The 56,745-nt window shown below is 71.6% G+C and carries 52 protein-coding genes and 5 pseudogenes (2 of these 57 running past the window's edge); 38 read left to right on the forward strand and 19 right to left on the reverse strand.

Annotation, left to right across the window (positions count from 1 at the left end; all coding sequences use genetic code 11):
* A protein-coding gene (locus NQU55_RS12075) for a nicotinate phosphoribosyltransferase (RefSeq protein ID WP_168096252.1) crosses the window boundary here: on the reverse strand, positions 1-951 show its 5' portion. Its footprint begins 399 nt before the window's first position; only the first 951 of its 1,350 coding nucleotides appear in the window; its start codon is at positions 949-951; the stop codon falls past the left edge of the window.
* Positions 952-989: 38 nt separating this feature from the next.
* Positions 990-1,184, reverse strand: a pseudogene (locus NQU55_RS12080) (DUF1918 domain-containing protein); the annotation flags it as partial.
* Positions 1,185-1,433: 249 nt separating this feature from the next.
* On the opposite strand from NQU55_RS12080, the gene NQU55_RS12085 reads away from it, so the two are divergent.
* The 17 genes and pseudogenes from NQU55_RS12085 (at position 1,434) to NQU55_RS12165 (ending at position 19,186) form a co-directional block, all read left to right on the forward strand.
* Positions 1,434-1,958 (forward strand): hydrogenase maturation protease, encoded by a 525-nt coding sequence (locus NQU55_RS12085; RefSeq protein WP_168096254.1) that lies wholly within the window; start codon positions 1,434-1,436, stop codon positions 1,956-1,958.
* Between the two features lie 2 nt (positions 1,959-1,960).
* The gene (gene hypF / locus NQU55_RS12090; protein WP_256790487.1) at positions 1,961-4,294 is read left to right on the forward strand and encodes a carbamoyltransferase HypF; all 2,334 of its coding nucleotides are present in this window, start codon (positions 1,961-1,963) and stop codon (positions 4,292-4,294) included.
* A gap of 5 nt (positions 4,295-4,299) precedes the next feature.
* Positions 4,300-4,566: a HypC/HybG/HupF family hydrogenase formation chaperone gene (locus NQU55_RS12095; RefSeq protein WP_168093937.1), complete on the forward strand. Its 267-nt coding sequence runs from the start codon at positions 4,300-4,302 to the stop codon at positions 4,564-4,566.
* A gap of 94 nt (positions 4,567-4,660) precedes the next feature.
* Positions 4,661-7,375, forward strand: coding sequence for a bifunctional acetate--CoA ligase family protein/GNAT family N-acetyltransferase (locus tag NQU55_RS12100; RefSeq protein ID WP_168093933.1), 2,715 nt, complete (start codon positions 4,661-4,663; stop codon positions 7,373-7,375).
* A gap of 107 nt (positions 7,376-7,482) precedes the next feature.
* Entirely contained in the window at positions 7,483-8,661 is a 1,179-nt protein-coding gene (locus NQU55_RS12105; protein ID WP_168093932.1) for a 4Fe-4S dicluster domain-containing protein, read from the forward strand.
* Positions 8,662-8,711: 50 nt separating this feature from the next.
* On the forward strand, positions 8,712-9,113 hold the full coding sequence (locus NQU55_RS12110; RefSeq protein WP_168093936.1) for a Crp/Fnr family transcriptional regulator: 402 nt from the start codon (positions 8,712-8,714) through the stop codon (positions 9,111-9,113).
* The gene (locus tag NQU55_RS12115; RefSeq protein ID WP_168093931.1) at positions 9,110-9,913 is read left to right on the forward strand and encodes an FAD/NAD(P)-binding protein; all 804 of its coding nucleotides are present in this window, start codon (positions 9,110-9,112) and stop codon (positions 9,911-9,913) included. The genes NQU55_RS12110 and NQU55_RS12115 overlap by 4 nt, the downstream gene beginning before the upstream one ends.
* 1 nt (position 9,914) lies before the next feature.
* Complete coding sequence (locus NQU55_RS12120) at positions 9,915-10,712, forward strand: NADH-quinone oxidoreductase subunit B family protein (protein ID WP_168093930.1); 798 nt, start codon at positions 9,915-9,917, stop codon at positions 10,710-10,712.
* Positions 10,709-12,046, forward strand: coding sequence for a Ni/Fe hydrogenase subunit alpha (locus NQU55_RS12125; RefSeq protein WP_168093929.1), 1,338 nt, complete (start codon positions 10,709-10,711; stop codon positions 12,044-12,046). Before NQU55_RS12120 ends, NQU55_RS12125 begins: the two co-directional genes overlap by 4 nt.
* Before the next feature lie 10 nt (positions 12,047-12,056).
* Positions 12,057-13,169: a hydrogenase formation protein HypD gene (gene hypD / locus NQU55_RS12130; protein ID WP_168093928.1), complete on the forward strand. Its 1,113-nt coding sequence runs from the start codon at positions 12,057-12,059 to the stop codon at positions 13,167-13,169.
* Positions 13,166-14,203: a hydrogenase expression/formation protein HypE gene (hypE, locus tag NQU55_RS12135; protein ID WP_168093927.1), complete on the forward strand. Its 1,038-nt coding sequence runs from the start codon at positions 13,166-13,168 to the stop codon at positions 14,201-14,203. The genes hypD and hypE overlap by 4 nt, the downstream gene beginning before the upstream one ends.
* Before the next feature lie 81 nt (positions 14,204-14,284).
* Positions 14,285-14,569 (forward strand): SHOCT domain-containing protein, encoded by a 285-nt coding sequence (locus NQU55_RS12140; protein WP_206329559.1) that lies wholly within the window; start codon positions 14,285-14,287, stop codon positions 14,567-14,569.
* Between the two features lie 287 nt (positions 14,570-14,856).
* Positions 14,857-15,061 (forward strand): annotated as a pseudogene (locus NQU55_RS36800) (PEP/pyruvate-binding domain-containing protein); the annotation flags it as partial.
* Between the two features lie 30 nt (positions 15,062-15,091).
* The gene (locus NQU55_RS12150; RefSeq protein WP_256790491.1) at positions 15,092-16,912 is read left to right on the forward strand and encodes a putative PEP-binding protein; all 1,821 of its coding nucleotides are present in this window, start codon (positions 15,092-15,094) and stop codon (positions 16,910-16,912) included.
* A gap of 52 nt (positions 16,913-16,964) precedes the next feature.
* Positions 16,965-17,639, forward strand: a complete 675-nt coding sequence (locus NQU55_RS12155) for a CBS domain-containing protein (protein WP_168096287.1) — start codon at positions 16,965-16,967, stop codon at positions 17,637-17,639.
* Between the two features lie 30 nt (positions 17,640-17,669).
* Entirely contained in the window at positions 17,670-18,320 is a 651-nt protein-coding gene (locus tag NQU55_RS12160) for a CBS domain-containing protein (protein WP_168096284.1), read from the forward strand.
* Positions 18,321-18,493: 173 nt separating this feature from the next.
* Positions 18,494-19,186 carry a helix-turn-helix domain-containing protein gene (locus NQU55_RS12165; protein WP_168096285.1) on the forward strand — a complete coding sequence of 231 codons (693 nt, stop codon included), beginning with the start codon at positions 18,494-18,496 and terminating at the stop codon, positions 19,184-19,186.
* 3 nt (positions 19,187-19,189) lie between these two features.
* On the opposite strand, the gene NQU55_RS12170 is transcribed toward NQU55_RS12165, so the two are convergent.
* The 4 genes from NQU55_RS12170 to NQU55_RS12185 form a co-directional block, all read right to left on the reverse strand.
* On the reverse strand, positions 19,190-21,598 hold the full coding sequence (locus NQU55_RS12170; RefSeq protein WP_256790492.1) for a glycoside hydrolase family 65 protein: 2,409 nt from the start codon (positions 21,596-21,598) through the stop codon (positions 19,190-19,192).
* A 26-nt stretch (positions 21,599-21,624) separates the two neighbouring features.
* Entirely contained in the window at positions 21,625-22,059 is a 435-nt protein-coding gene (locus NQU55_RS12175) for a CBS domain-containing protein (RefSeq protein ID WP_240977029.1), read from the reverse strand.
* Between the two features lie 79 nt (positions 22,060-22,138).
* Positions 22,139-23,017 carry a universal stress protein gene (locus NQU55_RS12180; protein ID WP_256790494.1) on the reverse strand — a complete coding sequence of 293 codons (879 nt, stop codon included), beginning with the start codon at positions 23,015-23,017 and terminating at the stop codon, positions 22,139-22,141.
* 114 nt (positions 23,018-23,131) lie between these two features.
* The gene (locus NQU55_RS12185; RefSeq protein ID WP_443744698.1) at positions 23,132-24,181 is read right to left on the reverse strand and encodes an Acg family FMN-binding oxidoreductase; all 1,050 of its coding nucleotides are present in this window, start codon (positions 24,179-24,181) and stop codon (positions 23,132-23,134) included.
* Positions 24,182-24,928: 747 nt separating this feature from the next.
* On the opposite strand from NQU55_RS12185, the gene NQU55_RS12190 reads away from it, so the two are divergent.
* On the forward strand, positions 24,929-25,426 hold the full coding sequence (locus tag NQU55_RS12190; protein ID WP_206330220.1) for an OsmC family protein: 498 nt from the start codon (positions 24,929-24,931) through the stop codon (positions 25,424-25,426).
* Between the two features lie 21 nt (positions 25,427-25,447).
* Here the strand turns inward: NQU55_RS12190 and NQU55_RS12195 are convergent, their stop codons facing one another.
* Together NQU55_RS12195 and NQU55_RS12200 are read right to left on the reverse strand one after the other, a co-directional pair.
* A complete protein-coding gene (locus NQU55_RS12195) occupies positions 25,448-25,969 on the reverse strand; it encodes a DUF2231 domain-containing protein (RefSeq protein ID WP_168096803.1) in 522 nt (173 codons plus the stop codon).
* A gap of 113 nt (positions 25,970-26,082) precedes the next feature.
* Positions 26,083-26,841, reverse strand: a complete 759-nt coding sequence (locus NQU55_RS12200; protein ID WP_308402216.1) for a DUF305 domain-containing protein — start codon at positions 26,839-26,841, stop codon at positions 26,083-26,085.
* Between the two features lie 282 nt (positions 26,842-27,123).
* On the opposite strand from NQU55_RS12200, the gene NQU55_RS12205 reads away from it, so the two are divergent.
* Both NQU55_RS12205 and NQU55_RS37100 read left to right on the forward strand, forming a co-directional pair.
* The gene (locus NQU55_RS12205; RefSeq protein WP_256790495.1) at positions 27,124-27,927 is read left to right on the forward strand and encodes a helix-turn-helix domain-containing protein; all 804 of its coding nucleotides are present in this window, start codon (positions 27,124-27,126) and stop codon (positions 27,925-27,927) included.
* 15 nt (positions 27,928-27,942) lie between these two features.
* Positions 27,943-28,371, forward strand: a pseudogene (locus NQU55_RS37100) (CBS domain-containing protein); the annotation flags it as partial.
* Positions 28,372-28,604: 233 nt separating this feature from the next.
* On the opposite strand, the gene NQU55_RS12210 reads toward NQU55_RS37100, so the two are convergent.
* The 3 genes and pseudogenes from NQU55_RS12210 to NQU55_RS12220 all read right to left on the reverse strand — a co-directional run bounded on the left by NQU55_RS12210 (position 28,605) and on the right by NQU55_RS12220 (position 30,032).
* Positions 28,605-29,060 carry a cyclic nucleotide-binding domain-containing protein gene (locus NQU55_RS12210; RefSeq protein WP_168096712.1) on the reverse strand — a complete coding sequence of 152 codons (456 nt, stop codon included), beginning with the start codon at positions 29,058-29,060 and terminating at the stop codon, positions 28,605-28,607.
* 454 nt (positions 29,061-29,514) lie between these two features.
* A pseudogene (locus tag NQU55_RS37260) lies at positions 29,515-29,739 on the reverse strand (universal stress protein); the annotation flags it as partial.
* The gene (locus NQU55_RS12220) at positions 29,718-30,032 is read right to left on the reverse strand and encodes a universal stress protein (RefSeq protein ID WP_256790496.1); all 315 of its coding nucleotides are present in this window, start codon (positions 30,030-30,032) and stop codon (positions 29,718-29,720) included. The pseudogene NQU55_RS37260 and the gene NQU55_RS12220, both read right to left, overlap by 22 nt.
* 256 nt (positions 30,033-30,288) lie before the next feature.
* On the opposite strand from NQU55_RS12220, the gene NQU55_RS12225 reads away from it, so the two are divergent.
* Positions 30,289-30,912, forward strand: a complete 624-nt coding sequence (locus NQU55_RS12225; RefSeq protein ID WP_256790497.1) for an Rv1733c family protein — start codon at positions 30,289-30,291, stop codon at positions 30,910-30,912.
* 253 nt (positions 30,913-31,165) lie between these two features.
* Here the strand turns inward: NQU55_RS12225 and NQU55_RS12230 are convergent, their stop codons facing one another.
* Positions 31,166-31,372: a hypothetical protein gene (locus tag NQU55_RS12230; protein ID WP_240977031.1), complete on the reverse strand. Its 207-nt coding sequence runs from the start codon at positions 31,370-31,372 to the stop codon at positions 31,166-31,168.
* A gap of 152 nt (positions 31,373-31,524) precedes the next feature.
* Here NQU55_RS12230 and NQU55_RS12235 point away from each other — a divergent pair, with 152 nt between their 5' ends.
* Positions 31,525-31,935, forward strand: coding sequence for a LysR substrate-binding domain-containing protein (locus tag NQU55_RS12235; RefSeq protein WP_240977032.1), 411 nt, complete (start codon positions 31,525-31,527; stop codon positions 31,933-31,935).
* Positions 31,936-32,102: 167 nt separating this feature from the next.
* Complete coding sequence (locus NQU55_RS12240; protein ID WP_168096591.1) at positions 32,103-33,236, forward strand: serine hydrolase domain-containing protein; 1,134 nt, start codon at positions 32,103-32,105, stop codon at positions 33,234-33,236.
* Between the two features lie 20 nt (positions 33,237-33,256).
* Here NQU55_RS12240 and NQU55_RS12245 read toward each other — a convergent pair whose 3' ends face one another.
* Both NQU55_RS12245 and NQU55_RS12250 read right to left on the reverse strand, forming a co-directional pair.
* A complete protein-coding gene (locus NQU55_RS12245; RefSeq protein ID WP_168096592.1) occupies positions 33,257-33,550 on the reverse strand; it encodes a hypothetical protein in 294 nt (97 codons plus the stop codon).
* A 379-nt stretch (positions 33,551-33,929) separates the two neighbouring features.
* Complete coding sequence (locus tag NQU55_RS12250) at positions 33,930-34,091, reverse strand: hypothetical protein (RefSeq protein WP_240976684.1); 162 nt, start codon at positions 34,089-34,091, stop codon at positions 33,930-33,932.
* 191 nt (positions 34,092-34,282) lie between these two features.
* On the opposite strand from NQU55_RS12250, the gene NQU55_RS12255 reads away from it, so the two are divergent.
* Positions 34,283-34,882 (forward strand): Rv1733c family protein, encoded by a 600-nt coding sequence (locus NQU55_RS12255; RefSeq protein ID WP_443744699.1) that lies wholly within the window; start codon positions 34,283-34,285, stop codon positions 34,880-34,882.
* Positions 34,883-35,030: 148 nt separating this feature from the next.
* Complete coding sequence (locus tag NQU55_RS12260) at positions 35,031-35,903, forward strand: universal stress protein (protein WP_168094583.1); 873 nt, start codon at positions 35,031-35,033, stop codon at positions 35,901-35,903.
* 171 nt (positions 35,904-36,074) lie between these two features.
* Here NQU55_RS12260 and NQU55_RS12265 read toward each other — a convergent pair whose 3' ends face one another.
* The gene (locus NQU55_RS12265; RefSeq protein WP_168094584.1) at positions 36,075-37,043 is read right to left on the reverse strand and encodes an Acg family FMN-binding oxidoreductase; all 969 of its coding nucleotides are present in this window, start codon (positions 37,041-37,043) and stop codon (positions 36,075-36,077) included.
* A gap of 369 nt (positions 37,044-37,412) precedes the next feature.
* Between NQU55_RS12265 and NQU55_RS12270 the strand changes: the two genes are divergently transcribed.
* From NQU55_RS12270 to NQU55_RS12290, 5 genes are all read left to right on the forward strand, one after another.
* The gene (locus NQU55_RS12270; protein WP_168094585.1) at positions 37,413-38,636 is read left to right on the forward strand and encodes an arginine deiminase; all 1,224 of its coding nucleotides are present in this window, start codon (positions 37,413-37,415) and stop codon (positions 38,634-38,636) included.
* 36 nt (positions 38,637-38,672) lie between these two features.
* Positions 38,673-39,674 carry an ornithine carbamoyltransferase gene (gene argF / locus NQU55_RS12275; protein ID WP_168094586.1) on the forward strand — a complete coding sequence of 334 codons (1,002 nt, stop codon included), beginning with the start codon at positions 38,673-38,675 and terminating at the stop codon, positions 39,672-39,674.
* Between the two features lie 33 nt (positions 39,675-39,707).
* Entirely contained in the window at positions 39,708-40,661 is a 954-nt protein-coding gene (locus NQU55_RS12280) for a carbamate kinase (RefSeq protein ID WP_168094587.1), read from the forward strand.
* A complete protein-coding gene (locus tag NQU55_RS12285) occupies positions 40,658-42,187 on the forward strand; it encodes a YfcC family protein (protein WP_168094588.1) in 1,530 nt (509 codons plus the stop codon). The genes NQU55_RS12280 and NQU55_RS12285 overlap by 4 nt, the downstream gene beginning before the upstream one ends.
* 221 nt (positions 42,188-42,408) lie before the next feature.
* The gene (locus NQU55_RS12290) at positions 42,409-43,122 is read left to right on the forward strand and encodes a response regulator (protein WP_256790500.1); all 714 of its coding nucleotides are present in this window, start codon (positions 42,409-42,411) and stop codon (positions 43,120-43,122) included.
* Between the two features lie 17 nt (positions 43,123-43,139).
* Here the strand turns inward: NQU55_RS12290 and NQU55_RS12295 are convergent, their stop codons facing one another.
* From NQU55_RS12295 to NQU55_RS12305, 3 genes are all read right to left on the reverse strand, one after another.
* Positions 43,140-44,867: a sensor histidine kinase gene (locus tag NQU55_RS12295; RefSeq protein WP_168095894.1), complete on the reverse strand. Its 1,728-nt coding sequence runs from the start codon at positions 44,865-44,867 to the stop codon at positions 43,140-43,142.
* Positions 44,868-44,980: 113 nt separating this feature from the next.
* Positions 44,981-45,133, reverse strand: a complete 153-nt coding sequence (locus tag NQU55_RS12300) for a hypothetical protein (RefSeq protein ID WP_168095891.1) — start codon at positions 45,131-45,133, stop codon at positions 44,981-44,983.
* A gap of 28 nt (positions 45,134-45,161) precedes the next feature.
* Positions 45,162-46,004 carry a DUF6544 family protein gene (locus NQU55_RS12305; RefSeq protein WP_168095892.1) on the reverse strand — a complete coding sequence of 281 codons (843 nt, stop codon included), beginning with the start codon at positions 46,002-46,004 and terminating at the stop codon, positions 45,162-45,164.
* 348 nt (positions 46,005-46,352) lie between these two features.
* Between NQU55_RS12305 and NQU55_RS37325 the strand changes: the two are divergent.
* The 4 genes and pseudogenes from NQU55_RS37325 to pflA all read left to right on the forward strand — a co-directional run.
* Positions 46,353-46,640: pseudogene (locus NQU55_RS37325) on the forward strand (hypothetical protein); the annotation flags it as partial.
* Between the two features lie 47 nt (positions 46,641-46,687).
* Positions 46,688-46,843: a hypothetical protein gene (locus tag NQU55_RS12310; RefSeq protein WP_168095893.1), complete on the forward strand. Its 156-nt coding sequence runs from the start codon at positions 46,688-46,690 to the stop codon at positions 46,841-46,843.
* A gap of 270 nt (positions 46,844-47,113) precedes the next feature.
* Entirely contained in the window at positions 47,114-49,375 is a 2,262-nt protein-coding gene (gene pflB, locus NQU55_RS12315) for a formate C-acetyltransferase (RefSeq protein WP_256790504.1), read from the forward strand.
* On the forward strand, positions 49,372-50,148 hold the full coding sequence (pflA, locus tag NQU55_RS12320; RefSeq protein WP_168096168.1) for a pyruvate formate-lyase-activating protein: 777 nt from the start codon (positions 49,372-49,374) through the stop codon (positions 50,146-50,148). The genes pflB and pflA overlap by 4 nt, the downstream gene beginning before the upstream one ends.
* 81 nt (positions 50,149-50,229) lie before the next feature.
* Here pflA and NQU55_RS12325 read toward each other — a convergent pair whose 3' ends face one another.
* Entirely contained in the window at positions 50,230-50,871 is a 642-nt protein-coding gene (locus tag NQU55_RS12325; RefSeq protein ID WP_168096167.1) for a CBS domain-containing protein, read from the reverse strand.
* A 331-nt stretch (positions 50,872-51,202) separates the two neighbouring features.
* Between NQU55_RS12325 and adhE the strand changes: the two genes are divergently transcribed.
* From adhE to NQU55_RS12345, 4 genes are all read left to right on the forward strand, one after another.
* Entirely contained in the window at positions 51,203-53,863 is a 2,661-nt protein-coding gene (adhE, locus tag NQU55_RS12330) for a bifunctional acetaldehyde-CoA/alcohol dehydrogenase (protein ID WP_256790508.1), read from the forward strand.
* Between the two features lie 316 nt (positions 53,864-54,179).
* Positions 54,180-54,845 (forward strand): vitamin K epoxide reductase family protein, encoded by a 666-nt coding sequence (locus NQU55_RS12335; RefSeq protein ID WP_168096033.1) that lies wholly within the window; start codon positions 54,180-54,182, stop codon positions 54,843-54,845.
* Between the two features lie 200 nt (positions 54,846-55,045).
* Positions 55,046-56,041: an Acg family FMN-binding oxidoreductase gene (locus NQU55_RS12340; RefSeq protein WP_372504696.1), complete on the forward strand. Its 996-nt coding sequence runs from the start codon at positions 55,046-55,048 to the stop codon at positions 56,039-56,041.
* A gap of 148 nt (positions 56,042-56,189) precedes the next feature.
* Positions 56,190-56,745, forward strand: the 5' end (the start) of a protein-coding gene (locus NQU55_RS12345) for an acetate--CoA ligase family protein (protein WP_308402218.1). Its footprint extends 683 nt past the window's final position; only the first 556 of its 1,239 coding nucleotides appear in the window; the start codon lies at positions 56,190-56,192; its stop codon lies beyond the right edge, outside the window.

Consider the following 56,745-nt stretch of genomic DNA (forward strand, 5'->3'; position numbering starts at 1 on the left):
AGGGGCGTCGGCGGAGACGCCGATCTTGGTGCCGACCGCGTACGTGTCGATGGGCGCCCCGGAGCGGACGAGGCGGTCGACGGCGAACTCGTCGAGACCGCCGCTGGCGACGATGCGCACCTCGTGCAACCCGGCGGCGTCGAGGATCCGGCGGGAACTCACCGCCAGCGCACCCAGGTCACCGCTGTCCAGGCGGATCGCACACCCCGGCCCGAGCCCCAGGTCCTTCATGACGCGCGCCGCGGTCAGCACCCCGCGTTCGGTGTCGTAGGTGTCCACCAGGTACGTCACCGGGCCCGGGTGGGCGCGGGCGAAGGCGCGGAAGGCGGCCTCCTCGGTCCCGAACGCCTCGATGTAGGAGTGGGCCATTGTTCCGACGGCGGGCAGGCCCTCGGCGTGTGCGGCAGCCACGTTACTGGTTCCGGCGAAGCCGGCCATGGCGCCCAGCCGCGCCGCCTGGTGTGCGGCTTCCGTGCCGTGTGTACGGCGCAGCGAGAAGTCCACCACCGGATGCCCGGCGGCGGCCAGCGTGCAGCGGGCGCACTTGGAGGCGACGGTGGTCTGGTGATTGACCTGGTTGAGAACGTAGCTCTCCACCAGCTGCGCCTGCGGTAGCGGTGCGGTGACCTCCAGCAGCGGTTCGCCGGCCAGGACCACGCGCCCTTCGGGTACGGCCCGTACGTCGCCGGTGAACACGAGCCCGAGCAGTGGTTCGGCGTCCTTCGGGGGGCGGTCCAGCGCGGCGGCGAGTACGTCCACATCGTCGGCGTCCACCCGGTACCGGGAGAGGTAGTCGAGGACCGGCTCCAGGCCGGCAGCCACGAGGAAGCCGCGGTCGGCCGGCACATCGCGTACGTACAAGCTGAACGTCGCGGACCGGGTCAGCCCCTCGCGCAGGTACGACAGAGCCATGGTGACTTCGTAGAGGTCGGTCGTCGTGGCGTCCGACATCGCCGGCGCCTCCTCCCTCAGCGGGAGCGTCCCGCCTTCGGGTCGTGCTCCGGGTGGTGCACGTGCGCGTCCGGACCGGGGTAGACCAGGGTCACTCTGCCGGTGTCCGACCAGCGCACGTCATACGGCGGTGTGCCGTCGGCGTGGTGGAGGCCGACGACCTCACCGTCGCGCTTGGTCGCGCCCGTCGCCGGGCTTTCGACGATCAAGTGGTCACCGAGCTGCGCGTGCATGGCGTCACCGCTTCCCTGCCAAAGACCCACAACACCAGACTCCACCTTTCCGGCCTGGCACGCATGCTGCTCGGGCGGGCCGGGGCAACCCCCGTTCGGCGGAGGCACCTCAGTGGCGCGTAGGAGGAGGAAACCGTGCCCGCACGGCCGGTTGCTCCGAGTGGACGGCATCCGCTCCCGAGCGCGTACAGGGCTTTTCGGCGAGGGTGGGTACACCACGGACGACGGACCTGAGCGCAGGGAGCGACCATGGCGGTCTCCAGCCGCATCACGGTCATCGGGGTCGGCAACGAGTTCCGGCGGGACGACGGCGTGGGACCCGCGGTCGTGGCCCGGCTGCAGGAACGCGCGACCCGGGGCGGCCTGCCGGCCGGAATCCGGCTGGTGTGCAGTGACGGGGAACCAGGCCGCCTGATCGGTCTGTGGGAGGGTGCCGAACTGGTCGTGGTCGTGGACGCCGCCCATGCTCACCCGGGGGATCCGGGCAGGATCCACCGACTGGAGCTGGACGGGTACAAGGCGTGGCAGGCGGGCACGGCGAGCAGCCACGGGCTGGGTCTGGGGGAGGCGGTCGAGCTGGCGCGTGCCCTCGGCAGGCTGCCGCCGCGCCTGATCGTCTACGCCGTCGAGGGAACTGACGGTTCCCTGGGCACGGGATTGACTCCTGCGGTCGCCGGTGCACTCGGGACCCTCGTGGAACAGGTCGAGCAGGAGATCACCGGCCACCTCGTCGCGCCGAGCCGCAGGACGACGCCCCGGAGCGTACGGCTGTGAGGGTGGCGTCCGGAGGTGCTGCGCCCGCCGCGGAGGAACCGGGCCGGGTCGCCCGGGCGATCACGGTCTCCGGCAGGGTGCAGGGCGTGGGCTTCCGCCCCTTCGTCCACCGGCTGGCGACGCAACTCGGGCTCGACGGGTGGGTCCTCAACGCCGGCGGGCGCGTCGAGCTGTCCGTGGCCGGGCCGTCGCCAGCGGTGCAGGCCCTTGCCGAGCGACTGCGTACGGAAGCACCGCCGCTGGCGGACATCCGCTCTCTGGCCGTGGCGGAGTCGTCCGGCCCTCCCCCGCCGCCGGGCTCGGGCTTCACCGTCCGGGCCAGTGCCCGGACCCCCGGCGGCCGGCCCGGCGCCTGCGAGATCCCACCGGACGTCGCCACCTGCGAAGCGTGCCTGCGCGAGCTGTTCGACCCTGCCGACAGGCGTTACCGCTACCCGTTCGTCAACTGCACGGACTGCGGCCCGCGTGCCACCGTCATCGCGGACCTTCCCTACGACCGCGAGCGCACCGTCATGCGGTGCTTTCCGCTGTGCGCCGCATGCGCCGCCGAATACGCCGACCCGGGTGACCGGCGCTTCCATGCAGAGCCGGTGGCGTGCCCCGGCTGCGGCCCCCGCCTGGGGTGGGCAGGCCTCACCGGCGAGCCGGCCCTGCGCGCCGCGGAGTCGGTCATTGCCGGCGGCGGCATCGTGGCGGTCAAGGGACTGGGCGGTTTCCAGCTGGTGTGCGACGCCACCGACGGGCGGGCCGTGGACCGGCTGCGCGCCCGTAAGCAGCGCCCGGCCAAGCCGTTCGCCGTCATGACCTCCGATCTCGCAGCCGCCCGGCACCTGGCACGGCTGTCACCCGCCGGGCGGACGGCGCTGACGTCCCCGTCCGCGCCGGTGGTGCTGGCTCCGGCCCTCCGGGGCGCCCGCATCGCACGCGCCGTCCACCCGGGGACCGACCGGATCGGCGTGTTCCTGCCCACCACGCCGCTGCACCACCTGCTCCTGCGCGACCTCGGCAGGCCGCTGGTGGTGACCAGCGGCAACCGCTCGGGGGAACCCATCGCCATCGACGAGCCGTCGGCCCGGGAGAGCCTGGCGGGTGTTGCCGACGGCTTCCTCGTCCACGACCGGCCCGTCCGGGCCCGCTACGACGACTCGGTGGTGCGCCCGGCGGGCCGTACGGTCCTGACCGTGCGCCGGGCCCGGGGACTGGCCCCCGCCCCGCTCGCGATCCCCGTCGCGGCCTCCCGGCCGGTTGTGGCAGCCGGTGCGCAGCTGAAGCACACCTTCGCGCTCGCCGAAGGGTTCCGCGCCGTGCTCGGACCGCACACCGGCGACCTGGAGGACGCGCTGACACTGGAGGCCTTCGAAGCCGCCCACGCCGACCTCGTCCGGCTGACCGGGATCGAGCCCCGGGTCGTCGCCCACGACCTGCACCCCGGCTACCTGTCCACCCAGTGGGCACGGACCAGGCCCGCCGAACGGCGGATCGCCGTGCAGCACCACCACGCGCACGTCGCCGCCTGCGCCGCCGAACACGGGCTGGAGCACCCGTTCCTCGGGGTCGCCTACGACGGGCTGGGCCTCGGCGACGACGGCACGCTGTGGGGCGGCGAGATCCTGGTCGCCGATCTCACCCGCTACCGCCGGGTAGGGCGTTTCGCCACCGCTCCCCTGCCCGGCGGAGCGGCGGCGGTGCGCAGACCCGCTCGCACGGCGCTGGGGTACCTGTACGGTGCCGAGGCGCTCGGCGGGCCGGGTATCCCGCCCGCCCTCGTCGAATCGTTCGTCCGGCGGCTCCCGCAGGAGGAGACCCGAGTGGTCCGGACCATGGTCGAACGGGGCGTCAACTGCCCGCGCGCGTCCAGCGCCGGGCGCCTCTTCGACGCAGCGGCCGCCCTGCTCCGCCTGTGCGACGACGCCACCTATGAAGGCCAGGCGGCCGTCGCCCTGGAGACGGCCGCGGGGAACGAGCGCACCGAAGCCCTCCCCTGGCGTCTCGCGCGGGCCGGCGGGCTGTGGGTGTACGACCCTGTATCCAGCCTGACGGCCCTGCTGGACCGCGCGGCGGCCGGAGAGCGGACGGGCACGCTCGCCGCCGCTTTCCATCGCACACTGGCCGAGGTGACCTCCGGCCTGGTCCGTCGGGCCGTCGCGGCCGGGGCGCCGTCGACCGTGTGCCTGTCGGGCGGCTGCTTCCAGAACGGGCGCCTGCTCGCGGAGACACGGTCCCTGCTCGAAAGCCAGGGGTTGCAGGTGCTGGTGGGCAGTGCCGTGCCGGTCAACGACGGGGGAATCAGCTACGGGCAGGCGGCCGTGGCCGCGGCTCGCCTGAAGGAAGGATGACGTCGATGTGTCTGGGCATTCCGGGCCGGGTGGTGGACGTCCACGACCGTGCGGGGCTGCGCATGGCCACGGTCGACTTCGGCGGGGTCCGCCGCGAGGCGTGCCTGGCCTACACACCCGATGCCGACGTGGGCGCGTACGTCGTGATCCACGTCGGGTTCGCCATCACCACGGTCGACGAGGCCGAGGCGGAACGCACCCTGCAGGTGCTGCGGGCCATGGCCGACGCCGTGGAGGGGGAAATCGGGGAGCCGCTGCCCCGGTCCCCCTGACGCGGAGCAGGGCCGTCCGGTCACTCCTGTGCCGTGATGCCCATGCGGCCTCCGTCCACCGCGGGCCATGCTGGAGTGAGGAGGCGACCGTGCCATGACCCGTACCCCGGAGCCGGCGGCCACCGCGGTGTACGCGCTGCTGGCCGACGGGACGACCGTGTGTGTCAGGCCCGTCGTGCCGGAGGACCGCGCCGCGGTCCTCCGGCTGTACGAGCACCTGTCCCCCGAGAACCTGCGGCTGCGCTTCTTCTCCGCCGGCCCCCGCGTCGCACAGCAGGCGGCCGATGCGCTGTGCCGGGACGCCGGGCCGGGAGACCGGGCCCTGGCGGCCGAGGCGGACGGTGACGTGGTGGGGCTGGCCGAGTACCACGCGGCACCCGTCGACCTTCCCGGAGGCAGACCGGAAGCCGCCGAGGTCGCCCTCGCCGTGGCGGACGCGTGGCACCACCGTGGTGTCGGAACGCTGCTGCTGGAGCACCTCGCCGACCTCGCCCGCGCCGAGGGGATCCAGGAGCTGACGGCCGACGCGTTGAGCGAGAACCTGCCGGTCATCCGGGTCTTCGCCGACCTCGGCCTGCCTGTGCGAAGACGCTTCGAGGGCCCGGAGATCCGCATCCGGGTGGCGCTGACGCCTGACGAGCACTACCTGACGGCCCTGGACGCACGGGGACGCACCGCTGACATCGCCAGTCTCCGGCCGTTGCTGCAGCCCGGCTCGGTCGCCGTGGTGGGCGCCGGCCACCGTCCCGGATCCGTGGGACGGGCGATCCTGCGCAACCTGCGCGCAAACGGCTTCACCGGCCCGGTCCACGTCGTCAACCCGCACGGGCCCGCCCTCGACGGCCTGCCCTGCCACCCCTCCGTCTCGGACCTGCCGCAGCCCCCGGACCTGGTCGTCCTGGCGGTTCCCGCCCACGCGGTGCCCACCGTCGCCGAGGAATGCGGCGTCCGTGGTGTGCGGGCACTGGCGGTGGTGACGTCCGGGCTCGACGCCGCCCAGGCGGCCGGGCTGCGGGCGGCCTGCCGCCGGCACGGCATGCGCATGGTCGGCCCCAACTGCCTGGGCCTGGCCAATACGGAGAAGGACGTCCGGCTGGACGCGACGTTCGCCGCCCGCTTCCCTCTGCCCGGCACGGCCGGGGTCGCCACCCAGTCGGGCGGCGTCGGCATCGCCCTGCTGGACGGTCTGTCCCGGCTGGGGACCGGCGTGTCGACGTTCGTCTCGCTCGGCGACAAGTACGACGTGAGCGGCAACGACCTGCTGCAGTGGTGGGAGGAGGACGGGCGGACCGACCTGGCGGTGCTGCACCTGGAGTCGTTCGGCAATCCCCGCGCCTTCTCCCGTACCGCGCGGCGCGTGAGCAGGCGCATGCCGGTCCTTACGGTGGACGCGGGGCGGTCGGAGGCCGGGCGCCGGGCGGCGGCCTCGCACACGGCCGCCGCCGCCACGCCGACGATGACCCGGCGGGCGCTCTTCCATCAGGCCGGTGTCATCGCCACCAGGACCATCGGGGAGCTGCTGGACACCGTTGCACTGCTGCACGCCCAGCCGCTGCCCGCCGGCGACCGCGTCGTCGTGGTGACCAATGCCGGAGGCGTGGGCGTGCTCGCCGCCGACGCGTGCAGCGAGGCCGGGCTGAGCGTCCGCCCGCTGGAGCCCGCCCTGACGTCGGAGCTCGCAGCGCTGCTGCCCGACGGCGCGGCCGTCGGCAATCCGGTCGACGCGACCGCCGCCGTCCCGGAGGACCGGCTGCGTGCCTGCGTCGATCTGCTGGCGGCGCACCGGGACGTCGACGCGGTGCTGGGCGTCCTGGTCCCGACGGCCCTGGCCGCGGCCACCGGCGACGACCTGGTGCGGGCGTTCACCCACACCCCGGAACGGACTCCGTGCACGACGGCTCTCGTCCTGGTGGACCGGCCCGTGCGCGTCGAGTTGCTGCCTGCCGAGCGCGGCGGGGCCGTGCCCGCATACAGCGATCCGCAGGACGCCGCCCGCGCGCTGTCGTACGCGTCGGCCTATGCCCGGCGCCGGAGCCGTCCGCAGAGCCTGCCGCCGGAGCCGCCCGGCATCGACGTGGAAGAAGCCCGGGCGGACGTGGCCGCGTGGCTCGCCGAACGGCCGGAAGGCGGCTGGCTCGACCCGGTCCGGTGCTCGCGGCTCCTCACGCGCTACGGCATTCCACAGGTCTCGTGGCAGTGGGTGTGCGACGAGGAGAGCGCCGCGGCGGCGGCCGGGCGCCTTTCCGGCCCGGACGGCCCGGCCGTCCTCAAGGCCCACTGGCCGGGCCTGGTGCACAAGACCGACGAGGGCGCCGTCCGCCTCGGACTCCGGGGCGGCGATCAGGTGCGAGCCGCGTACCGCGACCTCGTGGACCGCTTCGGCGACAAGCTCTCCGGCGTGGTGGTGCAGCCGCAGGCGCCGCACGTCCTGGAGCTGGTGGCGGGCGTCGTCCAGGACCCGGTCTTCGGTCCGCTCGTGCTGTTCGGTCAGGGCGGCACGGCCACCGACGTGCTGGCCGACCACGCCGCCCGCCTCGCGCCGCTCACCACCTACGACCTCGACGACCTCATCACCTCACCGCGCTGCTCCGCCCTCCTGTCGGGCCGCCACGGCGGCACCCCCGTCGACCTCGGCGCCCTTGAGCGACTGCTGCTGTGCCTGTCCCGGATGGCCTGCGACCTGCCCGAGCTCGCCGAGGCCGATCTGAATCCCGTGGTGGCCTGCCCGGACGGCGTCATGGCGCTGGACGCCCGCGTGCGGCTGGAACCACACAAGGCCTACGACCCGTACCTGCGGCGCCTGCGCTGAGCCGGTGCCCGGATGGGCCGCACTCCTCCCGGCGCGCTCGGCGTGCGGCCCGTGGGGAGTGTGGTCAGGCTGAGGAGAGCACCTCCACCGAGCGATCAGGAGACGCCATGCCCTCCGCGACGGCACCGCCGGACGCCGACAGCACAGCCTGCGTGCTGGACCTGGAAGGCATCGGGGCTCTCGTGAGGGAGCTGCGCGCCCGGGGCCGGACGGTGATCGGCCCGACGGAGCGGGACGGTGCCATCGTGCTGGCCGAGCTGGAGTCCGCCGACGAGCTGCCTTACGGCTGGGGGGTGGAGCTGGAGGGCGGCTACTACCGGGTCAGGCGGCGGATCGACGCCGCGGCGTTCGCCCATAGCGCCGGCCCTCAGTCGTGGAAGAACTTCCTGCATCCCGAGCGGGTGCGGCAGTGGAGCGCGGACCGCGGGCCGGACGGCGCGATGACGGTCCGTGCCGAGCGCCCCGAACCCGGCTCGTTCGCCTTCCTGGGCGTACGGCCCTGTGACTTGAGGGCGATCCAGATCCAGGACCGTGTCATGACCGGCGGCCGGCACAAGGACGACGCCTACGAGGCACGCCGTAGCGGCGCCTTCCTGATCGTGGTCGAGTGCACCGAGCCGGGCGCCACCTGCTTCTGCGTCTCCATGGGCACCGGACCGGCCGCGCAACCCGGCTACGACCTGGCGCTGACCGAGGTGCTGGACACCACCGGGCACCGCTTCCTGGCCCGCGCAGGCACCGAGGAAGGCGCGGAGATCCTGGAGAGCCTGCCGCGCCGGCCCGCCGACGACCTGACGCGCACCCGGGCCCGCGAAGACGTGGCGGCCGCAGCCGGGCGGATGGGCCGCACCATGCCGGACGTCGACCTGCGTGCGCTGCTCGCCGGCACGCTGGACGCCGAGCGCTGGAACGACGTCGCCGCGCGCTGTCTGACCTGCGGCAACTGCACCATGGCCTGCCCCACGTGCTTCTGCACCACCACCGAGGATGTCACCGACCTGACCGGCGACCACGCCGAGCGCTGGCGCCGCTGGGAGTCCTGCTACGACCTGGACTTCACGCACCTGCCCGGCGGCTCCGTGCGGAGCACCGGGCGCAGCCGGTACCGCCAGTGGCTCACCCACAAACTGGGCACCTGGTGGGACCAGTTCGACAGTTCCGGCTGCGTGGGCTGCGGCCGCTGCATCGTGTGGTGCCCGGTCGCCATCGACATCACCGAGGAAGCACACGCCCTGCACCGGGAGTCCCTCGACCGGCGGGCCGGGCGGGAGGACGAGGCCTCGTGAAGGGCACGGGTGTGTTCGAGGCCGTCCCGGAGGGCCCCCGGGAACGGCTCATGGAGCTGGGCCGCGCGGTGTCGTTCCCCGCGGGGGCCCGGCTCTTCGAGGAAGGCCAGCGGGCGGACCGCTTCTGGGTCGTTCGCACCGGTACCGTCAGCCTGGACGTTCACGTGCCCGGCCGCCGGGCGGCGGTCGTCGAAACCGTCGGGGCGGGCGGGCTGGTCGGGTGGTCGTGGCTGTGCCCACCGCACCAGTGGCACCTGGGGGCCGAGGCGACCCGCCCGGTGGAGGCCTGGGAGTTCGACGCGGCCGAGGTACTGGCCCTGTGCGAGCGCGAACCAGCACTCGACCATGCGCTCCTGACCTACGTCGTACAGGTCATCGGTCACCGTCTGCGGTCCTCCCGGACGCGGCTCCTGGACCTCTACGGGCCCTACAGAAGCGGTTCGGCGGAGTGACCGCCGTCCCCCTCCCCTACCGGGTGACGGGCAACCGGCCCGAGACCGGCGACAGCCGCACGATCGAGCTACGACCGGTCGGTGGCGAACTGCCCGCGTTCGCACCGGGTCAGTTCGCGATGCTCTACGTCTTCGGGGTCGGCGAGATCCCGGTGTCCGTCGCCGGTCTGCGAGACGGCACGCTGACCCACACCATCCGCGGGGTGGGTGCGGTGTCGCGCGCCCTGTGTGCCGTCCGCCCGGGTACGCAGGTGGGTGTGCGGGGCCCCTTCGGCACCGGCTGGGACCTGGCGAGCGCCACCGGGCGCGACCTGCTCGTAGTGGCGGGCGGTATCGGCCTGGCCCCACTGCGTCCTCTGCTCCAGGCCGCATCGTCTTCGCCCGGCGACCACGGTCGGCTCAACGTCCTCATCGGCGCCCGGACGCCCGAGGATCTGCTGTACCGAGAGGAACTGGACGGCTGGGGACGACCGTACTGCGGCGTGACCGTGGACCGCGCGAGCCCGGAATGGACCGGGCACGTCGGCGTGGTGACCACCCTGCTCGACCAGGCGGCGTTCACCCCCCACGACACCACGGCCTTCGTCTGCGGCCCCGAAGTCATGATCCGCGCCACCGCCCGCGAATTGCTGCACCGAGGCGTACCGGCGCAGCACATCCGCGTCTCCCTCGAACGCAACATGCACTGCGCGACCGGCCACTGCGGGCACTGCCAGCTCGGCCCCCTGCTCCTGTGCCGGGACGGACCCGTGGTCGGCTACGACCTCGCCGGATCCCTGCTCGCCGTACGGGAGCTGTGAGATGCCCGCCCCCGTACCCTCCCGCCCCCGGCTCGGCGTGTTCAAGTTCGCCTCCTGCGACGGCTGCCAGCTGACCCTGCTGGACTGCGAGGACGAACTTCTGCCACTGGCCGCCGAAATCGAGATCGCCCACTTCGTCGAGGCGTCCAGCGACATCCGGCCCGGCCCGTACGACCTCTCCCTCGTCGAAGGTTCGGTCTCCACCCCCGAGCACCTGGAACGCATCCGGCGCATCCGCGCCGAGTCCCGCCACCTGGTGACCATCGGCGCCTGTGCCACCGCGGGCGGCGTCCAGGCCCTGCGCAACTTCGCCGACGTCGCCGAATTCCGGGCGACCGTCTATGCCAAACCCGAGTACATCGAGACTCTCGCCACCTCCACCCCCATCTCGGCCCACGTCCCCGTCGACTTCGAACTGCGCGGCTGCCCCATCGACCGCGGGCAGCTGATCGAGGTCATCACCGCCTTCCTCGCCGACCGCCGCCCCGACATCCCCGACCACAGCGTCTGTTTCGCCTGCAAACGACGCGGCATCACCTGCCTGCCCGTCGCACACGGCATCCCCTGTCTGGGACCGGTGACGCACGCGGGATGCGGGGCCCTGTGCCCGGCGTACGGGCGGGGCTGTTACGGCTGCTTCGGGCCGTCCGGCTCGGCCAACATGCCCGCGATGATCCCGCTGCTCCGCAGTGACGGCATGAGCGACGAGGACATCCTCCGCTTCCTGCACACGTTCAACGTCCACGACTTCGCCGCGATCGAACCGCCCGGGGCACTCGGTGCAGGGGAGACACCATGACGCACCGCGGCTCGCGCGTCCTGCACGTCGGCGCCCTCGCCCGCGTCGAGGGAGAAGGAGCACTGCGGCTGCTGATCAGCGACGGCACCGTCACCCGGGCCGAGCTGAACATCTACGAGCCGCCGCGCTTCTTCGAGGCGTTCCTGCGGGGTCGCCGGCACACCGAACCGCCGGACATCACGTCACGCGTGTGCGGCATCTGCCCCGTCGCCTACCAGACGAGCGCCTGCCACGCGATCGAGGACGTCTGCGGCGTCACCGTCGACGGGCAGCTGGCCGCGCTGAGGCGCCTGCTGTACTGCGGCGAGTGGATCGAGAGCCAGACCCTGCACATCTATCTGCTCCACGCACCCGACTTCCTCGGCTGCGACAACGCGATCGAGCTCTCCCGGACTCATCGCGCGGACGTCGAGCGGGGGTTGCGGCTCAAGCAGGCGGGCAACAGCATCATGGAATTCCTCGGCGGCCGTTCCATCCATCCCGTCAACGTCCGCGTCGGCGGCTTCCACCGCACCCCCACGCGCACCGAGTTCCGCCCCCTGGCCGAGCGGCTACGGCAAGCGCGCGACGACGCGCTGGCGACCATCGCCTGGGTGGCGGGCTTCGACTTCCCCGAGGCCGAGGGCGACGCCGACTTCTTCGCCCTCTCCGCACCGGACACGTACGCCATCGAGACGGGTACCCCCACCGTGCTGCCCCACGGCGACGGGCACGGCACGAGGATGTTCCCTGTCACGGACTTCACCTCCCATGTGGTCGAGGAACAGGTCCCCCACTCCACCGCGCTCCAGGCCCGGCTGGACGGCCGGCGCCACCTCACCGGCTCCCTGGCCCGGTACGCCATCAGCGGCCACCGGCTCCCGCCCGCCGTCCGCGAGGCGGCCCGAGCAGCCGGGCTGGCCGACCCGGCCTCCGGGGAGATCTGCCGCAACCCCTTCCGCAGCGTCGTCGTCCGCGCCGTCGAAGTCCTCTACGCCGTGGAAGAAGCACTACGCCTGATCGACGCCTACGAGCGCCCGCCGCATGCCGCCGTGGACGTCCCCCCGCGGGCCGGGACGGGCCACGGCGCCACCGAGGCACCGCGCGGCACCCTCTACCACCGCTACACCCTCGACGCCCAAGGACTCGTCACCGACGCCCGCCTCGTTCCGCCCACCTCCCAGAACCAGGGCGCCATCGAGGAGGACCTGCGCCGAGTCGTCCAGGACCGGCTGCGGCACGGTGACGCCACCGACACCGAGCTCACCCGCCTGTGCGAGCGAGCCATCCGCAATCACGACCCCTGTATCTCCTGCTCGGCCCACTTCCTCGATCTGACCGTCGAACGAGCGTGAGGAAAGCCGCGTGAAATACCTCGACGAATACCGTGACCCGGAGCTCGCCCGCCGGCTGCTGGACGAACTCCACCGCACCGCCACTCGCCCCTGGCAGATCATGGAAGTGTGCGGCGGCCAGACCCACACCCTCGTCCGCCAGGGCATCGACGAACTCCTGCCCGCCGGCATGCGCATGATCCACGGCCCCGGCTGCCCGGTCTGCGTCACCCCGCTGGAGACCCTCGACCGCGCCATGGCCATCGCCGCACGCCCAGGGGTGATCCTCACCAGCTTCGGCGACATGCTCCGCGTCCCCGGTTCCCGGACCGACCTCCTCGCCCTGCGGGCACGCGGCGCGGACGTACGCGTCGTCTACACCCCCATGGACGCCGTCAAACTCGCCGAGGAGCATCCCGGCCGGGACGTCGTCTTCCTCGCCGTCGGCTTCGAGACCACCGCCCCCGCCAACGCCATGGCCGTACTCCACGCCTCCCGCCTGGGCCTGCGGAACTTCAGCATGCTGGTCAGCCACGTCCTCGTACCGCCCGCCATGACGGCGCTGCTGGAATCGCCCGAATGCCAGGTCCAGGCCTTCCTGGCCGCCGGGCACGTGTGCGCGGTCATGGGATGGACCGAGTACGAGCCCATCGTCGCCCGCCACCGGGTCCCCGTCGTCGTCACCGGCTTCGAACCGCTCGACCTGCTCGAAGGCATCCTGATGGCCACACGGCAACTTGAGGACGGCAGGGCCGAGATCGAGAACCAGTACGTACGGGCCGTGCGCCGCCAGGGCAACGGCGCGGCGCAGTCCGCCGTCGCCCGCGCCTTCCAGGTGACCGACCGCGCCTGGCGCGGCGTCGGCGACCTTCCCCGAAGCGGTCTGGAACTCCGCCCGGAGTTCGCCGCGTTCGACGCCGCACGACGCTACGACGTCGACGGTCTGCACTCGGCGGAGCACCCCGAGTGCATCGCCGGCGGCATCCTCACCGGTGCGCGACTGCCCACCGACTGCACCGCCTACGGAACCCGCTGCACGCCCCGCCACCCGCTCGGCGCGCCCATGGTTTCGGCCGAGGGCACCTGCGCGGCGTTCCACGCGGCGGGCCGCGTCGCCACCGTCACGGAAGGGCCGGCCTCGTGATCACGGAATGTCCTGTCCCCCGTCCGGAGAGCGAACGCGTCCTGCTCGGGCACGGCGCCGGAGGCCGGCTCACCGCCGAACTCCTGGAGCGCACGATCCTTCCCGCCTTCGGTGGGCAGGACGGGCCGCTGGAGGACGCCTCGCCCCTGCCCGGACTCGGCGAGCTCGTGATGACCACGGACGGCTTCGTCGTCAGCCCGCTGTTCTTTCCCGGTGGCGACATCGGTTCCCTCGCCGTCCACGGCACCGTCAACGACCTGGCGATGCGCGGCGCCGCACCCATCGCCCTCTCAGTAGCCCTGATCGTCGAGGAAGGACTCGAACTGGGCCTGCTGGAGGCCGTACTGCGTTCGCTGGGCAAGGCGGCCCAGGAGGCGGGTGTGCCCGTGATCACCGGAGACACCAAGGTCGTGGGCCGGGGCGCGGCCGACCAGGTGTTCATCACCACGACCGGTATCGGCAGACGTCTCCCCGGACTCACTCCTTCCGCCGCCGGTGCCCACCCGGGCGACGCCGTGCTGCTGTCGGGGCCGATCGGCCTGCACGGCACCGCCGTGCTCAGCACCCGGGAAGGACTGGGCTTCGAAGCCGACATCGCCTCCGACAGCCGTCCCCTCCACCGCTTGGTGGCAGCCCTCTCCCCGCTCGGCGACCGGCTGCGCGTTCTGCGTGACCCCACCCGGGGCGGCCTGGCCGCCGCGCTCAACGAGATCGCACGCGACTCGGCCGTGGCGGTCGACATCGACGAAGGCACCGTTCCGGTGCCGGAGCCGGTTGCCGCCGCCTGCGACATCCTCGGCCTCGACCCCCTGCACGTGGCCAACGAAGGCTGCATGGTCGTCTTCGTCGCCCCCGACGCTGCCGACGCGGCTCTGGCGGCACTGCGTTCCCTGCCTGAGGGCAGCGGCGCGGTACGCATCGGGAAGGTGCTGCCGGCCGACGGGCACCCCGGCCGCGTCGTCATGCGGACGGCGGTAGGCGCCCGGCGCGTGATGGACATGCCCCTCGGCGAGCAGTTGCCCCGCATCTGCTGAGTCGCCGCACCGAGGGACCATGGAGGTGAGGCTCCCGGGCACTCGTGCCCCGAACCCCGGATGACCTGGGGAAGTGAATCGATGATGTTCTGGTACGACCACGGCGGCGGCTGGGGCCTGTTCGCCATGACGGTGAGCATGGTCCTGTTCTGGGCGTTGGTCATCACCGTCGCAGTCCTGCTCTTCCGCACGCTCGCCCGTCCGCCGCAGAGCGGTCAGCACACCGGCCGGCACCCGGGCCCACCACCCGGCCACGCCGAGCACATCCTCGCCGAGCGGTATGCCCGCGGCGAGATCGACGAGGAGGAGTACGCGCGACGCCTGGCCACCCTGAGAGACTCACCGCCCGGCCCTGCCGGACGGTGACGACAGGGCCGGCATGCCCACCGGAATCTGAAAAGTGGCTGGTCAAAGCGGTGGCGGGGCACCCCTGAGCGTGGTGTGATGGAAGTGGCGGGAGGACCCGCAAGACGCGGGGAAGCGGCTCGCGGCCGCGCACCGCGCAATTGGGATCCGCGAGAAGCGGATGGGCCCTCCCGTCCGTCCGCGCCACCACCGGGAGCCGACGGTGCCAGCAGCTGCCTGGGAGCGCGCTGTCCATCGGCGGACGCGTTGTCCCCTTCTCCGAGCCGGCCCGCTCGGACGTATCCCTGGTGGGCGGCAAGAACGCCTCGCTCGGCGAACTCATCCGGCACTTGTCCCCCGTCGGGGTCAAGGGGCCCGACGGCTTCGCCACCACCGCCGACGCCTACCGTGAGTTCCTTCGGACGGAGGCCCTGGGCGACCGAATCGCCGGGCATCTGACACGCCTGCCTGCAGGCGCGGCGTTGCCGGAAGTGGGCGCTGCGATCCGCGCCGGCATCCTGGCCACGCCGCTACCGGGAACGCATGGGTTTCGACCAGCTCTCCGTGGCCCTGTCGGTCGGCGTCCAGCTGATGGTCCGCTCCGACCTCGGCGGTGCGGGAGTGATGTTCACCCTCGACACCGAGACCGGATTCCCGGAGGCCGTGGTGATCAATGCGGCCTGGGGGCTGGGCGAGAGTGTGGTGAGCGGGCAGGTCGACCCCGACGAGTACGTGGTGTTCAAACCCCTGCTGAAGACGCCGGCCTTGAATCCGGTCATCCGGGTGGCGATCGGCGGCAAGCACGCCAAGGTCGTCTATGCCGAGGGCGGCCTCACCCGCACCGTGGGCACCGACCCGGAAGAACGCAGGGCGCGTGTACTCGACGACGGCGAGGTGCGCTCGCTGGCCGAGTGGGCCGTGGCGGTCGAGCGGCACTACGGCACGCCCATGGACCTGGAATGGGCGAAGGACGGCCGTACCGGGGAGATGGTCGTGGTCCAGGCACGCCCCGAGACGGTGGAGTCCCGGCGTGGCTCCGCCGTCCTGCATCGTTACCGGCTCACCGGCACCGGCGAGTGCCTGGCCACCGGTGCGGCCGTGGGCGAGGCGGTGGGCGCCGGCCCGGTGTGTGCGCTCGCGGCACCCGTGGAGCTGGAGCGTTTCCCGACCGGTTCCGTGCTGGTGACGTCGGTGACCGACCCCGACTGGGAACCGCTGATGAAACGGGCCGCCGCTATCGTCACCGACCACGGCGGACGCACCTCGCACGCCGCCATCGTCAGCCGGGAGCTCGGCGTCCCGGCCGTCGTCGGCACCGGCAACGCCACGGCGGCCCTGGCGGACGGAGAGCCCGTCACCGTCTCGTGTGCCGAAGGATCCGAGGGCCGCGTCTACGCAGGTCGGGTGAGCTACGAGGAGACCGATGTCGACCTGACCGGGCTTCCCGTGACACGTACCCGGGTCATGCTGAACCTCGCCGACCCTGCCGCAGCCTTCCACTGGTGGCGGCTGCCGGCGGACGGTGTGGGCCTGGCCCGCATGGAGTTCATGGTGGCCCACCAGGTGAAGGTCCACCCCATGGCCTTGGTCCGGCCCGACCGGCTCTGCGCCGTGGAGCGGCGCACCGTCGACGAACTGACCGCCGGGTATGCCGACCGCAGCGAATACTTCGTCGACCTCCTCTCACACGGGGTGGCCACCATCGCCGCCTCTCGCTGGTCGGCGGGCCCCTTCGAGCCGGCCGAGGCCAACCCGATGATCGGGTGGCGTGGCGCCAGCCGCTACTACAGCGAGGGGTACCGGGACGGCTTCGCCCTCGAATGCCGGGCAATCCGCCGAGTACGCGAAGGTTTCGGTCTCACCAACGTTGTGGTGATGATCCCCTTCTGCCGTACTCCGGCGGAAGCAGACCGCGTCCTGGAGGCCATGGCGCAGGAAGGACTGCGGCGCGGTGACAACGGGCTGCAGGTGTACGTCATGGCGGAGATACCGTCGAACATCGTCCTGGCCCGCGAGTTCGCCGCGCGTTTCGACGGCTTCTCCATCGGCAGCAACGACCTCACGCAACTCACCCTGGGCGTGGACCGCGACTCAGGAGAGCTCGCCGGGCTCTTCGACGAGACGGACCGCGCGGTGACCCGAAGCGTCGAATCCCTGATCTCTGTGGCTCATGACGCGGGCCGCCCCGTGGACCTGTGCGGTCAACGGCCCAGCGACGACCCCGGCTTCGCGGCGTTCCTGGTCGCAGCGGGCATCGACTCCGTATCCGTCGCGCCCGACAGCTTCGTCCCGGTGAAACAGCATGTGGCGGCGGCCGAGGGGCTGGTGACAGGTCCGGCCTCCGGTGGCAGCCGTACCACATAGCTGGCATAAAGAGGAATATCTGGGATCTTCCGGAAGGGGCCCGAAGAGCATGTTGCAGCACCGCACGGTCGACGAACTCATGACCCGCGACGTGGTGCGGGTGCGCCCGGACGCACCGTTCAAGGAGATCGTCAGGGCGCTCGCCGAGCACGACGTCACGGCCGTGCCGGTCGTCGACTCCGGCGGCCGGGTGGTCGGCGTGGTCTCCGAGGCCGACCTGATGCGCAAGTCGGCCGACCAGCCCGACCCGTTCGGCAGAGTGCCCGTACCCAGTCTCGAATCGTGGGAGCGGGCCAAGGCGGAGGGTGCTCGGGCCGAGGAGCTGATGTCCGCTCCGCCGGTGTGTGCCCGGCCCGAGTGGAACGTGGTGGAGACGGCCCGGCTGATGATGACGCAGAACGTCAAACGCCTGCCGGTCGTGGACGACACCGACAAGCTCGTCGGGATCATCAGCCGGGCCGACCTCCTGCGGATCTTCCTCCGCGAGGACGGCGCCATCCGCTCCGAGATCGAGCACGACCTGCTGGAACGGACCATGGGCCTGGCGCCCTCCGCGGTGCGGGCTTCGGTGTCCGAGGGGCAGGTCACCCTCACCGGCAGCGTCGAGGCCCGCAGCACGATCCCGCTCATCGAGCGCCTGTGCCGATCGGTGGACGGCGTCGTCTCCGTCCACCAGGACCTGACGTACACGACGGACGACACCGCCGGCGGCTTCCCCGCCGCCTAGCGGCGCGGGCGCCCTGGTAAGGAGCCGGAGATGCATGGCACGCAGCGCACCGTCAGCGACGTGATGACGCAGACCGTCGTCGCAGTCAGCCGTGGCGCTCCCTACAAGGAGATCGCCAGGACGCTCGCGGAGTGGAAGGTCAGCGCCGTGCCCGTGCTGGCCGGCGAGGGCCGCGTCATCGGCGTCGTCTCCGAGGCCGACCTGCTGCCGAAGGAACAGTACAAGGACCGCGGGCCGGCGGACGTCGCCGGGCCCGACCAGCTCAGCGACCTGGCCAAGGCTGCCGCGAGGACGGCGGCGGACCTGATGAGCACTCCCGCCGTCACCGTGCACGCCGACGCCACCGTCGCCGAAGCCGCCCGCATCATGGCCCGCAAGGGCGTCAAACGCCTCCCCGTCATCGATGCCGAGGGAAAGCTCACCGGCATCGTCAGCCGCGCCGACCTGCTCAAGGTCTACCTCCGCAGCGACGAGGACATCGCCCAGGAGGTGCGCGACGAGGTCGTCGCCCGCCTCTTCCCCCACCAGCCCCCCACGGTCGAGGTCCAAGTGGGCGAAGGCGTGGTCACCCTCTCGGGTCATCTGCCCGATGCGACTTTGCTCCCGCTCGTGGCACGCCTGGTCAGAGCCGTGGAGGGCGTCGTGAACGTCGACCTGCGGCTCGACGGCCCGACGGGCTGACCGCCCGGGCCCGTTCCCCGGCGGTCCGGGCTCCCGAACGGCGGCGCATCGCTGGCCCGGGCCCCCACGCTCTGCTCCCCTGGGACAAGTGGGACAAGGGACGGCTCATGAGGCTACGGGCTGCCCGACGACGACAGCACGCCGCACGGGGCGGCCACGCGGAGGCGGAATCGATGCAGGACGACGGCCCGCGGCCCGGCGGCCCCGACGCGAGCTCCCGTGGTCCGTACGAGGACACGGTGGCGACGCGCTGTGCCGTACGCCGCGAGCAGCTGGGACTGACCCGTGACGAAGTGGCACGCCGAGCCGGCATGTCCGTCCCCTATCTGAGTCAGCTGGAGTCGCTCGGCGGCGACTTCGACTCCGCCGCTCTCATGCGTCTCGCCGCCGCCCTCGAGATGTCCTACGACGAACTGATGGGAGGCCCGCGCGAGGCGGCTCCCGGCCTGCAGCCCGCCGGTGCCCGCCCCTTGCTCGCGCAGCTCTCCGAAGACGAGTGCTGGCAACGTCTGGGCACCCACGGCATCGGCAGGGTCGGTCTGGCGGCCTCCGGGGGCGCACCCGTGATCCTGCCCGTGAACTTCCTGGTGGACGGCCGCAGCATCGTCTACCGGACCGAGACGGGAGGCACAGCAGCAGCAGCCGACGGGGACCGGCTCGCCTTCGAAGTCGATCACATCGGCGCGCACGACAGCCGCGGCTGGAGCGTCCTCATCGACGGAACGGCCGAGCACGTCACAGACCCGGGCACCGTCGAGCGTCTCGCCACCCGCCCCGGCGCACAGCCCTGGGCCGGCGGGAAGCGCGAGCTGTGGGTCCGAATCCGCCCCGGCCGGGTTACGGGGCGCACCATCCACATCCGGTGAACCTCAGCCGTCCTGCCGCCCGGACAACCTCACCGAGGTCGCGTCTCCCGGCAGCACGGTGAGTGAGCGGTCGGGCAGGACAATCCTGACCGCCGACCCCTCCGACTCCGGCACACTGACCGTCAGTTCGTCACCCCGCACCCGGATGCCGATCCCCCAGTGCCCGCGGTAGCGGAGGGTGAAGGCGAACTCCGAGAGCTCGGGAAGCACCACGGGATCCAGCCAGAGGGCGTCCTCCCGGGTTTCCATACCCGTCAAGCCCCTCTGCACGAGGTCGAGAGTGCCCGCCATGGCCCCGAGATGGATGCCTTCCGGCGTGGTACCGCCCTGAAGGTCCGCGACATCACTCTCCAGGGCTTCGCGGCAGTACCGCCAGGCGTCGGCACGGCGGGCGCGGGCCAGGACCCAGCCGTGGACGACCTCACTGAGGGTGGAGCCGTGACTGGTGCGCCGCAGATAGTAGTCGACCGTGCGCTGCCACAGCTCGTCGGTGAACCGGTAGCCGAGGCGCTGGAACATGGATGCCAGTTCTGCCGGTGAGAAGAGATAGCCGAGCATGAGCACGTCCGCCTGCTTCGACACCTGGTACCGGTTGACCGCGTCGCCCTCCGCCTCAAGGATGCGATCCAGCCGCCTGATGTCGCCGTACCGTTCCCGGTACCGGCCCCAATCCAGCTCGGCCAGCTCCCCGTAGCCGTCGAACTGGCTGATGACGCCCTCGTGAAGGGGGACGACGAGGCGCCGGGAGACCTGCTCCCACAGCGGAAGCTCGCCGATGTCGAGCCCGCCGCACTCGACGAGTTCCTGCCGGCGCCGGGCGGGGAGACTCCGGACGAGGTCGAGGGCACGGGTGAGGACCCATGCCGCCATCACGTTGGTGTAGGCGTTGTCGTCGATCCCGGGCCGGTCGGCGCCGGGGTATGCATCGTGGTACTCGTCGGGGCCGACGACTCCACGGATGCGGTACCGGTCGCCCGCGGGATCGGACACCGCGCTGCCGGCCCAGAAGCGGGCGATCTGCAGCAGCATGTCCGCACCCTTGGTCTGCAGGTATCTCGTGTCCCCGGTGGCCTGGCAGTACTGCCAGATGTTGTACGCGATCGCGGAGCCCACGTGCCGCTGGAGCCGGGTCAGGTCGGGCACCCAGCGGCCGGACCTCGGGTTCAGGTGCACCCGCTGGCTCTCGTCCCGGCCGTCACTGCCGCTCTGCCACGGGTACATCGCACCGGTCCGGCCGTCCTGGCCGGCCGCCCACTGAGCCTGGGGAAGTCGCCGGTAACGGTAGTCCAGGAGGGACCGGGCCACCTCCGGGAGGCGCAGATCGAGGTACGGCAGGACGAACAGCTCGTCCCAGAAGACGTGGCCCCGGTACGCCTCCCCGTGCAGCCCTCGCGCAGGCACGCCCGCGTCCAGGCCGGCGGTGTGCGGGGAGAGCGTCTGCAGGACGTGGAAGTGGTGCAGGCGCAGCACATGGCCCGCCTCGCCCGGGACTTCGAGCTCCGATCGTCTCCACAACTGCCGCCAAGCGACGGCATGCGAGTGGAGGAGCGAGGCGAAGGCCGGTGCCCGGCCGACCCGTTCGACCGCTGCACCGAGCGGGTCGCTGATCGCCCAGTCACGGGACGTGTGCAGAGCCACGGTCTTGACGACCGCTGCGGGCTGCTTGTCGGACACTGCGAACTCGAAGTGGTGGAACGCCCGGTGCCCCACTGCCCTCAGCCGGGCCGCCACCGGTGGCGGCCCGTCGGCTTCGGCCCGCTGGGCCATGCCGATGCCGATGTCCGACGTCCTGGTGCGGCAGCGGAGCCACACCGTGTCCGGCTCGGCCACCCCGGTGTGCACACCGGCGAGGTGACGGCGGTCCAAAGCGCGGTACCGGTGCACGTTGGCGTTGATGACGTCCCCGTCGAGACCGGCCTCCACCTCGATCCGCCCGGACCACCCTTCGGCCGCGAAGGCCGTGCGCAGGGCCCCGATGTGCGGATCTCCCATGTGAACCAGCCGGCACTGCTCCACCCGCAGCACACGGCCGTCGGCCGCCAGGTACCGGAAGGACCGGGTCAGCGTGCCTCCCCGAAGATCGAGCACCTGCCGGTACCCCGCGGTCTCGCAGCGGTCCGGCGTGAACCACGGCCCCGGCGAGCCGTCCGGGTACAACAACCGGAAGCGCAGAAGCAGCCAGTTCGGGAGGTTGACCAAGTCCTCGTTCTCGACCTGCCGGCCCACCACCGACGAGACCAGGCGGTCGTAGCAGCCGGCCGCGTAGGTGCCCGGACAGTGCACCAGCCCTCCCCGGCACTCGGGAGCCGCTCCCCGCGTGGCGAAGTAGCCGTTGCCGAGGGTGTGGAGCGTCTCCCGCAACCGCTCCTCGGCGGGGTCATAGCCCTCGTACTCCCAGGTCCACTCCCCCATGACCGGCCTCGCTTCCCGCTCTGCCTTCAGAGGCCCGGCCGCGGGTACGGACCTCGGTCCGCCTGTTCACGCAGAACGCTCCAGGAGACGGGCCCGAGAAGGTCCGCCAGGCGCTGGAGGGCATCGGCGAAGAGGTCGTCGACGGTGAGGACGCCGACGAGCCGCCCGGCGTCGAGCACAGGAAGACGCCGGATGTCCTCACGCCGGTACAGCCGGTAGGCGACGTCCACATCGTCCGATGCACTCACCGTGACCACAGCCGTGCTCATCAGGTTGGTGACGGGCTCGTCCGGACCGGCGGCATTGGCCAGGCCGCGCACGACGAGGTCGCGGTCGGTGAGGATGCCGTACAGAGTGTCGCCATCGGTGATCATGACGCAGCCCACCGCCTCCTCCGTCATGCGCACGGCGGCTTCCGCTGCGGTGGCCCGGTGGCTCACCGTGACCGCGGGAGTGGTCATGAATGCCGACACCTTCATTGCCCGGCCTTCCCTCCGCAGCCCGTGTCCGCAATGCGGCCTCGCACCGGTCCTCCGTGGCTCAGTCGTGCGGTATCACGGCGACCGGGCAGCGAGCGTGATGCACGCACGCCTGTGCGACGTTCCCCAGGCGCGGCGCCAATGCGGGGTGATGCCTGCGCCTGCCGATCACCAGAAGCTCGGCTCCCTCGGAAGCTGCCAGCGTCGCCCGTGCAGCACTCCCCAGCCGGACCGTGCTCGTCACCGTGACGCCCGGGTTGCGCTCGCTCCACGGTTGTACGGCCCGGGACAGCTTTTCCCCGGCCTCTTTGCTGATCTCTCCCGCCACGTCCGGGTCGACGCCCCAGGGCGCGTAGGCCTGCACCGGCAACGGGCACCCATGTACCACATGCAGGGGCGCGCCGCGTGCCGCAGCCGTCTCAAAGGCGAACTCCAGCAGGCTGTCGCAAGGTCCGTGCAGACTGACGCCGACGGCCACACCCCCCAGGCCGGAATCGGCGGGGGGCCGGGCCCTGCCCGCCGCAGATCGTACGAGCACCACCGGACGTTCAGCCCTGCCGGCCACCTGGAGGCTGATGTCCCCCAGGAAGAAGCTCTCCACGCGCTCCAAGCCCCGTGAGCCCAGCACGACCATCGTCGAACTCTCAGCAGCCCGCAGCAAGGCTGTCTCGGGGTCTTCCGCCACCAGGTCCTCGGTGACGGAAAGGTCATGGTGGTGCTCGTACACGGACGTCGCGGCCGCCCGCACGATGCGCCTCGCCCAGTAGTCCTGATCCTTGTCGGCCGGAAGGCCGGTGGAAGATTCGCCGGCCAGCAGGATCCACGCGTGCAGAAGGCGCAGTCCCAGCCCGCGCCGGTCCGCCTCGTCCGCCGCCCACAGGGCGGCTGCCAGGCTCTCCGGAGAACCGTCGAGCCCGACGGTGATGGGTGCCGGCTCCATGACGGTCACCTCCGTGCAATCGACGAACGCCCTCGGGGCCCCGCTGAGTAACGCGTCTCCTCCAGCCTGAGTCCGGCCCGGCGGAACGGCCACCGGAGCCGGGCCGTCCCCGGATCAGTCCTCGATGACGAGAACGTCCCGCACCGGTCGACGCGGCGTGACCGGGCCCTGCGGTCCGTAACCCAGGCGCAGGATCATTTGCACCTGCCCGGTGCCGGTGAGGGGGTCGCGCAGGGGCCAGCGCAGGTCAGGCCATTCCAGCGCCTGGGTGGAGAACGAGGTGGCCAGCCCTTTCAGAGTCGCCAGGAGCAGGACGCGCTGCATGGCCTGACCCGCGTGCAGCCAGTGCACCGGCGCATCACCCGCCGTGCTGAGCACGGCGAGGTGCGGAGTGCCCTCGAAAGGCGTCGTTCCGCGATCGTCTACGGGCTTCCCGCCCGAGAAGTCGCGCATGGGTGCCCTGCCGCCGTGCTTGCGCGGGCCGAACGCGTACTCCGGAACCCCGTCCGTGGCCGTGTCCGCTTCGGCGGCTCCGATCCGCGTCCACCGGGCGAGGTCCTGCTCGCTGCCCCGCTCGGTGAGATTGCGCGCTTCGGCTTCCTCGGCCAGCTCCTCCACCCAGCGCAAATGCCACGAGTCGGGGAAGGAGAGCGCAGCGCCCTCCTGGTACGCGGCGTCGGCGAGTGCGACGCGCAGGTTCTCCGGAACCGCCTTCTCAGCGAAGGGGTACCGGCTGGTGTGCCGCTGACGGATCGCGGGCGCGAGCAGCCGGAGCCCGGTATCACCGCCGTCATCGGACGGTGCGGTGCGGACGAGGGCCAGCAGGGTCACGTCACGGGAATCGGGCAGCAGCGCGACATCCGGATGCCATCCGGCCTTCGCGAGGGCGACGCGGAGGTTGAAGAGTGCGGCCGCGCACCCCATGTGCAGGGCCCGGCCGTCGGGGTCGGAGTGCGGCATGCCCCGCTCTTGGTCCGCGTACAGACGGAACGCAGAACTCCCCCGCGAGTACCGGAACCGCCAGGGTTGCGCGTTGTGCATCGAGGGGGCGGTTACCGCCTCACCGACCAGCTCCGACACTCGGGTGTCGTCCAGGGCAGGCCTTGCGGTCACCGGGACCTCCCTTCCCGCAAGCGTCCGGCGGTGACACCGGCTCTCTCCCATCCTCCCCCTTCCGGCCGGTTGGGGCACAGATCAGGGGCTCTCAGCATCCTGCGGAGAAACCCGTGGCAGAAAGGGGACGGATCCCACCCGGTCCCCGCCGGTCGGGGATCCGAGCGGCGGTGCACGCCCGTGCCCCTGCTGCGCGTGCCCCGCGCGCCTCCGGCACCGTGCACACCAGCCGCCATGTCATCTCACAGGTGCCCCCCGGAACGTCGTCGTGGGCGTGCGCGTCGAAGGCGAAGGCGAAGGCGAAGGTGCCCATGACGTCGGCCGGCTGGCCGACGGCGGAGAACAGGTCATCCCGGAGGCCGTCAGGGCAGGGTGGTCCGGCGAGGGCTGCACCCGGGTCCTCCGGACCGTCATGGCTGGTGGGCGGCAGGCCGGCCGTCGCTGTCCGGTCGGCCCGCTGCGGTGTCGGACACCGGCAGAGGACCTGTGGCGATCGGCTGCCGGCCGCTGGCGGTGATGTGGTGCTGCGCGTAGTGGACGGCGTCGGTGAGCGTGGTGAAGGGCGGGCTGCGGGGGTGACGCTCGCCGACGGGGAGGCAGACCTCTAGCCGCTGTCCGGGCCGCCCTGCCCGCTCTCCTGCACATCGCCGACCATCTGGACCCGAACGCACTCGCCTGACCGGAACCGCCCGGCCGCACCAGGACAACGAATGCCGGCAGGAGACGGAAGCCGTGGCCCGGTGTGCAATGGAAGAGGACTGTCGCGTTGACGGCAGGCACTCGGCCAGGAGGCAGATCATGACCCCGGCACCCGGTGAAGCGGACACCCCGGCCCACCACGCCCACCCTGCGGACGACGCCCACAACGCGACGACGCCCCTGCCACCGGGCCGGCTACGCGTCGATCACAGGACGGCCGACACATACACGATCAGCGTTCGGGGTCACCGCCTCGTGGCCGACCAACCGCCCGGCAGCGGCGGAAACGACGAAGGCCCCACGCCGACCGAACTGTTCGCCGCCTCCCTGGCCTCCTGCGTGGCCTTCTACGCCGGGCGCTACCTGCGGCGGCATGGCGTTGATGAGAGCGGGCTGCGGGTGGAGGCAGAATTCGTCATGGCCGACGACCGGCCCGCACGTGTCAGCACGGTCCGCCTGACCGTGTGGGTTCCGGCCGGTCTGGAGCCACGACGCCATGACGCACTCTTGGCCGTCGCCTCCCACTGCACTGTGCACAACACCCTCACGCAGCCACCCGAAGTCGTGATCCGCCTGGGCCCGGCGCCGGCTCTCTGAACGAGGCCGTTCAGCACCTGACTAGCGGGAGCGGCCCGGGCTTTCGAGCTTGTGCCAGGTGGCCTTGGCACCGGAGTGGCCAATGTCGTAGGTCTCCACGAGGGCACCCACCGCCACCCCCAGACAGACGAGCACGGCGGCGACGCGCAGCGGCATGCGCACGCCGTCGCCGACCTGCCCCCATGTGGTCGCGGCTCCGGGGGACGCAGGCGCGGTGGCCCGGCGGTAGACCCACCACAAGGCCGCCGCCAGAACGAAGAGAGCCACGGCCCAAGGAAGAAGGTTATGGCCCGCCTCCGCGTGCGTCTCGGCATAGGAGTTCTCGCGCACCTGACCCTCCAGCCACTCCCCGGAACTCGTGGTGAACGGCACGATCACCAGGGCCACCAGGGCCAGTGCGGGCAGAGTCAGGCCGAAGCGGCGCATCACCGATGGCCAGAGCGCACACACAACCAGGGCGAGCGCGGTCAGCGGTGTCAGGACCACGACGAAGTGAGCGAACAGGACATGGGTGGGAATGCCGTCGTACAACGTCGTGCGCACGTCTCACACCTCCTGCGCGGCGTTACCGGTGCCGGCCCCGGGCGCAGGTGCGGTACCTGCCGGAACGACGCCGGGCCGGCGCCTTCCATCCGGCGTCGCAACGGCTACCGGTGTCATGGGCTGCTGGACCCGAGCATCGTGCGCATCTGTGCGATCTCGGCGGTCTGGGAGGTGATGATGCTGTCGGCCAGCTGTTCGGCCGGGCCGTATTGCCCTTGTTTCTTCTCGGTGCCGGCCATGTCGATCGCGCCCTGGTGGTGAGCGATCATCATGGTCAGGAACATCCGGTCGAAGGGCGAGCCGGTGGTTCCGCGCAGGTCGTCCATCTGCCGGTCGGTCATCATGCCGGGCATGCCGGTAGGGCTGCCGTGACCCGTGCCGCTCAGGCCCCGAGGTACCGGCTCGCCCCAGGCGTTCAGCCAGGCCGTCATGGTGTCGATCTCAGGGGCCTGTGCCTTCTTGATCTTCTCGGCCAGGGCTTTCACGTCGCCGGAGGAGGCGTGGTTCTCCGCCATCTCCGACATCAGGATCGCCTGCCGGTGATGCGGGATCATGCCCTGGGCGAAGGAGACGTCGGCCTGGTTGTGCTGCCCGGCCGGAACGGTCGTCGAAGCCTCGGCGGTGGACGACGGGCGGCCGGAGTCACCATTGCCTCCGCAGCCGACCAGCATGAGCGCCATGGCCGGTACGGCCGCCGCCATCAAGGCGCACCGCCGCAGGCCCCGAGCCATGCTCATCCGGCTGTCCTCCTGGAAAGGAATGCTGCCTACGTTCAGGACTTGCGTAACGGATGTGGCAGCGGAAGGCCGGGCGCCGCGCCGGTCCGGGACCGGACGTTCCACCTTCGAAGGTCCGCGGTGCACCGTCAGCACGGGCGGACACCGCCACGCACACATCGAGGCTACCGACTTGCGCATATGGCTCAGCGAGCCGTTACCGGGCCGGCCGAAGGCCTTGGCCGGGCACGTCGCCGTCCATGTCGGGTGCCAGGTTCGCGGGTAGATATCAGGGCCCCGGGCACCGCCGAGACGACCGTCGTCGAGCACCTGAAGACGACGAACGCCCTGACGGCGGAGAAGCCGGTAGGCCGGCTCAGGGTCTCGTGCGACGACAGCAACATCGTGAGCGCCCGCACGGCGAAGGAGGCCCATCGCGTGCCCATCGTGCTCGCCCGCTTCCACGATCCCCACCACGCGGAGACCGTCCTGGTGAAATCCGCCTGCCCGAACGACCCGGGTGATCAAGAGGATGGAGTCGTCATGGGTACCCCCCAAGAGGGAGCCTCCAGCACCGGTCCCGCACACCCTGGTGACATCGGGCGACGTGTGGCGCAACGTCGCCGGGAACTGGGGCTCACACGGGAGGAGGCGGCCGCCCGGGGAGGGCTGGCTCCTGGATACTTCGAGTATGTGGAAACGCGTCCTGCCGTCCTTCAGGCGGACGCGCTCACCCGGCTGGCCGACACGCTCCGGACCTCCGTCTCCTACCTGCTGGGTGCCGATGCCGGTCTGCCGCCCGGGATTGCCGGGGCGAAATCCGCTCATACCGCTCTGGAAGAGCTGCCGGCCGGGGAGTGCTGGGAGCGGCTCTCCGCCGCCGGTATCGGGCGCGTGGTGTTGTCGACCCCGGTGGGGCCTGAGGCGGTTCCCGTCAATTTCCGGACGTTCGAGAACGAGGTCGTCTACCGCACGGCCGCCGGCGGCGTCCTTGCCAAAGTCGGTGGTGAGCCGGTGGCACTGGAAGTGGACAGCATCGACTACGCCCTCGGAGAAGGGTGGAGTGTTCTTCTCAGCGGCACAGCCGAGCTGATCGACGACCCCGGAACCGTGCGACGCCTGGAGGAGGAGGCGAACCCTCACCCATGGGCGGGCGGTTCCCGGAACGTGTGGGTGCGCATCCACGTCACCCGGATCTCGGGGCGGGCAACCCACGCTCGCGGGGCTCCACCGTCCCTGTGACCGCGCGTCGGGCACATGCCGGACGGACCTCGGCCGGTCGGAGCGCGGGGGACGCCGGGCGGCCTGTGCCCACGCGACGCCGGATGGCCGACTGCAGGATCCGCCCGGCGCCGAAGCCGCCTGCGAGCCCCGTCCCTTCCTAAATGGATCAGGCAATCGGACCAGGCGCCGTCATCCGTTCTCAGGAGAGACATCCGGGCATCCCGAGTGGCATGTCGGGCCGATGCCGGGGTCGGAGCGCTGCCAGTGGTTCAGGATGATGGCGTCATCGGGGTGATCACCGATCGGGACCTGGTCGTCCGGGCGATGGCCCACGGGCTGTCGCCCGCGCTGAGGGTCGAGGAAGTCATGTCGGGCGACCCGGTCACCGTGGAACCCGACACTCCTGTCGCGGCCGCGCTGCACGCCATGCGGTCGATCAAGGCCCGCCATCTGCCCGTGGTGGACGGGGGGGGAGACTCGTGGGCATGGTCTCCTTCGACGATCTGTTCTCGTACCTGTCCGTCGAGCTGGGGGCACTGGCCGAGGTGGTCAACGCGGTCCGCAAGACACCGGGCCCCTTCGGCACCCGGTGATCATCACTCCCAGGGCTTCTCCTCGATCGGTGCGTCAAGGCTGAGGATCGGCCGCCGACGCCCTCGGGCGGCCGCGCCGCAGGGTGCGGAGAGGCCCGGCCGTCACGGCGGCTCTCCGCTGCCGGACGGGCTGTAAAGGTCGAGCAGGCAGGTGCGGGCGGACCTCAGCCTGCGGCCGATGGCCTCGACGACATAGATGAGCAGCGCGTGGTCGAGCGCCGGGTCCTCGCCGCACAGTTCGATGACGGCCTCAGCGTCGAACTCCCAGGCACGCACGGGGCTTGTGGCCTCGGCGCCCAGGTGCCACATGTGGGGCGGGCACAGCCAGGACCAGCCCATGAGTTCTCCGGGACCCACCACGTCCACGACAGCGGGCCGACGGCCGGGGACGCGAAGGTCGAGGTCGACCGAGCCGGTGCGGACGACCCAGAAGCGGTCGGCTCTGGTGCCTTCCTCGAAGATGCGCGCGCCCAAGGGGAACGACACCTCGCGGGCGAGAGACATCATTGCTCCCCGGTGGCCTTCGGGGAGAGCTGCGAACAATCCGGTCCTGGTCATGTCACGCCAGCCTCTGTGTTGCGTCCCGTCCGGTCACCGTCATGAGCAGGGCCTGAGCAGCAGCTGCTCGAGAACGCGCCGACCTGCACCGGGCATGCACTGCTCCCCGGGCTGCCGGGTCACACGTCACCGTCGCGGAAGCCATGGCGCCTCCTGTCCCGGCCGGAAAACAGGGGTGCGCCGGGTAATGGGCCGACGCGTCACCGTTCCGTGGCCGGAGTCGCGGTTGCCCTTTCAGCTTGACGACACCAGAGCGACCATGCACGTCGGAGACCGAGAGTCGTATTGCGCCCACCCGGAGCCACTTCCACGGCAGGCCTGTTCCACGGCCGCAGCGTCACATCGAGCCTGCTCGCCGGATGGCACAGTCTTCGCGCAGGAAGGCCCACAGACGATCACCCCGTGCTCACGACGCCGGCCGATCTGCCTGCCCCGTCGGCCAGGGGTGGCCCTCTCAGCAGGCAAACCGGCCGAGTCTCACGTGCCGGGCACGTCTGAGCGCGGGACTTGCGGTGACGGGGCACTGTGCGTGGTGCAGCACGCACTGGCTGACGGAGCCGAGCAGCATTCCGGTGAAGCCGCCGTGCCCGCTCGTCCCCACCACCAGGCCCAGTGCATGGGCGGAGGCCCTGGTCAGCTCCTCCACAGGGTGGCCGGTCACGACCTCGTGGTGCAGTTCACCTCCGGATTTACCATCGCCGACTCCTCGGCAGCCCGCAGCAGCGCCGCCTCGGGCTCCTCGGCCACCAGATCTTCGGTGACGGAAAGTCCGGGGCAATCCTCACGGACCGCGGTCGCGGCTGCGCGCACGATGCGCTGCGCCCGGTAGTTCTGGTCCCTGTCGGCCCGGACGTCGGCGGGCTGGTCGGCCAGGAGGATCCATGCGTGCACAAGACGCAGGGCCGGACCACGGCGATTGGCCTCGGCCGCCGCCCGGTGTGCGGCCGCCAGACTCTCCGGGGAGCCGTCCACTTTGACGGTGATGGGTGCTTCCTACATATCGGTCGCCTCCGCGCAATCACCCGGAACCGCCAGGTCTGGATCCGTCCTCGCGCTCCCCTTCTCCAGCGTGTATCCGGGCGGGGCGGAACGACCAGCTGAGAGACCCCGGCCAGGGATCCACGGCCCCTCGGCGCATGAAAAGGGACAGGTGGGACTGTTCGGCCTACGCCTGTCGCGAGCGATGGAGTCACCCTGGAGGTGAGTAGGTGGTCACCGAGGAGGTCTCATGGCCACTCCGGAACGGCCGCCCGGTGCACAGCCCGGTCCACCGGGCCCGAGCCCCGGCCGCTTCGCCCGACGACGACTGCCCCTGCCGTTCGGCGGGATGCACGCCTGGCTCGACACCGTGCTGACACTCATGGTGATCATCGGCCTTACGACCGTCCCGCTCGCGGTGGGCACTGCCGTCTATTCCTCCCAGACGCGTATCGCACACACTCAGTCGGCGGAACGGCATCAGGTGACCGCCCGGCTCGTCACGGACGCCCGGGAATTCCCGCAACGCGCCAGGAACGGTGGACCCGACCTTCAAAACGTACGGGTGAGCTGGACGAACGAAAGAGGCGGTACCGCCACGGGCACCGCCCGTGTGCCGACGGGCACACGCGAGGGCTCCGAGGTGCGCATCTGGGTGAACCGGTCGGGCTCCGTCACCGATCCTCCCCTGAGTCGGCCGTCGGCCACGGCCACGGCCTGGCTCACCGGTAGCCTCATGGCCTCGCTGGTGATCGGAGCGGCTCTGGGCACACGACGGGTGCTCGTCGTCCTGCTCGACCGCAGGCGGTACCGGCACTGGGAGGCGGAATGGGAACAAGTCGAGCCCGAGTGGTCCGGACGGGCCCGCGGCTGAGGCCCCTCGGCGTGCCACCCTCGCCCGGCCACATGCCGGCGGAGAACGGAGGCACCACTCCGGAGACCGGGCGGCGCCCTCGGCGGGCGCGCGTCGGCCGGTGTCGGCCCGCCGGCCTTCGAGCAGCGCCTGGACGGCGGGGTGGGGTGAGGTCATGCGCTCCGCCCCGGCCGCGCAGGGTGACGTCGGCTTCCAGCACGAGGTCCCGCACGTAGTCCGACGCCGAAGGCGCTGACAGTGGTGCCGCCGGCTGTCAGCCTGGTGACACGTCTCCACCCGCATCGCGAATCATGCGCTGCAAAACCTTCAGAGTGATCAGGTATTCCTCGTCCGGGATACCGGCGTGCACATGTCTCCGGCTGGCCTGTTGCGTCTGGGCAGCGAGCTGATGCAGCGCCTTGTCTTCGCCGGTGATCCGGAGCCGGCCGTCCGCGTCCGAGACGAGCAGCATGCGCTCCACCAGAAGATCTCCCTCACCGAGGACACATCACAGCGGTTGCTCACCGCCCTGCGCCGCGGCGAACTCGACCTCGCCGTGATCGGCCTTGCCCACAGTGATCCCCCACAAGGCATCAGCCTCCAAGTCATCGTCGACACCCCCTGGTCGCCGCCATGGCGCCCGAGGACCCACTGCTCACCCCCGCCGGCCGCACCGCACTCGCGCTGGCCGCGCTCGCAGGCCGTCCCCTGATCAGCCTCCCGCGCGGCACCGGCCTGCGCGGCGTACTGGAACACGCCTGTGCACAGGCGGGCTTTCAGCCCCGCATCACCCTCGAGGCCGCCGCTCCACACCTGCTGGCGCGCCTCGCAGGACGCGGCCTCGGCGTGGCCATCCTCCCCCGAGGTCCCGCCCGAGGCAGAAGCCAAGCTGGGCCTGCGCACCCTCCCCATCATCGCCCCCACCCTCCGTGGCCGAAATCGCCCTCGCTTGGTCCACGGACGGCCCTGCCGCCCCAGCGGCCAGCGCCCTCCTCACCCGCATGCGGAAGGCATTCCCAACAGCCCAACCCTAAGAACTTCTAACGCATCATGAGTTGCGGGCAGGTCGTGTCTCAGGGGTGTACTGGAGGGGCCGCTCAGGGGCGGATCGGGGGTCTGGTCGGGGCGATCACTGATGGGCAACGTCGGTGGATCTCAGCAGAGTTGTCCTTGTCGTCAAGCCCCGTCAACATTGCCCCGGAGGAACCTCGATGCGTAAACGTCTCGCCCTCACCGCTCTTGCCCTGGCCACCGCTGTCACCGCCGGCGTGGCGGCACCCGCGACCGCCGCCAGGCCGGACCCCGTGCAACAAGAACTGGAGACGCTCCTGCGTTCCGCCGACGCCCCCGGTGCGCTGGCGAGTGTGATGGACCGTAACGGGAACGTCCGTACCTATACTTCGGGGGCCGGGGACCGGGACACGCACGCGAAGATGCCCCGGGATGGTCAGGTGCGGATCGGCAGCGTCACCAAGACGTTCACCGCGGTGGTCGTGCTGCAACTGGTCGGCGAGGGCGAGATCGGCCTTGACGACCCGGTCGAGGAGTACCTGCCGGGCCTCGTGCGTGGGAAGGGGATCGATGGGCACCACATCACGGTGCGTCAGCTCCTGCAGCACACCAGCGGACTTCCCGACTACGAGGACGACGTCACCAACGACATCCTGGAGCGCCGCTACCTCTCCCCCCGCGACGCCCTGGACGTCGCCCTCAGGCACGAAGCCGTCTTCGCACCCGGAGCGAAAGGGGAATGGGGATACAGCAGCACGAACTACCTGGTGGCCGGGCTGATCGTGCAGAAGGTCGCCGGACGGCCCCTCGCCGAGCAGATCGACAAGCGCATCATCCAGCCCATCGGTCTGCGCCACACCTACTTCCCCGCCCCCGGCGAGACGACCGTCCGCGAACGCCACCCCCAGGGCTACCGTCAGGACTCCCCCGGAGCCACCCCGCGCAACGTCACCGAGATTGACCCCTCCGCGTCCTGGGCGGGAGGCGCGATGGTCTCCACCAACTCCGACCTCAACCGCTTCTTCTCCGAGCTGTTGAAGGGCGACGGCAATCGCCTTCTCGACGAGGACCAGCGCGCCCAGATGCGCACCACCGTTGACATGAAGGTGGACGGCTACAACGCCGGCCTGGGAATCATCAGCATGCCCCTGTCGTGTCGCTCCGGCGACAACCGCGTCGCCTGGGGCCACAGCGGTGGGATCCCCGGCTACGGGACCTGGGCAGCAGCCACCGACGACGGCCGCATCGCCAGTGTCACGATGACCCTTGAGCCGAAGACCGGCCAAGCCATGGGGCACCTTGAGGCAGCCATGAAAGCGGGTCTGTGTCCCTGAACCACACCTGGATGGAGTCCTCACAACACGCTTCGTGGATGTCGTCGCGGATTTCCCATCGGATGCGCAGGCGCCGAAACCAGTGCAGGAGTGCGATGGTCAGTCATGGTCGTAGCCGCGGTCGGGCGTAGACCTCCTTGGGCCGCTGCCGGGGGCGGCCGCGCCTGACCGTTCTCGGCCGATTCGATGCGGATGTATAGGTGCTTGTCCTTGTCCTGGCTCAGCACCAGGTTCTTCTGGTCGACCTTCAGCGTCTTCCCGGCCGAGAGGCTGAACAGCCGCCAACTGCCGGGGTTGTCGAGGTATCCGAACACCTTCCACTGGCAGCCTGGGCGAAGGGATTCGGCAGGAGGACAAGTCCATCCCGCCCCTTCGCGTCCTTCGATACGGCCAGGTACCAGTGCTCACCCAAGTCGTCTTCGCCGAAGTCGATGACGAATCGCAGCCGGCCCTCCACCTCTCTGATCACCTCCCGCAGGGTGTCGGCCGCCTGCGGGTCGGCGGGCTCCGTCGTCCCACCGATACCCGGCAGATCCACCATGCCCGGCGTCTGGGCCAGGCAGCCTTGGTGCGAGACGGCGAAGTCCGGCGCTCCCAGGCAGCCCTCGCCGCCGCCCCTTCCCGCAGCACCTGCGCTGCCCGCCGCTGTCCCGGCACGCCCAGGTAGCTGACGGCGGACAGGAACTTGGGGTGCTACCGGGAGGGCTCACGGACGATCTCGTCCAGCCATTCGGTGAAGTACTGCTGCCCCTCGCGGGTGTGCCGGCAGACGGTGCGCGCCGGGCGGCCGCTCACCCGTTCGGTGCCGTCCGCCTCGATCCAGCCGCCCCGGGCCGACCCGGCACCGTGTCGCACAGCGACCCGGTGGTCAGCTTGAAGGCCGGTCCGTCTGCCCTCCCCCGAAGGGCGGTCGCCATGGCGTGGGGGTACATGGCACAGGCCGTACGGCTGCGCCGCGGGACCTTCGGCCCCGTGCCCCCGTCCGGCGGTGGTCCGATGGTTGAGGACAGACGAGCCGGACGGCTCCTGTCCCCAGGAGGCGCACCATGACCACGGATCGCACACCGCCCCCGCACAGGCCGTCCCTTCCCACGGGACGCCGGCGGGCCCTTCCTCCCCGGCGCCCCTGCGACCGCTGCGAGCGCCAGTACCGCGCGTGCTTGCTGGTACTGCTCGCGGCAGCACTGGCATGCGTGCCGTACCTGGCCGGCCGGAGCGCCTACGACGCTCAAATGCGCACGGTGCGGGAGCAGTCGGCGTCGAGGCATCAGATCACCGTGCAGTCGACCGGGGACACGTACGGGGCCCTGTCCCGCTCCGGCACCCGGACGGCCCCGGTCCGATGGACGGACGGCCAGGGCTTGTCCCACACGGACTTCGCCGACGTGCCTTCGGACACGGCCCGGGGCGAGAGGGTGCGGATCTGGGTGAACGCCGCGGGTGAGCCGGCGCGGCCCCCGCTGGAGCGCGGATCCGCCGTGGAGACAGGGTGGTTCACCGGCGCCGCGACCGCCGCGGTACTGGTCCTGGTCTTTCTGGGCGTCAGGGCGGCGGTCGCGGTGGCGTACGACCGCCGGCGGTATGCGCACTGGGCGGCGCAGTGGGAGATCGTCGAGCCGCAGTGGTCGAAGAGGCTCCCGACCTGATGCCCATCCGGCCCGTCGGTTCTCTCCAGGGACTCTCGTCCCGCGGCCGGGGACCTTCGGTCCCTCACCGGGCGGTGGTGGACCGGGAAACAGTATGCACACAGCGGCCTGGCCCGCTTCGTCCCTTCCCGTCTTCTTGGAGGCTCCGATGCCCGGCATCATCACCGTCGGCCTGGACGGTACCGAACACAGCCTGGCTGCCGCGGACTGGGCGGCAGCCGAAGCCCGGCGGCGCGGCATGGCGTTGAGCCTGGTGTTCGCCTGGGTGTGGCGTCCCTCGGACTTTCCCGTCGCCTCGGACGCCGAGGTGCAACGGCGGTGGGCCGTGGACGTGCTGCGCAAGGCCGAGGAACGCGTCACGGCGTCCGCGCCTGATCTGACGGTCACCACCCAGCTGCTGCCGGAGGACCCGGTGCCCGCGCTGATCGCCGCGGCGTCCGTGTCCGAGATGCTGGTCCTCGGTTCGCGCGGCCACGGCGCAGTGGTCGGCTTCCTGATCGGCTCGGTGGCACTCAAGGTGCTGCGCCGCGTGGACGCACCGCTGGTCCTGGTACGCAGCTCTCGTGGGCAGGAACCCCGGTCGGAGTGGGGCGAGGTGGTGGTGGGTGTCCAGGACACGGACGAGGCCGCCGCGCCCGTCCTGGAGTTCGCCTTCGCGACGGCGGCGGCGCGCGGGGCTCGCGTGCGGGCCGTGCGGGCCTGGAGCGTCCCGCCGGTCTTCGCCTGGAGCCCTGGATCGATATACCTGGCCGACGAGGCCGGCGGCCTCGAACCCCTGGAGCGCGAACGACTGGCCGAGGCGCTGCGTCCCTGGCGCGAGAAGTACCCGCAGGTCGCGGTCGTCGAGCACACGGAGCTCGGCAGTGCGGCGGAGGTCCTGCTCGCCCAAGCCACCCGGGCGTCCCTCATCGTCGTGGGGCGCCGCCTTCCCGAACTCGGCGGTCTGCCGCTGATCGGTTCGGTCACCCATGCCGCGCTGCATCACGCGCAGTGCCCCGTCGCGGTGGTCCCCCACCCGTAGCAGCAGCCGCTCATAGGCCCCCTGGTGACCAACCTGACCATCCGCGCCTCCGGCTGACCGGGGGGCAGCAGCGCGACGTGATCAGCCGGACCGTCCACGGAACGGTGTGAACAGCGGTATACGGGGCGCCCGGTTCCCCGTCCCGTGCAAACGCCCCTTTCCCACGCTCCTTCACTGCGAGGTGATCGCCGCCGCGGCGGCGCGGGGCGTGCGCGGGCCCTGGGGACCGTAGCCGAGGCGGATGAGGAACTGCGCGTGTCCCGGCCGGCCGCCGCGCAGGGCCGTGCGCAGGTCCGGCCACTCCAGGGCCTGGTGAAGGGCGGAGGTCCGCACGCCATGCGCGGTGGCCAGGAGCAGCACGCGTTCCAGGGCCTGCCCGGCGAGCAGCCAGTCCACCGGCCTGTCGTGGCCGGTGCACACCAAGGCCAGCTGGGCGTGGCGCTCAAAGGGCAGCGCGGGGACGGGCCGGGTGCGGGAGGAGCCGGTGAAGTCCCGCAGTGGCATGCGCTCCCGGGCGTCCCGGAGCCCCAGGGCAGTGACGGGGATCCCGTACGGTCCGGTGTCCGGGGGAACGATCCAGGCCCGGCTCTCGCGGGTGCGGGCCTCGTCGAGGTGGTTGCGCCGCTCCGCCTCCGCCGTCAGCGCGAGCAGTCGGCGGGTGCCCACGATGTCCGGCAGGTACAGCCGGGCCCCTTCGGCCCGCGCGCCCGAGGCCATTTCGGCCACGATCGCTTCCGGTACGGGCCGGCCGGTGAAGGGCAGCCGGCTGGTGTGCCGCTGTGCGATGGCGTCGTACAGCCGCGGGTGGCGGGAGCGGTCCGCGGACCCGGGGCCCAGTGCGACCGTGGCCAGCAGGCCGGGGTCGCCGGGGTCCGGCAGCAGTTCCGGCACCGGTTCCCAGCCCGTCTCGGCCGCGGCCACCCGTAGGTTGAACACCGCGGCGCCGACCGCCAGGTGCTGCGCCCGCCGCCGCGGGTCCGCGAGGGGCGCGACACGGCCGGTGGCGGCCCGGATCCCGATGGTGCGGGAGGCGGGGTCCGTACGGAACCGCCACGGCTGGGAGTTGTGCATCGACGGCGCGGCGGCAGCCGCGGCCACCAGGGCTTCGAGGGCGTGTGCGCCGACTTCCGGTGCGGACATCGGATCTGTCCTTTCTTCTGGCCCCCGATGTAGGGGGCCGGTTCTTCTGCACGTCCCAGCCTGGGTGGCGAACGGCCGGCGTGTGCACGGGCCAGGGGTCCCTCGTGGCCGGAATCAGGCCCTTTTCTGCGGTACGGCCGGAGCGCGGGCAGGGGCCGTTGGTCCCAGCCGCCCGGAAGGCAGGGGACCTGTTCAAGCCGGGACCAGTGGGCCTGTGTTCAGGCCCAGTGGCGACCGGGAGCGGTGGTGTCGACGTGACACGGTTGCGTTGTTCGACCGGAAGCCCGGAACACCGGGCCACCGGCTCCCGGAGAGCGGCCCGTGCCCGGCCCTCGGCCGGCAGATCGCCGTTCCCGTCTCTGGAGAGTCATGGACTTCCACGTTGATTCCGAAGCCGGCCGGCTGCGGCGGGTCATCCTCCACCGCCCGGACCTGGAACTGAAGCGTCTCACCCCCACGAACAAGGACGAGTTGCTCTTCGACGACGTGCTGTGGGTCAAGCGCGCCCGGGAAGAGCACGACGCATTCGCCGACGCCCTGCGGGACCGCGGGGTGACCGTGCACTACCTGACGGACCTGCTCACCGAGGCCCTCTCCCGGCCCGCCGCCCGCGCTCTGGTGCACGACCGGGTCTTCGACGAGCGGGAGTTCGGCCCCCTGGCCACCGACGGCATGCGGGCCGCCTTCGACGCGATGGCCCCGGCCGAGCTCGCACGGAACCTCATCGGCGGCGTGACCAAGCGCGAGCTGATGAGCCGCCTCGGCACCGTCTCCAGCGTCCGCCTGCACACCATGGCCCCCGACGACTTCGTCCTGGCGCCGCTGCCCAACCACCTCTTCACCCGCGACACCTCCTGCTGGGTGTACGACGGCGTGAGCGTCAACCCGATGAAGAAGAGCGCCCGCCGGCGCGAGACCGTGCACTTCGAAGCGATCTACGAGCACCACCCGCTCTTCGAGAAGCAGGAGTTCCAGCGGTGGTCCGGCGGACAGGCCGACCACCCGTCCACCATCGAGGGGGGCGACGTCCTGGTCATCGGCAACGGGGCGGTCCTGGTCGGGATGAGCGAGCGCACCACCCCGCAGGCCGTCGAGCAGCTGGCACTGCGGATGTTCGCGGCCGGCTCCGCCCGCCGGGTGGTGGCCCTGGAATTGCCGAAGAAGCGCAGCTTCATGCATCTCGACACCGTGATGACCATGGTCAGCGGCGACACCTTCACCCAGTACGCCGGTCTGGGCATGCTCCCCTCGGTCACCATCGAGCCGGGCGGGGAGGGCGAGAAGCTCCGCATCACCGACCACGCCCCGCAGGAGATGCACCACGCGATCGCCGACGCCCTGGGGCTGTCCTCGATCCATGTCCTCACCGCGACCCAGGACGTCCACTCCGCCGAGCGGGAGCAGTGGGACGACGGTTGCAACGTCCTGGCCGTCGAGCCGGGCGTCGTCGTCGCCTACGAACGCAACGTCACCACCAACACGCACCTGCGCCGCAGCGGCATCGAGGTCATCACCATCCGCGGCAGCGAGCTCGGCCGCGGTCGCGGCGGCCCGCGCTGCATGAGCTGCCCCGTCGAGCGCGACGCCGTCTGATCCGCCCGTCCGTACCCCCCCCAGGAGACACCGGCCATGGCTCTCAACCTCCGTCACCGCAGCTTCCTCAAGGAACTCGACTGCACCCCCGCGGAGTTCCGCTTCCTGCTGGACCTGTCCGCCCGGCTGAAGGCCGCCCGGTACGCAGGCACCGAACAGCAGCGGCTGCGCGGGAAGAACATCGCCCTCATCTTCGAGAAGACCTCCACCCGCACCCGCTGCGCCTTCGAGACGGCCGCGTACCAGCAGGGCGCCCGGGTCACCTACCTCGAGCCCAGCGGGTCGCAGATCGGCCACAAGGAATCCATCAAGGACACCGCCCGCGTCCTCGGCCGCTTCTACGACGGCATCGAATACCGCGGCAGCAGCCAGAGCGTCATCGAGGAACTCGCCGACTTCTCCGGCGTCCCGGTGTGGAACGGCCTCACCGACGAATGGCACCCCACCCAGTCCCTCGCCGACGCGCTGACCATGTGGGAGAACACCGACAAGCCCTTGCACGAGATCTCCTTCGCCTATCTCGGCGACGCCCGCAACAACGTCGGCAACTCCCTGCTGATCACCGGCGCGATGCTCGGCATGGACGTGCGCATGGCCGGCCCGAAGAGCCTGCGCAACGCACCCGACGTGGTCAAGGAGGCGCTGCGCACCGCCGAGTCCACCGGCGCCCGGATCACCCTCACCGAGGACGTGGCGGAGGGCGTGGCGGGAGCGGACTTCCTCTACACCGACGTGTGGGTGTCGATGGGCGAGCCCAAGGAGATCTGGGACGAGCGCGTCGCGCTCCTCAAGCCCTACCAGGTGACCATGGACGTGCTCAGGGCGACCGGCAACCCCCGCGTGAAGTTCCTGCACTGCCTGCCCGCCTTCCACGACGACAGGACCACGCTGGGCGCCGAGATCCTGGCCCGCACCGGCATGACGGCCCTGGAGGTCACCGACGAGGTCTTCGAATCCTCGCACTCCGTCGTCTTCGACCAGGCCGAGAACCGGCTGCACACCATCAAAGCCGTCCTCGTCGCCACCCTCGGCGACTGACGCCCCCTCACCCACCACCCCACAGGAGAAGCCATGCGCGTCGTCGTCGCGCTCGGCGGGAACGCCCTGCTGCGCAGGGGAGACCGGCCGGACGCAGCCGTGCAGCTCGCCAACGTCAGGGCGGCCGTGGCCGCCCTGACCCCCCTCGCCCACCGTCACGAGCTGGTGATCACCCACGGGAACGGGCCGCAAGTCGGCCTGCTCGCCCTCCAGAGCGCCGCCGATCGCAGCCTCAGCTCCCCGTACCCCTTCGACGTCCTGGGCGCCGAGACCCAGGGCATGATCGGCTACTGGCTGCTGCAGTCGCTGCAGAACGCCCTTCCCGACCGGCAGGTGTGCGCCCTGCTCAACCAGACCCTCGTCTCCAGCGCCGACCCGGCCTTCGAGAACCCCACCAAGTTCGTGGGGCCCGTGTACGGCCAGGAGATGGCCGAGCGGCTGGCGGCCGAGCGCGGATGGACCGTACGGCAGGACGGCGGCCACTGGCGCCGGGTCATACCGTCGCCGGTACCGCAGCGCGTCGTCGAGACCCGGCTCATCCGGCTGCTGCTGTCCTCCGGCGCGGTCGCCGTGTGCGCCGGAGGCGGCGGCGTCCCGGTCATCCGTGACGAAGCCGGGCAGCTGACCGGGGTCGAGGCCGTGGTGGACAAGGACCTCACCGCGGCCCTGCTCGCCGAGGCCCTCGACGCCGACGCACTGCTCCTGCTCACCGACGTGCCGCAGGTCATGCGCGGCTGGGGCACGCCGGAGGCCGAACCCATCGGGCACACCACGCCCGGGCGGTTGCGGGCCGAGGACTTCCCGGCGGGGTCCATGGGCCCGAAGGTGGAGGCGGTGTGCCGGTTCGTCGAGCTCACCGGCGGCATGGCCGCCATCGGCTCGCTCGCCGACGCCGGAGCTCTCCTCGACGGCACCGCCGGAACGGTGGTCACCCCTGGCGGGCGCCCGCTGGAACCGGTCGCCGGTGAAGCGCTGGCGCGGTCATGAGCACCGGCACCACGCCGCGCACCGCTCCGGAGCCGCAGGGCGCCCCGGAGCAGGACGGCGGTTCCCGCAGAAGGAAGCCGCGCTTCCCGTCCGCCTTCACCGTGCTCGTCGCCGTCACCGTCATCGTCTGGGGCCTGACCTTCGTCGTGCCGGCCGGGCGCTACGACACCAAGGACGGTGCTCCGGTTCCGGACACCTACCACACGGTCGATCTCGCCACGGGGTTCGCGGGCCGGCTCAAGGACCTCTTCCTCGCACCCGTCAACGGCCTGTACGGCGTCACGAACGAGGACTCCGGCCTGACCGCACCCGGCGGTGACGGAGCGTTCTTCGGAGCGGCGGGAGTGTTCCTCTTCGTCCTGGCCGTCGGCGCCTTCATCACCGTCACCCTGCGGTCCGGTGCCCTCACCTCCGGGGTCGCCCGGCTGGCCGAGCGGCTGCACGGGCACCGGACGCTGCTGCTGGTCGTCCTGACGGCGCTGTTCTCCCTGGGTGGGACCACGTACGGCATGGCCGAGGAGACACTCGGCTTCTACGGCCTGATGGTGCCGCTCGTACTGAAGCTGGGCTACGACCGGATGGTCGGCGCCACCGTGATCATGGTGGGCGCCGGAGTGGGCACCCTCGCCTCCACGGTGAACCCGTTCGCCACAGGCGTCGCGTCCGACAGCGCCGGCATCGGCACCGGCGACGGCATCGTCCTGCGCCTGCTGATGTGGGTCGCCCTCACCGCGCTGGCCGCCTGGTACCTGGTGCGCTACGCAAACCGCGTCCGGAAGGACCCCGGACGCTCGCTGGTGGAGGAGCTGCCCGAGGACGAGGAACTGCGGCGGCAGGAGGCGGCGGCAGCACCGCTGACCGTACGGCAGCGGGTCGTGCTGGTCCTGTTCGCGGCGACCTTCCTCTTCATGATCTTCGCGGTGATTCCCTGGGCCGACCTCGGCATCGGCTTCCTGCCCACCCTGGGCTGGTACTTCCCGGAGCTGGCCGCGCTGTTCATCGTGGCGGCCGTGGCGGTCGGCTTCCTGTCCGGCCTGGGCGAGAAGGGCACTGCGGAGGCCGTGGTGGCGGGTGCCGGGGACTTCATCGGGGCAGCCGTGATCATCATGCTGGCTCGCGGCGTCACGGTCATCATGAACAACGCCAGCGTGACGGACACCGTCCTCCACGCGCTGCACAGCGTCGTCTCGGGCACGTCCTCGGGGTTCTTCGCGGTGCTGATGTTCCTGGTCAACCTGCCGCTGGCGTTCTTCGTGCCGTCGTCCTCGGGCCACGCGGCCCTGGCGATGCCCATCCTCGCGCCGCTCGCCGACTTCGCCGGGGTGAGCCGGTCCGTGGTGGTCACCGCTTACCAGTCGGCATCGGGGTGGATCAACCTGATCACCCCCACGTCGGCCGTGGTGATGGGCGGCCTCGCCCTGGCGAAGGTCCGCTACGACCGGTACCTGCGGTTCGTGGCCCCGCTCATGGGCATGCTGCTGGTCGCGGTCGCGGGCTTCATGGTCCTCGGAGCGGCCCTCGGATGAAGGCCGCATGTCTGTGGGACCCGGCTCCGGCCGGGCCCCACAGACATGCGGAGGACGGCATCCGCCACCGCCCCCGGGGGCCGAAGAGCCAGGATGGGGCCTGTACGCGGGGTTCATGGGGCCGTTAGGCCCTGTCCGAACGACCCCGGTCCGGGGCACGCTGCACGACGGGACCTGTCGGGGATGACCCGGCGGAACGAGTGTGATGGAGAGTGTTGGGAATGCCGGACAGTGCCACGGAGCAGGCGAAGACGACCAGGGTCTTCCTGCTCGACGACCACGAAGTGGTGCGACGCGGGGTCCACGACCTGCTGGACTCCGAACCCGGCCTGACGGTGGTCGGCGAGGCGGGCACCGCGGAACAGGCCCTGGCCCGGATCCCGGCGCTGCGCCCGGACGTGGCGGTGCTGGACGTACGGCTGCCCGACGGCGACGGCGTGGCGGTCTGCCGGGAGCTGCGCTCCCGCATGCCCGGGCTCGCCTGCCTGATGCTGACCTCCTTCGACGACGAGGAAGCCCTGCTCGACGCCATCATGGCCGGAGCGGCCGGCTACGTCCTCAAGCAGATCAGCGGCACCGACCTGGTGACGGCGGTCCGCACGGTGGCCTCCGGGCAGTCGATGCTCGACCCCGGAGCCGCGACCCGGCTGATGGCCCGTCTGCGAGGCGAGGAGACGGGCAAGCAGCAGCCGCAGGCCCTGGCGGGCCTGACCGACCGCGAACGCGAGATCCTCGGCCTCATCGGCGAGGGAATGACCAACCGTCAGATCGGCCAGAAGCTGTATCTGGCAGAGAAGACGGTCAAGAACCACATCTCCCGGCTGCTGGCCAAGCTGGGGGTCGAACGGCGCGTGCAGGCGGCCGTGATCGCCACCGAGGCGCTGGCCACCGAGCATCAGCAGCCCCTGCGCCCCGGGCACGGGGCCCAGGGCTGACACGAGCGCCGCCGGTCCTACGGGCGGCCCAGCGGCGCCGTCCACACCAGGCGGCTGCCGCCCTCGGAGGGAGACTGGACCTCCAGGCCGCCGCCGACGGACTCGGCCCGTTCGGCGAGGTTGCGCAGCCCGCTGCGGCGCCCGCCCTCGGGGATGCCGACGCCGTCGTCGGCCACGGTCAGCAGCACTCGGTCGGCCGTGGCCTGCAGTCCCACCTCCACTCGCGTGGCGCGGGCGTGCCGGGCGACGTTGCTCAGGGCCTCGACGAGCACCGCGACGACGTGGTCGGCCACCTGTGCGGGCACGTCGGTGTCCAGCAGCCCCTCCATGCTGAGGCGCGGCGGGAAACCGAGGTGAGCGGCGGCCTCGCCCACGGCACGTGCCGCGCGGGCGCGCAGCAGCGGGCTGGGCTCGGAGTCCCTGGCCCGCAGCCCGAAGATGGTCGAGCGGATGATTTTGATGGTGTCGTCCAGATCGCCCACGGCTCGCGTGACGCGCTCGGCGGCGCCGGAGTGGTCGATGAACCGGGCGGCGCTCTGCAAGGTCATGCCCGTGGCGAAGAGCCGCTGGATCGCCAGGTCGTGCAGATCGCGGGCGATGCGGTCGCGGTCCTCCAGCAGCGCCAGCTGCTCGGCGTCCCGCCGCCGGTCGGCCAGCTCCAGCGCGAGGGCCGCCTGTCCGGCGAAGACCTCCAGCGGCCGGATCTCGTCCTCGGTGAACGCCGGCCGGTCGGCGGTGCGGGCCAGCAGCAGCACGCCCCGCGCCGCCCCGGCCCCCGTTCCCAGCGGCACCGCGACCGCCGGCCCCAGGCCTTCGAAGCACCGCGGACCGGAGGCGAACCGTGCGTCACCAACGAGATCGGCGGTGACCGCCGGGGCTCGCGAGCCGTAGGCCTGCCCCGACAAGGTACCCGCCACCGGGGCCATGAGCCCGGCGCGCTCCTCGGTTCTCATCCCGATCGCCAGCTCGACCTGGAGTTCCGTGTCCGACACCGGCACGCAGATGTCCGCCAGCACCGCCCCGGTGATCTCCCGGGCCCGGACGGCGATCAGTTCCAGAACGTCCTGGCGCGCCGTGCCCGACAACAGGCTGTTGGTGATTTCCCCGGCGACCTGGAGCCACTGGTGCTGCCGCTGGGATGCCTCGTACAGGCGGGCGTTGTCGATGGCCACGCCGGCGGCTACGGACAGCGTCGTGAGGACCGCCTCGTCCTCGGCGTCGAACTCCGCTCCGCCGCGCTTGTCGGTGAGGTAGAGATTGCCGAAGACCTCCTCGCGCACCCGGATGGGCACGCCCAGGAACGTGTGCATCGGCGGATGGTGGGCGGGAAAGCCGTAGGAGGCGTGGTGCGTCCCGAGGTCCTTCAGGCGCAGCGGCTCGGGCTTGCGGATCAGCTCACCGAGGATGCCGTGGCCGGAAGGGAACGGGCCGATCTCGTCGATCTCCTCCTGCGAGAGGCCCACGGTCAGGAACTGCGACAGGGTGCGACCGTCCGGGCCGATCACGCCCAGCGCCGCGTACTGCGCGTCCACCAGCACGGCTGCCGCCTCGACGATGCTCCGCAGCACATGGGTGAGATCCAGCTCCCGCCCCACGGACAGCACCGCCTCCAGCAGGCTGTGCACCCGGTCCCGGGTGCCGCGTGCGTCGTCGATCCGCGCCTGCAGCTCGTCCAGCAGCTCATCCAAGTGCAGCCGCGGCATGCGCGACTCCTTCGCGTCCCCGTCCACCGGCACCCTCCTCATGCGTCGCGGGGCCTGGAGGCCCTGCAAGGACTCACGGTAACCGTCCTTGCAGGCTCACCGGGAACGGGTGCGCGAAGCCGAGGGGACGGCCGGGCCCCGCGTCCCGGGGACGCCTATCCGTCGCAGGGGACGAGGCGGATGGCGGTGATCCCCTCCGGGTGGATGCGCACCGTGAAGTCCATGGTCCGGTCCACCCAGGGGCGCAGCGCGGCCCGGTAGCGGGCGAGATCCGCGGGCCCCGTACGCGGAGGGGGAACGGCCGACACCGCCGTTCCCCCTCCGCGCCTTGCGCCGTCAGTGATGCGCGGCCTCGTCAAGGGCGAAGCGGATGAACTCCCCTTCACGCCACCGCTCGGTGCCGAACCACCAGCCAGCACGGACGGTGCGCGGCAACGTGAAACCGCCGAAGTGGCTCTCCCCCTCGAAGACGGCGCCGAAGGGGTGTTCCCCGTACCCGTGCCTGTCAGGGTTACCCCACCGGAGCATGGCGACCGACTCGAGGCGTCCGGAGGGTGACACGCGCATGGTGACAGCGAACTCCTCCTGCCCGATGCGGACGTGCGCCACCGCCTGCCGGTCGTCGACCGGCTCCCAGCACACCGCCGGCCCCAGGGCCACCGGCGGCACCAGGGGGAATTCACAGGCCAGGCGGCCGGCCGCACTGCGGGTGATGTCGGGGCCGGAGCCCGACATGACGGGGACCGCGCGCAACAGCCGCCACCGCATCTCCCCGGTGCCCCCGCTGTAGCGGTCGAAGCCGCTGACGGGCAATCCGCCGAGGCGCGACCCGGCCACCCAGACCAGCCCCCGCGGCGGCGCGAGAACCTGGTGGGCGCGGAAGCGCCGCCAGGTGCCCATCCGGATTTCGCCGTGCGTGACCAGCACAACCGTTTGCAGCAAAGGCGCACCCGGAGCGACGGCGTGGGCCAGCCACCTCCTCACGGGCGACGGCAGGCCGTCGGTCATGTGCGGGTCGAACCGGGCCGGCGCCACCGTGGGGGCGGCCAGGGCGGCCCACTCCCTCCGTACCCGCCGGGGCGGCGCGGGTACGGCCGGCCGCGCGGCCGGGGTGCCGGTCCCGGTGGACGCGCCGACCCGTATCGCGCGGCTGTTGTCGGACGGAACGCATCCGGTCATCACGGCCTCCTCGGGCCCGGCTCCGGCCGCCGGGCCGACGACATTCGACCCTGGCCGTCTCCCGCGGCCTGCGCCAGGGCCGAACGGCACCGGGAAGCGACCACCTCACCGGGAATCGCGGCGCCCTTCGCCCGAGGTCCGTTCGGTCCCCTGCGGGACCGGCGTCCGCCGGCCCCCGCGAGGCCTTCGCCTCCGTGACTCCCGCCCCCGGGGATCCGACGGCAGGAGGAGCGCGCTGAGCCGCACGGATTCCCGCTCGCGGAGGCCCACCATGACAACGCACCGCACCTCCCACCGACGCCACCCCATGCGGCGCGACTGCGACCGGTACCAGGGCCGGCTCTGCGCCTGTCTGCTGCGCCTTCTCGCCCTTGCCCTGGCCGTCGTCCCCTACCTGGTGGGCAGGGTCACTTACGCCGCCACGATGCGCACGGCAGTGAAGCAGTCGGCCTCCCGGCACCAGGTCACCGCCCACTCGGCCGGCGAGGTACAGGGGACCTCGTCCGCGTTCGGCAACCAGTGGGCACCGGTCCCCGCTGGACCGACGGCCGGGGCGTCTCCCACCTCGGTTTCACCGACGTACCCGGCGACACCCCGAAGGGCGGGACGGTCCAGGTGTGGGTGGACCGTAAAAACAAGATCGCCAAGCCTCCGGAGTCCCGTCAGGATGCCCTGGCCATCGGTTGTTCCACCGCACCGCGGCGGTCATGGCGCTGCTGCTCGTCTTCTCCGGTGCCCGGAGCGGGCTCGTCGCCGCGATCGATCGCAAACGGTACGAGCAGTGGGCCGCCGAGTGGCAAGCCGTGGAACCGCTCTGGTCGAAGCCACTGCCCACGTGACGGCCCCGGTCATGACGCCCGTCCCGCAGGGTTGTCCCTCACCCCTGAGCCCCAACCCTCGCACCTCTCGCCACCGTGCTCGTGGAAGGCCGAAGGTCCCCGGCCGCTCCGGGACCAGCGGGCCCGGCGGCAGCGGGCAGAAGGGCCGGTCGGTGGGGCTCTGTGCGCCTCAGGTCCCTGGCTCGTCACCACCGGCGGCGACGAGGATCGGACAGCGGGACGCCCGCGGAACCGACCCGCGAGCGGCGTCGCGAACGATCGGAGGCAGAGATGACCACGGTGACCGAGTGCGCGGCCGACGCCCCCGCCGACGCTTGGCGCGGGTTCGCCGGGCTGGGCTGGCGGGAGCGGGTCGACGTGAGGGACTTCATCCAGTCCAACCTCACCCCGTACGAGGGGGACGCCTCCTTCCTCGCGGGCCCGACCGAGCGGACGCGCGCCGTGTGGGGCGGCGTCACCGCGCTGTTCCCGGAGGAACGGCGCAAGGGAGTCCTCGACGTCGACGCCTCGACGCCTTCCAGCATCACCTCGCACCGGCCCGGTTACATCGACCGCGACCGCGAACTGATCGTCGGTCTCCAGACCGACGCCCCGCTGCGGCGCGCGATCATGCCCAACGGAGGCCTGCGCATGGTGGAGAACAGCCTGCGCGCCTACGGCTACGAGCCCGACCCGTTCGTCACCGAGGTCTTCGGTACGTACCGCAAGACCCACAACGACGGAGTCTTCGACGCCTACACCCCCACCATGCGCCGGGCCCGCAAGGCGGGCATCATCACCGGGCTCCCGGACGCCTACGGGCGCGGCCGGATCATCGGGGACTACCGCCGGGTGGCGCTGTACGGAGTGGACCGGCTGATCGAGACCAAGCGGGCCGAGCGGGCCCGGCTCGACGAGGTCCCCTCGGACGACGGCGTGATCCGCGACCGCGAGGAACTCGCCGAACAACTGCGGGCCCTGGAGGAGCTCACGCGCATGGCGGCCGGCTACGGCTGCGACGTCTCCCGGCCCGCCGCCACCGCCCATGAGGCGGTGCAGTGGCTGTACCTGGGCTATCTGGCGGCGGTCAAGGAGCAGAACGGCGCGGCCATGTCCCTGGGCCGCACGTCGACGTTCCTCGACGTGTACCTCGAGCGGGACCTGGCGGAGGGCCGCATCGACGAGACACGTGCCCAGGAGCTGATCGACGATTTCGTCATCAAGCTGCGGATCGTACGCTTCCTACGCACCCCCGAGTACGACGAACTGTTCTCCGGCGACCCCACCTGGGTGACGGAGTCGATCGGAGGCATCGGGACCGACGGCCGGCCCCTGGTCACCCGCACCTCCTTCCGCTTCCTGCGCACCCTCTACAACCTCGGCCCGGCCCCCGAGCCGAACCTGACCGTTCTGTGGTCGCCGGCACTGCCCGAGGGCTTCAAGCGCTACTGCGCCCAGGTCTCCATCGACACCAGCTCCATCCAGTACGAGTCCGACGACCTGATGCGGCCGCGCACGGGCGACGACACCGCCATCGCCTGCTGCGTGTCGGCCATGGCGGTGGGCCGCCAGATGCAGTTCTTCGGCGCCCGGGTCAACCTCGCCAAGGCGCTGCTGTACGCGATCAACGGCGGCCGGGACGAGTTGACCGGCGAGCAGATCGCCCCGGTCTCCGCACCGCTGACCGGCGAGTACCTGGATTACGAGCAGCTGTGCGCGGCCTACGACCGGATGCTGGCCTGGCTCGCGGGGACGTACGTCAACACGCTCAACGTCATCCACTTCATGCACGACAAGTACGCGTACGAGCGGCTGGAGATGGCCCTGCACGACTATCCCGTGCGGCGCACCATGGCCTGCGGCGTCGCCGGCCTGTCGGTGGCGGCCGACAGCCTCTCGGCCGTGAAGCACGCCCGGGTGAAGGTGATCCGCGACGCCACGGGCCTCGCCGTCGACTACGAGATCGAAGGCGGCTATCCGTCCTACGGCAACAACGACGACCGCGCGGACACCATCGCTTCGGACCTCGTCACCTCGTTCATGGCCAAGATCCGCCGGCATCCCACCTACCGCGGTGCCGAGCACACCCAGTCGGTGCTGACCATCACCTCCAACGTGGTCTACGGCAAGCACACCGGCAACACCCCCGACGGGCGGCGCGAGGGAGCTCCCTTCGCACCCGGCGCCAACCCTATGAACGGCCGCGACCGGCACGGCATGGCGGCCTCCGCCCTCTCGGTCGCCAAGCTGCCCTACGACCAGGCCCTCGACGGGATCTCGCTGACGTCCACCATCACTCCGCAGGGCCTCGGCCGGGGCCGCGAGGAGCAGGTGACCAACCTGGTCGGCCTGCTGGACGGCTACATGGCCTCCGGCGGCTTCCACATGAACGTCAACGTCCTCGACCGGGCCGTCCTCGAGGACGCCATGGAACACCCGGAGAAGTACCCGGACCTGACCATCCGCGTCTCCGGCTACGCGGTGAACTTCGTCCGGCTCACCAAGGAGCAGCAGCGCGACGTCATCAGCCGCACCTTCCACGGAGCGGCGTGAACGCCGCGGAGCGGACGTGCTGCCCGGTCCGGGCGGCCTCCACCCGGCCGACGGGCCGGGTCCACTCCTGGGACCTGTCGACGGGGGTCGACGGTCCCGGGACCCGGTTCGTGCTGTTCACCAGCGGCTGTCCCCTGCGCTGTCTGTACTGCCAGAACCCCGACACGTGGCACATGCGCGACGGGCGGCCCGTCGGCGTGGACGAAGTCATGGCCCGGATCGAGTCGTGCCGGCCGTTCCTGGCGGCCTCCGGTGGCGGGGTGACGATCAGCGGCGGCGAGCCGCTGCTGCAGCCGGTGTTCACCGGCGAGGTGCTGCGCCGCTGCAAGAAGCTCGGCCTGCACACGGCCTTGGACACCTCGGGCCGTCTCGGTGCGCGCGCCGACGACGCGCTGCTCGACGCCACCGATCTGGTGCTGCTCGACATCAAGTCCTTCGACAGCCGCGCCTACCGCCGCCTGACCGGCGGTGCGCTGGCGCCCACGCTCCGCTTCGCCCACCGCCTCGACGCGCTGGGCAAGCCGGTGTGGGTGCGCTACGTCCTCGTACCGGGCTGGACGGACGGGGAGGCGGACGTGGAGGGGCTGGCGGCCTTCGTGGCGGGCCTGGATTGCGTGGAGCGCGTGGACGTGCTGCCGTTTCACAAGCTCGGCGCGGACAAGTACGAGGCGCTGGGCCTGCCCTTCCCCCTGCGGGACACCCCCACCCCTGACGCGGCGCTCGTGCGGCGGGTGCGGGAGCAGTTCCGGGGGCACGGGCTGCGCGCGGACTGACTCCACACCGGGACGGTACCCGGGCCGCCGCGGTTCTCGCGTCGCCGGACGGCCGCCGGCGGGGCGCGGCAGGCGTCCCGCTCAGCCCGCCGGCTCGCGCTCCGCGGGCGGTTCCGGGCCGGTTGCCCTCCCGTCGTGGCCGGTGCGCAGCCGGGTGACCACGCCGGTGACACCGTCCACCCGCCAGGCCTGCCGCACGGCTCCTGGAATGTCGGCGGTGGCCGGCACCCGGCCGTCGAGCATGACGACCCCGTCGCGGACCTCGACGCGCACCGCCCCCTCGGCCGCCCGCACCGTTCGGGGCAGCACCCGGTCCTCGATGTCCGCTCGGATGGCGGCGTCGGTCCGCAGGAAGAGGCGCAGCAGGTCGCCGCGGGTGACGATGCCGATGAGCCGGTCCTCCTCGTCCACGACGGGCAGCCGGTTGACGCCGTGCCGGTCCATGACGCGGGCGGCGTCGACCGCGCGCTGTTCGGGGTGCACGGTGATCGCGGGGCTGGACATCAGCTCCCCCGCCGTGCCCCGGCACGCCCCGGCCTTCCCCCGGGCCTTCTGCAGGTCCTTCTCGGAAACCACCCCCACGACCTTGTCGTCCCCGTCGAGCACCGGCACGCCGCTGACGCGGCGCCGGCGCAGCAGCCGTACGAGGCCCTCGAAGGATGTTCCGGGGCGGACGCGCGCCACACGGGATGTCATGAGCTCGCCGACGGTCAGCATCAGCATGGGAAGGTCTCTCCTCTCTCGCCCGTCCCGTCAGCACGCCTTCGCCGGCCGCCGCGGATCCGGGCGGCACTGATCCCCTCCAGCCTGCCCCGCCGTTCGCTTCCGCACAGGGGCCGACCGGTCCCGCAGCAAGCCCCTTTCCGGAACGGGGCCGGTCGGCCCGCCGGGCTCGCCGGACCGCGGACCACCGGGCCCTTGCCGAGGACGTTCGGACCCTCGGTGCGGTGCCGGCCATGGGCAAGGCTGAGGAGTGCGAGCGGCGCCCGTGCGAGTGCCGCCCGGTAAGGCCGCCGGTATCCCGGCCGCGCACTGACCACGACGGAGTCCTTCCATGAACCGACACGACGCCGGACCCCGGACCGCCACCGCCGACGCGCCCTCCGACACCGCCGTAGCGGTGGACCGGCTGGTCACGAACGGGCTCAAGGCGCTCGACGACTACGCTTCCCTGACCCAGGAACAGGTCGACCACATCGTCGCCAAGGCATCGGTGGCCGCGCTCGACCAGCACACCCACCTGGCGCGGCTGGCGGTGGAGGAAACCGCCCGCGGGGTGTTCGAGGACAAGGCGGCGAAGAACATGTTCGCCTGCGAACACGTGACGGACAGCATGTCCCGGATGCGGACGGTCGGGGTGATCTCCCGGGACGACACCGACGGCATGGTCGAGATCGCCGAACCGGTCGGCGTCGTCTGCGCGATCACACCGGTCACCAACCCCACGTCCACCACTGTCTTCAAGGCGCTGCTGGCCCTCAAGACCCGTAACCCGGTGGTCTTCGCCTTCCACCCCACCGCCCAGCACTGCAGCGCCGAGGCGGCGCGCATCGTCCGCGACGCGGCCGTCGCGGCCGGGGCGCCGGAGCACTGCGTCCAGTGGATCGAGACGCCGTCGATGGAGGCCACAGGGCTGCTGATGCACCACAAGGGCGTCGCGCTGATCCTCGCCACCGGCGGCAACAGCATGGTCAAGGCCGCCTACTCGGCGGGCAAGCCGGCCATCGGCGTCGGCGCCGGTAACGTCCCCGCGTACGTGCACCACAGCGCCGACGTGCGGCGGGCGGTCAACGACCTGGTGCTGTCGAAGTCCTTCGACAACGGCATGATCTGCGCCTCGGAACAGGCAGTCATCCTGGACGCCGAGATCTACGAGCAGGCGATCGGGGAGTTCCGCCGACTGCACGCCCATCTGGCCGACGCCGAAGAGAAGCGGCTGCTGGAGGAGTACCTGTTCCCGGCCCGCCCCTCCGCCGGAGGTGAGCCGAGGGTGAACCCCGCGGTCGTGGGGCGCAGTCCCGCGTGGATCGCGGAGCAGGCGGGCTTCACCGTGCCGCCGGAGACGTCCGTCATCCTCGTCGAGGCCGGGCTCGTGGGGTCCGCGGAGCCGCTGACCCGGGAGAAGCTCTGCCCGGTGCTGGCCGTGCTGCGGGCCGCGACACGGGACGAGGGATTCGGCTTCGCGGCCGCCCTGGTCGCCTTCCACGGCCAGGGGCACAGCGCGGTCGTGCACACCGGCGACCGGGCCGTCGCCGAGGAGTTCGGGCACCGGATGCAGACCGTGCGCGTCATCGTCAACGCGCCCGCGTCGCAGGGGGCGATCGGCGGCATCTACAACTCCCTGACGCCCTCGCTGACGCTGGGTTGCGGCTCCTGGGGGCACACCTCGGTCTCCGACAACGTCTCGGCCGTCAACCTGCTCAACGTCAAGCGCGTCAGTTCGCGCCGCAACAACCTGCAGTGGTTCAAGGTCCCACCGAAGATCTACTTCGAGCCGCAGGCCATCCGCTACCTCGCCTCGATGGCCGGAGTCCGGCGGGTCACCGTCGTGACCGACGCGACGATGACCCGCCTGGGCTACGTCGACCGCGTCACCAAGGTCCTGCGGCACCGCGCGGAACCGGTGACCCTCCAGATCATCGACAACGTCGAACCGGAGCCCAGCATCGACTCGGTGCGCCACGGCGCCCGCCTCATGCGGGAATTCCGTCCCGACACCATCATCGCGCTGGGGGGCGGCTCCCCGATGGACGCCGCCAAGGTCATGTGGCTGCTGTACGAGCAGCCCGACGTCGACTTCTCCGACATGCGCCAGAAGTTCTCCGACATCCGCAAGCGTGCCTTCCGCTTCCCCGAGCTCGGCAAGCGGGCCCGGCTGGTGTGCATCCCGACGACCTCCGGCACCGGAGCGGAGGTCACCCCCTTCGCCGTGATCTCCGACCCCGCCACCGGCCGCAAGTACCCGCTGGCCGACTACGCGCTGACACCGAGCGTGGCCATCGTCGACCCGCTGCTGACCGAGGACCTGCCCCCCGCCCTGGCCGCGGACAGCGGCTTCGACGCGCTCACCCACGCCACCGAGGCGTACGTCTCGGTCTACGCCAGCGACTTCACCGACGGCCTTGCCCTGCACGCGATCAAGCTGGTCTTCGAGAACCTGGAAGCGGCCGTCACCGACCGCGCCGCTCAGCCCGTGGCCCGGGAGAAGGTGCACAACGCGAGCACGATCGCCGGCATGGCCTTCGGCAACGCCTTCCTCGGCATCGTCCACGCCATGGCCCACACCCTGGGCGCGACCTTCCACGTCGCCCACGGGCGGACGAACGCGATCCTGCTGCCGCACGTCATCCGCTACAACGGCACCGTCCCCACGAAGCTGACCGGCTGGCCGAAGTACGAGAGCTACCGGGCCCCGGAGCGCTTCCAGGAGATCGCCCGCTCCCTGGGTCTGCCCGCCGGCACCCCCGAGGAGGGTGTCGCCTCCTACGCCGCGGCCGTGGAGCGCCTGCGGGAGGCGGTGGGCATCGAACCCTCCTTCCAGGCGCTGGACATCGACGAGGGCGTCTTCCTCGATGCCCTCCACCGGCAGGCGCTCAACGCCTTCGAGGACCAGTGCGCTCCCGCCAACCCGCGCATGCCGATGCTCGACGACATGCAGGACATCATGCGCGCCGCCTACTACGGGCGCGGCACGGTCCCGCCGGCGGCCGGCTGAACCCACGGGCGGGTCACAAGGGCGTTGCTCAAGGCGTCGTCCTGCACCACCGCCGTGCGGTGGCGCGGGGCGACGCCCTCGTCGTCGCGCCTCCGTCCGGGCGCGGAGCGGGCGTGACCGGCGCCGCGGCCCGCTGGTCCCGGCGGCCGAGGCCGTTCGGCCCTTCCTGCCCGGGCACTCCCGGCGATCTCCTGATCAGGCAGCGGAGGAACACCGTCCCCCGGTACCGGTGCCCCGGGCGGCCAGGAGCGGACGGACACCACCGATGGGCGCATTCCGGTGACGGTCCGGACGGTCTGATGGGAGAACACCAGAGATGATGAGGCCGGCAGTCGACCTCGAGGAGACCGAGAACGCGCGGCAGGACGCCGCGGAACGGGCGCGGACCGGCGAGGGTCCCCTCCTCGGAGCCGGGCGCGCCTTCGCCTGGATGCTGATCGTCACCGGCGCGCTGGGCCTCCTCGCCTCCTTCGTGATCACCGTCGACAAGTTCCGGCTGCTTCAGGAGCCGGGTTTCCGGCCGTCGTGCAGCATCAACCCGGTGATCTCGTGCACGAACGTGATGAGCAGCCCGCAGGCATCGGTGTTCGGCTTCCCCAACCCGCTGCTGGGTCTGGCCGGCTACGGCGCCGTCACGCTGATCGGCTTCGGTCTGCTGGCGGGGGCCGGCTACCGCCGCTGGTTCTGGATCGGGCTGAACATGGGCACGCTGGCCGGCGCGGGCTTCTGCATGTGGCTGATGTCCCAGGCGCTGTACTCGATCGGCGCGCTGTGCCTGTGGTGCTGCCTGGCCTGGTTCGCCACCATCGCCATGTTCTGGTGCACGACCCTGCACAACCTCAAGCACGGAATCGTCCCAGCGCCCCGCCGCCCGGTGATCGGGCTGCTGGAGTTTCCCTGGGCGGTGCCGGTGACCTGGTACCTCGTCATCGCGATGCTCATCGCGACCCGGTTCTGGACGTACTGGCGGTCCCTGATCTGACCCCCTGCCGACCGGCACCGGGCAGGGGCCGGCGGCACTGCCCCGGAAGCCGTCCCGCGTCCGCTTCACCGGGGCGCCGCGGCAGGAAACGAGCCGACCGGCCCGAGAGGAGAGACATCCGGACGCTGCCGCGAACGGACGGCGGAGAGATCATGGAAGAGAGCCCGGCCGGGAACCCGGCCGTCCGAAGGGAGACTCCGGTGACACCGCCACCCCTGGACGACACCTCCGTGGCACAGCTGGTGGGGGACGCCGCGGCCGCTCCGTCCATGCACAACGCCCAGCCGTGGCGCTTCCGCTACGCGCGGGGCAGCGGCACCTTCCGGGTGTACGCCGACTTCGAGCGGACCATGCCGCACTCCGACCCGGAGGACCGCGCCCTTCACCTGGGATGCGGTGCCGCCTTGTTCAACCTCCGCGTCGCCGTCGCGAACGCCGGCTTGCACCCGCAGGCCGAACTGCTGCCCGATCCCTCCGACGCGTCACTGCTCGCAGCCGTCCGGACGACCGCACCGGCTGACGAGGAGGACGCGGACCTCGGGCTGCTCCACCCCGCGATCCGCGAGCGGCACACCAGCCGGTACCCGTTCGCGGAGACCGACATCCCGGAGGACCTGCGGTCCGCCCTGATGAACGCCGCGCGCCGGGAGGGCGCCACCCTCGCTTTCCCCTCCTCCTGGCACCTGCGCTGGGTCCAGGAGCTCGCCGAAGAGGCCGAGGCCCGCAACCTCACCGACGACGGCAGCGAGGAGGACCTGGCCCGCTGGACCAGGACCGGCTCCGAGGAGGCCGACACCGCGCCCGACGGCGTACCCGCGTACGCCTTCGGTCCCCGCAAACGCGGCGGCCGGGCCCCCATGCGCGACTTCTCCGGCGGCAAGCCGTCGACCGACCTGGGGTCGACGCCCTTCGAGGTCAACCCCCACTTGGCACTGCTCACGACGGAGGAGGACGGTCCGCGCGACTGGCTGGTCGCCGGCCAGGCCATGGAGCGCGTCCTGCTGCTGGCCACGGCGAAGGGGCTCGCCACCTCGTTCTCCACGCAGGCCCTCGAATGGCCGGACCTGCGCTGGCCCCTGCGCGACCCCGTCAGCGGCACGGGCCGGGTGCAGATGATCCTGCGTCTCGGATACGGCCCGAAAGGCCCGGTCACGCCCCGGCGACCCGTGGGCGACGTGCTCGGCTTCGAGCCGTAGCTCCCCGGCGGCCCGGCACTCCTTCTGAGCCGCGGAACTGGCCGAGCCGACGGCCGACCGGTCCACCGCCATGGCCTGGTCGGCCCCTGCCTCGGACCTCCGCCCGGCCCCACGCTGACAGCAGTGACAGGCCGACGAAGGACTCGCCATGGCGGACACCACGGATACGGCGCACACCGCACAAGCTGTCGGTACTCCCGGCACCACGGACACCCGGCACCCTGCCTGGAAGGTCCGTTCCGAGGCGGGCCTGAGCGTGCCCTTCTTCGAGCCCGGAACGGCCGCCGAGCCATCTGCCCTCCTGCCTCCCGGAGCCGTCACGGCCAACCCCGTGGACACCACCGCCGTTTCCGAAGCACAGCTGCGCGCCTGCGTCGACCGGCTGGCGCAGAGCGAGGCCGTCGACGCCGTGCTGGTGGCCCTGGTCCCCACCGCACTGGCCTCAGCGACCGGCGACGATCTCACCCGGGCCCTCATCCCGCGGGGCCCCGCGTGCCGGATCCGCACGGTCGTCGCGGTCCTCCTCGACCAGAGCGTGCCCGCCGCGCTCCTGCCCTCGGGCGACGGCCGGCCTGTGCCCGCCTACGCCGACCCCCTGTCCGCCGCCCGGGCCCTCGCCCACGCCGCGGCCCACGCCCGCCGCCGGGACCGGCTCCCGGGCACCGTTCCCGAGCTGACCGGCATCGATGCGGACACCGCGGCGG

This window comes from Streptomyces telluris, from assembly GCF_024519335.1.
GTDB lineage: Bacteria > Actinomycetota > Actinomycetes > Streptomycetales > Streptomycetaceae > Streptomyces > Streptomyces telluris.

What these genes read in the sequence shown, in the direction of transcription:
- NQU55_RS12270 (WP_168094585.1), top strand. Translation starts at nt 37,413, where the DNA reads ATGGACTTCCACGTTGATTCCGAAGCCGGCCGGCTGCGGCGGGTCATC.
- NQU55_RS12210 (WP_168096712.1), bottom strand. Translation starts at nt 29,060, where the DNA reads ATGACCAGGACCGGATTGTTCGCAGCTCTCCCCGAAGGCCACCGGGGA.
- NQU55_RS12295 (WP_168095894.1), bottom strand. Translation starts at nt 44,867, where the DNA reads ATGAGGAGGGTGCCGGTGGACGGGGACGCGAAGGAGTCGCGCATGCCG.
- NQU55_RS12240 (WP_168096591.1), top strand. Translation starts at nt 32,103, where the DNA reads ATGCGTAAACGTCTCGCCCTCACCGCTCTTGCCCTGGCCACCGCTGTC.
- NQU55_RS12225 (WP_256790497.1), top strand. Translation starts at nt 30,289, where the DNA reads ATGGCCACTCCGGAACGGCCGCCCGGTGCACAGCCCGGTCCACCGGGC.
- NQU55_RS12260 (WP_168094583.1), top strand. Translation starts at nt 35,031, where the DNA reads ATGCCCGGCATCATCACCGTCGGCCTGGACGGTACCGAACACAGCCTG.
- NQU55_RS12110 (WP_168093936.1), top strand. Translation starts at nt 8,712, where the DNA reads ATGGAGCTGGGCCGCGCGGTGTCGTTCCCCGCGGGGGCCCGGCTCTTC.
- argF (WP_168094586.1), top strand. Translation starts at nt 38,673, where the DNA reads ATGGCTCTCAACCTCCGTCACCGCAGCTTCCTCAAGGAACTCGACTGC.
- NQU55_RS12160 (WP_168096284.1), top strand. Translation starts at nt 17,670, where the DNA reads ATGCATGGCACGCAGCGCACCGTCAGCGACGTGATGACGCAGACCGTC.
- NQU55_RS12285 (WP_168094588.1), top strand. Translation starts at nt 40,658, where the DNA reads ATGAGCACCGGCACCACGCCGCGCACCGCTCCGGAGCCGCAGGGCGCC.
- NQU55_RS12180 (WP_256790494.1), bottom strand. Translation starts at nt 23,017, where the DNA reads ATGGAGCCGGCACCCATCACCGTCGGGCTCGACGGTTCTCCGGAGAGC.
- NQU55_RS12265 (WP_168094584.1), bottom strand. Translation starts at nt 37,043, where the DNA reads ATGTCCGCACCGGAAGTCGGCGCACACGCCCTCGAAGCCCTGGTGGCC.
- NQU55_RS12335 (WP_168096033.1), top strand. Translation starts at nt 54,180, where the DNA reads ATGATGAGGCCGGCAGTCGACCTCGAGGAGACCGAGAACGCGCGGCAG.
- NQU55_RS12305 (WP_168095892.1), bottom strand. Translation starts at nt 46,004, where the DNA reads ATGACCGGATGCGTTCCGTCCGACAACAGCCGCGCGATACGGGTCGGC.
- NQU55_RS12085 (WP_168096254.1), top strand. Translation starts at nt 1,434, where the DNA reads ATGGCGGTCTCCAGCCGCATCACGGTCATCGGGGTCGGCAACGAGTTC.
- NQU55_RS12120 (WP_168093930.1), top strand. Translation starts at nt 9,915, where the DNA reads ATGCCCGCCCCCGTACCCTCCCGCCCCCGGCTCGGCGTGTTCAAGTTC.
- NQU55_RS12140 (WP_206329559.1), top strand. Translation starts at nt 14,285, where the DNA reads ATGATGTTCTGGTACGACCACGGCGGCGGCTGGGGCCTGTTCGCCATG.
- NQU55_RS12105 (WP_168093932.1), top strand. Translation starts at nt 7,483, where the DNA reads ATGCCCTCCGCGACGGCACCGCCGGACGCCGACAGCACAGCCTGCGTG.
- NQU55_RS12325 (WP_168096167.1), bottom strand. Translation starts at nt 50,871, where the DNA reads ATGCTGATGCTGACCGTCGGCGAGCTCATGACATCCCGTGTGGCGCGC.
- adhE (WP_256790508.1), top strand. Translation starts at nt 51,203, where the DNA reads ATGAACCGACACGACGCCGGACCCCGGACCGCCACCGCCGACGCGCCC.
- NQU55_RS12280 (WP_168094587.1), top strand. Translation starts at nt 39,708, where the DNA reads ATGCGCGTCGTCGTCGCGCTCGGCGGGAACGCCCTGCTGCGCAGGGGA.
- NQU55_RS12175 (WP_240977029.1), bottom strand. Translation starts at nt 22,059, where the DNA reads ATGACCACTCCCGCGGTCACGGTGAGCCACCGGGCCACCGCAGCGGAA.
- NQU55_RS12125 (WP_168093929.1), top strand. Translation starts at nt 10,709, where the DNA reads ATGACGCACCGCGGCTCGCGCGTCCTGCACGTCGGCGCCCTCGCCCGC.
- NQU55_RS12095 (WP_168093937.1), top strand. Translation starts at nt 4,300, where the DNA reads ATGTGTCTGGGCATTCCGGGCCGGGTGGTGGACGTCCACGACCGTGCG.
- NQU55_RS12290 (WP_256790500.1), top strand. Translation starts at nt 42,409, where the DNA reads ATGCCGGACAGTGCCACGGAGCAGGCGAAGACGACCAGGGTCTTCCTG.
- NQU55_RS12100 (WP_168093933.1), top strand. Translation starts at nt 4,661, where the DNA reads ATGACCCGTACCCCGGAGCCGGCGGCCACCGCGGTGTACGCGCTGCTG.
- NQU55_RS12255 (WP_443744699.1), top strand. Translation starts at nt 34,283, where the DNA reads ATGACCACGGATCGCACACCGCCCCCGCACAGGCCGTCCCTTCCCACG.
- NQU55_RS12185 (WP_443744698.1), bottom strand. Translation starts at nt 24,181, where the DNA reads ATGGGAGAGAGCCGGTGTCACCGCCGGACGCTTGCGGGAAGGGAGGTC.
- NQU55_RS12170 (WP_256790492.1), bottom strand. Translation starts at nt 21,598, where the DNA reads ATGGGGGAGTGGACCTGGGAGTACGAGGGCTATGACCCCGCCGAGGAG.
- NQU55_RS12190 (WP_206330220.1), top strand. Translation starts at nt 24,929, where the DNA reads ATGACCCCGGCACCCGGTGAAGCGGACACCCCGGCCCACCACGCCCAC.
- pflB (WP_256790504.1), top strand. Translation starts at nt 47,114, where the DNA reads ATGACCACGGTGACCGAGTGCGCGGCCGACGCCCCCGCCGACGCTTGG.
- NQU55_RS12235 (WP_240977032.1), top strand. Translation starts at nt 31,525, where the DNA reads ATGGCGCCCGAGGACCCACTGCTCACCCCCGCCGGCCGCACCGCACTC.
- NQU55_RS12165 (WP_168096285.1), top strand. Translation starts at nt 18,494, where the DNA reads ATGCAGGACGACGGCCCGCGGCCCGGCGGCCCCGACGCGAGCTCCCGT.
- NQU55_RS12150 (WP_256790491.1), top strand. Translation starts at nt 15,092, where the DNA reads ATGGGTTTCGACCAGCTCTCCGTGGCCCTGTCGGTCGGCGTCCAGCTG.